We start from the raw sequence: 57,671 nt of genomic DNA on the forward strand, positions 1-57,671 counted from the left end.
ATCCGTTCAGCGCGTCCGGTGAAGGTAAGACGCGAAGTCAGCGGCCAGACGACCTGGGCCCGCACGACGCGTCCCACGTCATGACCGCGCACGGCCTGCGTGCCTGCATAGGCAGTCCCGTTCGAGCGATAGACCGCATCGGTATCGTCATTGCGCCAGACCTTTTCGTATTCGATGGTCGTGCGCACGGTCTTGAACGCGTGGAACGTGAAATTGGGCGCAATCGCGCGCATGTTGGTCGGGGTCAGGAACAGGCCGTAGCTGTAATAGATATTGTTCCCGAACGGCGAGAACGCATCGCGCAGCTTGCCCCCCTGAAACGCGCCGCCGCCCGAGGCATAGTCGGCATGAATACCAAGGCGGGGGGCCTTGGCGTCCTTACCCAGACGCCATGTCTGCGCCAGAAACGCCTGCCACGCGTCAATCGGGCGGGCATTCTGGTATCCGCCCTGATGATTGACCGTCCAGTCGATAGTGACGCGCCCGATTTCGCCCCACAGCCGCGCCCCGGTATAGATGCGCTGTTCGCGCGCAGCCGTAGTGCCCCAGGTCGCGGCCAGATTGCGATAACGCCACAGAAACGGGTCGAGATAGAGCTTCGACCCGCCAAGCAGGCCGCGCGGCACGACCCAGCCCGCCGTAACGCCGGAAAAGCGGCGCGACAGGTCGCTGATATCGTCGCCCGTGCCGCCGTTGCCATAGCCCGTCATGTGCAGGTCGAAGAGATCCGCGCGCAGCGTGGGACCGCGCACCCAAGCCCGCACGCCGTTTTCGACCTGCCGCACGTTGTTGTTGTCGCGCTGGGACACCAGGAGGTTCGGCCCGTCGGTGAATTCCTGCCGTCCATAGCGGACGCCGAAATGGACCGAGCCCACCTTTTCGCTCGCTTCGGCAAAGCTCTGCAACCAGACGAGATCATTGCGCTGGGTACCCGTCGGTGTGCCCAGATTGATGCCCGAGAGCCCGCCATGGGCGACTTCGCCGTAAAAGCGGATATGGCTGCCGATGTGGAGGTCCGCGCCCCCGACCAGACGCAGCATGTCCTGCCGCTGCGCCTCGACATCCTTGAGCCCCGGATTGGTGGTGAGGTTGGTGCGGAACCGCGCCTCGCCGCTGAGCGTCAGGTAGATGTCGTGGCTGCTGTCGAAGGAAATGCACTTGAGACGGTCGAGCACATCGTGGCGATTGCGCGCGTCGCACATGCGGCGCCAATCCTCGCCCCAGCGCGACAGGTTGTAGCCCGCCGTCGTCGCGCCGTCCCCGATCGCTTCGTTGGGATAGACCGAGACGGCCGGTTCAGCCGGATTGCGCGTGCTCTTGTAAGCGCCGAACGTGATGCCGTTGTTCGAGGAAGCAGCAGAATCCTGCGCCGACCGGAGATCCTGTTCGGCGGCGTGGGCGGAAACCGTGCAGGACAGCGCGCAGGCGCAAGTCAGCAGCGCCCGCCGCGTGAGACGGTACGTCATGGGGTTATCCTGTTATCTTGTGTGCGAACCGAAGAGCGCGGCCCTTTTGCGGGCCGTCACCCGTGCAGGAAATGTCAGGCCGCGTTCTGGCCGGCAGGACGGGCGGCAAGCGCGGCATTCAGGCGTTCGCGGTCCAGCTGCCCTTCCCACCGCGACACCACGATCGTCGCGACCGCATTGCCGATGAAGTTGGTCAGAGAACGGCACTCGCTCATGAAACGGTCGACCCCGAGGATCAACGCCATGCCGGCGACCGGAACCGAAGGCACGATCGACAGCGTCGCGGCCAGCGTGATGAACCCGGCCCCGGTGACGCCCGCCGCACCTTTCGAGGACAGCATGGCCACGCCCAGCAGCAGTGCCTGTTCGCCGAGCGAGAGGTGAACCCCGGTCGCCTGGGCAATGAACAGCGCGGCCAGCGTCATGTAGATATTGGTGCCGTCGAGATTGAACGAATAGCCGGTCGGAACCACCAGCCCGACGATGGCCTTGGGACAACCCGCCGCTTCAAGCTTGGAAATAAGCCCCGGCAACGCGCTTTCGGACGAGGACGTACCGAGCACCAGCAGCAGTTCGGTCTTGAGATAGGCGATCAGGCGCAGGATCGAGAACCCGCAGACTCGCGCCACCAGTCCCAGCACGACCAGCACGAACAGCGCCGAGGTGAAATAGAACGTCGCGACCAGCCCGAGCAGTGCCAGCAGCGCGCCGATGCCGTATTTGCCGATGGTGAACGCCATGGCGCCAAAGGCCCCGATCGGAGCGGCCTTCATGACCAGCCCGACCAGACGGAACACGACGTCGCACAGGCTTTCCAGCATGGTCGTGACCGGTTCGCCGACTTCCCCGGCGAGCGAGAGCGCAATGCCGAAGAGGATGGCGACGAAGACGACCTGCAGGATATTGCCCTGGACCAGCGCGGACCCGACGGTGTCGGGAATGATCCCGGTCAGGAACCCGACAACGCTGGTTTCATGCGCCTTGACCGCATATTCGCTGACTTTGGCCGCGCTGAGCGTCGCCGGATCGACGTGGAGCGCGGCACCGGGCTGAACCAGATTGCCGACGATCATGCCGACGATCAGCGCGAGTGTCGAAAACACGAAGAAATAGCCGAACGCCTTGCCCGCAACCCGACCGACCGCGGCCAGATCGCGCATCCCGGCGACCCCGGTGACGATGGTCAGGAAAATGACCGGGGCAATGACCATTTTCACCAGCTTGATGAAAGCATCGCCCAGCGGCTGCATCGCAGCGCCCGTGGCGGGAGCGAAGTGCCCCAGCACCACGCCCGCGGCAATGGCGACCACCACCTGGACATAGAGATGCCGGTGAAGCCCCCGCTTTGCCGACGCAGGCACGGTTTCGGATGGGAATTCGCGCATGGGCAACCTTTCGTCCTCTCTCGGAAACGGTCTTCCGCCGCTTCGGAGATCGATTTTGCCGGTCGGGCAGACAAATTCAACATCGCCGCGATAATCCCATACCTCATTGATATTAGATGATTATATCCACCGTCACGACAAGCATCCGTGTAGATTTCAACACTGGAAATTGACCCTTAGTGCAAGTTTTTGCACAACAAGGCATGGCCGCCCCGCTTCTCCCGACTCGGCTCGATCAACGCCTTGCCCTGCCGGTGCTCGTCGGCATGGCTCTCTTGGTCGTGCTGATCGCGTGGCAGGCCGGACACCTGACCCGGCGCGCCTATATTGCCGAAGCCTCGGGCCAGCTCGATGTCGATGCGGGCCTGCGGGCGGCGCTCATTCAGGCGGAAATCGACCGCTTTCACCTGCTCCCCATGGCCCTTGCCGAAGATCGCGATATCGCCGCTGCGCTTGCCGGAGCGCAGGACGCGACACCGCGCCTCGACCAGCGGCTCGAAACACTGGCGCAGGAAACCGGGGCCGCCGATCTCTATCTCTTGCGCGGCGACGGCACCGCCATTGCCGCCAGCAATTTCCGCAAGCCGACATCCTTCGTCGGCCACAGCTTTGCCTTCCGCGACTATTACCGCGACGCGCTCCGCAAGGGCAGCAGCATGCAGTTCGGGCTTGGGACCACCAGCCATCGCCCCGGCCTCTATTTCGCGCGGCGCACCGTCGGTAACGGGTTTATCGTCGTCAAACGCGAGTTCCTGGGAATCGAGGCGGAATGGGCAGGAGCCCCCGGCCTCACGCTGGTGACGGATGCGGACGGCGTCGTTGTCGTCGCCAGCGCGCCCGACTTGCGCTTTCGCACGATGCAGCGGCTCGATCCCGCACGCGAGGCGCGGGTACGGGCAGCCCTGCGCGCCGATCGCGGCCCCCTGCAACCGCTGGGCGTCACCCCCACGGGCGAAGGGCCGCTGGTGCGGATCGACACGCTCGGCGAAGGGCAATGGATCCATGCCATGGCCCCGGCGGGCGTGTCGGGATGGCATGTCCACCGCTTCGTGCCCGTGGGCGAACACATCGCCAATGCGCAGCGCATGGCATGGGCTCTGGGTGCCCTTGCGGGCGTGGTCGTCCTCGCCGCGCTCGCAGGCCTGTGGCTGCGGCGCCATCGGCAACAGCTGCGCACGGCCGAGCTCAAGGCCGAAGTCGATGTCCGCACCGCCGAACTGCGCCGCGAGATCGCCGAACGCACCGAAGTCGAACAGCGCGCCGATCTCCTGCGCGAGGAATTGCGGCAGGCCAATCGCCTCGCCACACTGGGGCAGGTAACTGCGGGCATCGCCCACGAAACCGCCCAACCGGTCGCCGCGATCCGGTCCTATGCCGACAACGGCATCGCCTTTCTCGAACGCGGGAACATCGCCACCGCGCGCGCCAATTTTACCGCGATCAGCGGATTGACCGAACGGGTCGGGGCGATCACTGCCCAATTGCGCAATTTCTCGCGGCGGCGCGAGGATCAGGTCCGCGCCATGCCGCTCAGCGAAGCGGTCGAGGGCGCGCTCCTGATCCTGCGTCCCCGTCTGGGCGGCATTGCCTGCGACATCGCGCTGGGCGAAGACCCGCTGGTCATGGCCAGTCGGCTGCGGCTGGAACAGGTTCTGGTCAACCTGCTCCACAATGCCATCGACGCTCTCTCCAGCCGGCCCGACGCGCGCATCGAGCTTGTCGCCACACAGGAAGGAGGCCGCGTCCGCCTGCGCATCCGCGACAACGGCCCCGGCATATCGCCTGAAATCGCCGGGCGCCTGTTCACACCCTTTGCCACCTCGCGCACCCATGGCCTTGGCCTCGGCCTTGTCATCGCACAGGACATCATGCGCGAGATGGACGGGGAAATCGTTGCCGTGGACAGCGCCGAGGGCGCAGTCTTCGACGTTCTGCTGAAAGCTGCCGAATGACCGATGTCCGCATTGCTCTCGTCGACGACGATCCCGACCTGCGCACCGCGCTCGTCCAGACGATGACGCTTGCCGGATTTGCCGTCGATGCCTTTTCCGGCGCGCAAGAGGCGCTCGGCGCGATCGACCGGACTTATCCCGGCGTCGTCGTCACCGACATCCGCATGCCGGTCATCGACGGGATCGCCCTGTTCCAGCGCCTGCGCGACCGCGACCCGGACTTGCCGGTGATTTTCATGACCGGCCACGGCGAAGTGACCATGGCGGTCGATGCCATGAAAGCGGGCGCCTGGGATTTCCTGACCAAGCCCTTCGCCCCCGAAACGCTGGTCGCGGCCGTCCGCCGCGCCGCCGAAACGCGACGGCTGGCATTGGAAAACCGCCGCCTGCGCCAATTGGCCGAAGACAGCGCCGATCAGGTCCTCGTCGGCGAAGCCCCCTCGATCCAGCGCGTGCGCCAGACCATCGCCATTCTGGGCCGCAGTGACATCGATATCCTGGTCGAAGGGGAAAGCGGGACGGGCAAGGAACTGGTCGCCCGCCTGATCCACCGCGCAGGAGACCGTGCGCGCAAGCCTTTCGTCACCATCGCCTGCCCGGCCGTTCCCGACGCGCTGATCGACACGCTGCTGACCGGCGACGCGGCCCGTCCGGGCAAGCTGATCGAGGCGCAGGGCGGCACGCTGCTGCTCGACGACATCGACCGCGCCAGTCCCGCGCTTCAGGCGCGGCTGGTACAGGTTCTGGAAGAACGCGCCGTCATGCCCGCCCATGCCCGCGCGCCGGTCCCGCTCGACGTGCGGATCATCGCGACCGCCGGGGCCTCGCTCGACGATGCCATGCGCGCGGGGCATTTTCCCCCGGCGCTGCTCTATCGCCTGTCGGGCGTACGCCTTTCGCTGCCGCCGGTGCGTGAGCGGCGCGAGGACGTCGAACGGCTCTTTGCCCACTTGCTCGACACGGCGGCAAGCCGCCTGCGCCGCCCGCCTCCGCCCATCACCGGGGCCATGCTCGCCCACCTTGCCGCGCACGACTGGCCCGGCAACGTGCGCGAAATCGCCCAATATGCCGAACGCGTGGTCCTGCAACTCGAAGACGACGGCCCCGCCGACACCGCCCCGCAATCGCTGGGCGAACGCATGGCCGAATTCGAGGCCCGCCTTTTGCGCGAAGCCTTTCTGGCCGAGGGCGGCGACGTCAACCGCACCGCCGCCCGCCTCGCGATCCCGCGCGAAACCTTCTATTACAAGGTCAAGCGCCACGGTCTCGACCTTGCCGCGCTGCGGCGGCGGATCTGAAAACACTTTCCGTTTGTGAAAAGGACGCGGACAAGATGACTGGCAGCGTGTTGCCTTCATCACGAAGGCGCGTTTATATGCCCGCCATCATGGCAAGTCGACGCGAAGACCCCGAAACAGCACGCTTTGGACACATTCTCCGCGATTTGCGTACTCGTCTCGGATTGACGCTCAACGACGTCGGACTGAAGACCGGCATCCCGCGTTCAACACTTTCAAAAATTGAAAACGACAAGATGTCGCTGAGCTACGACAAGATCGTGAAAATCAGCTCGGCACTCAATGTCGACATCAGCGAACTGTTCGGCGGAAAACATGTGCCCAGCCCGCAGGAAGTGCGAAAACCCGTATTCGGGCGCCGGGTCATCAGCCGGGCGGGCGAAGGGGTGATGATCGATACCGACGTCTATGCCTCGCTCTATGTCGCATCGGACCTGCTGCACAAGAAAGTGGTCCCGATCGTCGTCGACGTGAAAGTCAAACGGATCGAGGATTTTGGCGACTTCATCCGGCACGGTGGCGAGGAATTCGCCTATGTCCTTGAAGGTGCTATTGATTTCTACACCGAGTTCTACACGCCTTCCCGCCTCAATGTGGGCGATTCGATCTACTTCGACAGCAATATCGGACACGCCTATATCGCTGCCTGCGACGCCCCCTGCAGGATCCTGTCGATCTGCTCTGCCGACAGCGCGGAAATCATGAAGACAGGCGACAATCCCGCTTCACAGCACGATCACATCCGCGTCGACAAGACCTGACGCCGGGCCCCCTTCCCCCTCCCCCCTTCCCGCAATCTCTGCCCACCTCCTCCTGCCCCGCGCGGGACCGGCCGCATTTCCGTCCGGGTTGAAACTTGTTTCAACCGCAACAAACCCCCGTGTTTCAAGGGGCTGTAGGACATTTTTGTCACACACGGCACATTTTGCGCATGATTTTTTCAAAAATCGCGATTGGTGTTGCCGATTCAGAAACATTCCCATAATCGCACCGTCAAAGTTCAAAACGAACAACGTCAAAGACGTAAAACAAGGGTGTGAACATGACAAAGAGCAGGATTCTGCTGGCGCTGGGTACTGCCTGGCTCGCCATGCCGGGTGTGGTGCAGGCACAGACCGCCGATACGACCGGAACCACCGCCGCAGCACCGTCCGACACCGCAGGCAGCGCCGCTGCCGGGGAAATCACCGTCACCGCACGGCGCCGCGCGGAAACGGCACAGTCCGTCCCCGCCTCGCTCAATGTCATGACCGGCGCCCAGATGGCGCGTATCGGCCTGACCGACACGTTCCAGCTTCAGAACAACACTCCCGGCCTTGCGATCTCGGTCGCCGACCGCGAAGTCAACGTCGCCATCCGCGGCATCGGCAACAACGTGCGCAGCATCGGCGCCGACCCGTCGAACGCGGCCAGCATCAACGGCGTCTACCTGCCCCGCGCGGCCATGGTGCTGGGCCAGATGTTCGACGTCGAGCGCGTCGAAGTGCTCAAGGGCCCGCAGGGCACGCTCTATGGCCGCAACGCCACCGGCGGCGCGATCAACATGATCGGCAAGATGCCGACCAAGGATTTCGAAGCTGACGGCTATGTCGGCTATGGCTCGTACAACATGGTCCGTGCCGAAGGCGGCGTTTCGGGCGGCAACGACCTGATCCAGGTCCGTGTCGCGGCCAATTACGCGCGCAGCGACGGCTATACCTACAACCTCTACAACGGCACCCAGCTCGACAACACCAACTACACCGGTGTGCGCGGCACGATCACGCTGACGCCGACGTCCAACCTCAAGGCGACGGCGTTCTGGCAGCACAGCGTCGATGACAGCGGCCTGGGCTATGGCATCTCGCTCGACCCGAGCCTCGGGACCGAAGCTTCGGACAGCTATGCCTCGCTCGCCCCGGCCGACGCACAGCGGGTCGATCCGCGCCACATCCGCGTCAATTCGCCGATGTATTCGCGTCGTCGCGGCGATGTCGGCGGACTGACCGTCGACTGGAACCTCGGTGCGGTCGCGGTCCGCTCGATCTCGGGCTACACCTGGTACGGCGACGCCGACAGCCAGGACACCGACGGCACCGCCTATGACTTCGAATACCAGAAGACCAACCAGACCTATCGTTCGTGGTCGGAAGAACTGCAACTGTTCAGCACCGGCAAGCACAAGCTGGAATGGTTGCTGGGCATGTTCCTCTATGGCGACAGCGGCACCGAGAACATCGACTACGAATACAATCCCGGCGCACCGACCAGCACGAACTATTCGCCCGCCGCGCTCATCAACACCGCGGCCCAGTCGGCTTCGCAGGCCGTCTATGGCCAGTTGACCTACCACGTCACCAACAGCTTTGCCGCGATCGTGGGCGGTCGTTACACCCACGACCACAAGAGCGGTCAGCGGTTCCAGACCATCGACAAGTCGGCGCTGTCGGCAGAGCTGAGCAACGACCGCTTCACTCCCAGCTTCCAGCTGCAGTGGAAGCCGTCGAGCACCGTGATGTTCTATGCCAACGCGGTCGAAGGCTACAAGAGCGGCGGCATCAACGGTCAGGACACCACCGGCAACCCGGTTTTCGGGCCCGAAAAAGTGTGGTCCTATGAAGGCGGCATGAAGGGTCGCTTCTTCGACCGCCGCCTCACCATCAACGCGGCCGGGTTCTACATGGACTACAGCCACATCCAGTTCCGTTCGGGTCTGGTGACGGCAGGCGTGATGAAAGTCGCGGTGAACAACGCGGCCAGCGCCAAGATCGCGGGCGGCGAACTGTCGGCCGACTACAACTTCGGCAACGGCTTCTCGCTCAACAGCAATTTCACCTACCTGCACAGCGACGTGTCGAACTACTTCTCGGCCAGCACCGGCACGGTCATCAACGGTCGCTCGCTGCCGCTGGCTCCGACGTGGAGCGGCTCGGTCGGCGCGGACTATACCCGTTCGCTGGGCAAGATCGGCTCGGTCGACGCGCACGTCGAATATACCTATCGCAGCCGGATCATCTTCCCCTTCACCTATGACGCGACGCAGAACACCGACGGCCCGCTGGGTCTGGTCAATGCGACGATCCGCTGGACCCACCCCAACGGGCGTTTCTATGTCGAAGGGATCGGCCGCAACCTGACCGACAAGCTCTATCGCGTGAACCGCGAAGACTTCCTGCCTTCGGAAGAACTCGAAGCCTTCGGCGCTCCGCGCACCGTGGAACTGCGCATCGGCTTCAAGATCTGATCCGCAAGACCTGCACCAAACCGGCGCCCTCGTCTCCCCTTGCGGAGGCGGGGGCCGCTGTCTTTTCGGCCCGATCAGGATTTCCCGTCATGCACGCGCCCCTCCGTCCCGTTCGCCACCATGCCGTCGACATACGCCTCGCCTATGCCACGCCCGACAATTTCACCGGGCAGGTGATCTATGAAGATGTCCCGGCGATGTTGCACCACCACGCCGCCGATGCGCTCGACCGCGCGGCGGAGCGGGCCTGGGCACAAGGCTGGCGGATCGGCCTGCTCGACGCCTATCGCCCCGGTGCGGCGCAGGAACGACTCTGGTCCATCCGCCCCGACCCCATGTATGTCGCAGACCCGGCGATCGGGTCGGACCACACGCGCGGGATCGCGGTCGATGTGACTCTCATCGATGCAGGCGGCATGGTGCTCGACATGGGCAGCGATTTCGACGAAGCGAGCGAGCGGTCCCACCACGGCTACGCCGGGCTCGATCCGGTTGCCTTGCACAACCGGACCACGCTGCTGACGCTGATGGAGGAAGCCGGGTTCTGTCGCCATCCCTATGAATGGTGGCATTACGCCCTGCCCGCGGCGCAGAGCTATCCCCTGCTCCACACGATCGGAGCCTATTGATGCCCACTTCCCCGACGTCCCGGACCCAAACCCGCGACATTCTCGGCCATCCGCGCGGGTTGCCGGTCCTCGCTGGAACCGAATTGTGGGAACGCATCTCGTTCCACGGGATGCTCGCCCTGCTCACGCTTTACATGGCCGAGCAGCTCTTCCTGCCCGGCCACGCCGGAGCGGTCGTCGGCCTTGCCCCCCTTCGCGCCGCGATCGAAAGCCTGACCGGTCCCTTGAGCGTCGAGGCGCTCGCCGCGCAAGTCTTCGGCCTTTATGCGGGCCTCATCTATTTCACCCCGGTCTTTGGCGGGATCATCGGCGACCGCTGGCTGGGGCGGCGACGTTCGGTCCTGCTCGGCGCCTTGCTGATGGCGCTCGGCCACGGCTGCATGGTGTTCGACCAGACGTTCCTGCTGGCGCTGGTCCTGCTGATCCTGGGCGCCGGGTTCATGCGCGGGAACCTCATCGCGCAAGTGGGCAGCCTTTATCCCGCCGGCGATCCGCGCAGCGCCAACGGCATCCAGATCTATTACGCGATGGTCAACATCGGCGGCTTTGCCGCGCCGCTGGTGACCGGCCTGCTCGCGCGGGTCTATGGCTGGCATGTCGGCTTCGGCTTTGCCGGGCTCGGCATGGTCGCGGGTCTGCTCATCTATGCCTTGGGCATGCACATGATCCCCGCCGACGCCCCGGTCGACCGGACGGTCGAACGCGCGCGCCTGACTGCACGGGAACGCCGCACCGTCGCGACACTGATCGCGCTCTTGCCGCTGTTCGTCCTGTTCTTCGTCGGCCTGACCCAGCAATGGAACGTCTACAACCTCTGGGCACGCGACCATGTGTCGATGGCCATCGGCAGCTGGTCGATGCCGGTTCCCTGGGTCCAGTCAATGATGGCGGTCGAAAGCGTCATTCTCGTGCCCGTCGTCCTGCGTTTCTGGCACTGGCTCGAACGCCTGCGCGGACCGCTCGACGACTTGTCGAAACTCGCCATGGGTTGCATCGTCTTTGCCGCCTTCACGGCGATGGACGGCATGGGGACGCTGGTGTTCGGCACCGGGGGCCACGTTCCGCTCTGGTGGATCGTCCTTTCCAGCACCGGCACGCAGTTCGGCTATCTCAATGTCCAGCCGGTCGCCATTGCGCTCTATACCCGCGTCGCGCCCAAGGCGATCAACGCGATGATGGTCGGCATCTATTTCATGGGCATCTTCTTCGGCAGCCTCATCAGCGGCAGCCTCGGCGGCCTTTACGCGCAATGGACGCCGACTGCGTTCTGGCTGCTCCACGCCGGGCTCGTCGGCGCGGCCGGGCTCGTTTTCGCAGTGCTGCGCGCGCCCGTCGGACGCCTGCTGTTCAGCGATCGGAGCGTGTGAAGCTCGTGACGAGGGCAACCGCTCCGGCAACGAGAACCGAATCCACCGCCGCGATCCCGCTGATCGAGATCACTTCGTAACTGGTCAGCACCCCCGCCAGCGTTCCCGCCGCCCAGGCAAGGAGCGCGGCGGGGCGCAAGGCGACCGCCTCGATGGTGTGAGCGTCAGCCGGAGGAGGACGGCGCAAGGCGCTCACCACCTGAACCGCCGCGATCGGGGGAAGCGCAACCCCCAATGCCACAAGGAACGGCACGAACAGCGTGTCCACCCGCGCCAGCGCCAGAACCACGCCGACCAGCGCGCTGCCCGCGATGATCGTGCGGAAATCGAACCGGGGAAACTGGTTCGCAAGCGACAGTCCGCCCGAATAGAGGCAGGCCGACGCATCGATCCATGCCCCCATGAGCAGGACGACCAGTGCCGGAAGCCCGAAGCCGAGCGCGATCATCGCCGCGATCAGGTTGTCCTTCCCCACCATCAGCCCCGGCACCGCCGAAGCGACAAGGACCAGCGGCAGGACCACTGCCAGCGCACCCGCCGCTCCCGCAGCGGCGCCCGCAGGCCGACGAACGAACCGGCCATAGTCGGGCTGGATCACTGCCCCGACGATATAGTCCCCGACGACCGAGGACACCGCTGCCCCGAATCCGAGATGCCCGGTGCCCGGCAAGCTCAGGATCTGCCCCATGTGCGGCACGCTGAGCCACACGCCGAGCCCGAGGATCGCAAAAGCGAGCGGGATCAGCACCATGCCCAGGCGTTCGAGCCCCTGCGCCCCGCGCATCGCGACCCATGCGATGGCAAGGCTGAGCGGGACGGACAGGAACGGCGGCGCGACCAGATGCCCGGTCATGTCCGCAATCGCCCCGCTCGCGGTCGCGCCCAGCACGCTGATCGCCACGCCAAACCACCCGACCAGCGACAAGGCGATGAGCAGGCGCACGAGTTGCGCGCCCTTGCTGCCGAACGTCAGCGTGGAAAGGATCGCAAGGCTCATGCGCGTGCGCGACCCGGTATAGGCGCTGACGCTGGCCAGCGTGGCCAGGACCAGCGCCCCGGTGATCGCCGCCCGCGCCCCGCCGATCAGGCCGAGGCTGCCCGCCAGTTGCGCGCCGAGCAGGAACGCGGGCAAGCCGCACTGGCTGCCCGCGACAATGAAGAAAATGCGCCAGCCCGAACCCTGATCCTCGAGCGGAACGAGTTCGTGGGCAAAGCTCTGCGCGGCCTCTGCCCGCAGATGGTTCGCATCGGATGGGGCAGAGGCCATGGTCAGTTCAGCGTCCCGGGATCGATGCCGTAATCACGGCGCGCCTGTTCGGCGGTCACATAACCATCGCGCAAGTCGGCTTTCAACCGTTCGGGCGAGCGGCGAGCGGGGTCGCCGTATCCGCCCCCCGTCGCGCTTACCAGGCGAAAGGTTTCGCCCCGCTGCGCGCGGATGGCGGTCACCATCGAATAGACTTCGACCGAACCGTCGGTGCGCAGCACTTCGGCGCGGTTGCACGATCCCGGCTGTCCCCCGGCAAGGCCCCACGGACGCGACCGGGTCCGGGTTGCCGAATAGGTCAGGAACGCCTCGTCCGAGGTGATCCGGTAATCGAGTACGACGCCCTTTCCTCCCCGGAATTCCCCGGCGCCGCCGTCTTCGTCGTGAAGCGCGTACTGGTCGATTTCGAAGCCATAGCGGCTTTCGGCGAGTTCGACGGGAATGTTGAAGGTTTCCCCGTTGGCGCAACAGAACTGGCCCGCATCGCCGTCGCGGTCATGGCCCGCGCCCCAGCCGCCGACCAGCGGCTCGCCCATGACGAAGAGGCGCCCGGTATCGGGATGGATGCCCGAAATGAACGTGCCGCCGACCGTGCGCTGATGCCCGGCGGGCAGCTTGTCGGGCATGATCGGGGCAAGCGCCATCCACATCGTTTCCATCGCCGCCAGCTTGGTCTCGTAATAGATCGACACCGGCGCCGGGCTTTGCGCGGTCAGGATCGTACCCTTGGGACAAATGATGTCGAGCGCACGGAAACAGCCGCCGTTGGCCGGGATTTCGGTATTGGTGACCGCCTTGAATACGCAGCGCGCCGCCGTGACGAGGCCCGCCTCACCCAGATTGATCGGGCCGGGCGCCTGTGGGCTGGTCCCGGTGAAATCGGCAATCATCTTTTCATCGGTAATGGTCAGACGGACCTTGATGACGAAAGGCCCGTTGCCCAAGCCATCTTCCTCGACCACGTCCTGCGCCGTGAAGACCCCCTTGGGCAGGCGCTTGAGCTCTTCACGCGTCATCCGCTCGCCATAGTCGAGCAGCGACCCCATCGCATCGATCAGCGCGTCGAGACCATATTTGTCGGCAAGTTCGGCAATCCGCCGCGCGCCCACGCGACAGGCCGCGACCCCGGCATGCATGTCGCCGATCGTGCTGTCGGGCAGGCGCACATTGGCGCGGATCATCTCCACCAGCGCCTCGTTGATCTCGCCCCGGTTGTAGAGCTTGAGGAAGCGGAAATGCAGCCCTTCCTGATAGATGTCGGTCGAACAGGTCGTCGAACTGCCGGGATAGGTGCCGCCGACTTCGGTCCAGTGCGCCTTGTTGACCGTCCACGCGATCAGGCGCCCTTCGGCAAAGACCGGGCAGACGATGACGACGTCGGACAAGTGCGTTCCGCCCCCTTCATAGGGGCAATTGGTGATGAAGACGTCGCCGGGATGGATCCGGTCGAGCGGCCAGTGGCGCAAGGTGCTCTGCACCGCCGTGTCGAGCATGGCGAGAAAGCCGGTGACGCCGTTGCCCTGCGCAAGGAGATTGCCGACCGCATCGGTCGCACCCACGGCAAAGTCGGTCGATTCATAGATGATCGGGCTCATCGACGTGCGGATCATCGCCTGAAACATCTCTTCGCCCAGGGCCACCAGCGCGTCCTTGACGATTTCCCGGGTGAACGGGTCCTGCTGCATCGAAGGTTCCTTAAACCGAAAGCACGTGGACGTGGTAATTGCCGAAATCGTCTATCCGCACGGTGCGACCCGGAGGGACAGGCAGAGTGACCGATGGTTCCTGAATGACGGCGGGGCCGACGAATTCCATGCCCGGTTCGAGCCTCAGACCGTCGTAGATCGTGCTTTCATGCGTCCCGTGCTGGTCGAAATCGACCGTGCGGGTACCGCGCACGGCATCGGCAAGGACCGCCCCGGTCACGACGCGCGGGGCGATTTCCGGCTTGTCGACCGGGACGGTCGCGACAAGGTGGAAATTGACCAGCTGAACCGGGGTGTCGAGCCGATAAGTGTACCGCTTTTCATGGGCGTCGTGGAATGCGGCACTGGCGGCCGCGACCGGGTCTTCGGCCTCGAGCGGGAAGGCCACGTTGACCGTGTGTTCCTGCCCCTGATACCGCATGTCGGCGCGATATTCGAACAAGGGCGCGCGCGGCACGGTGCCATCATCGTCCTGCGCGAAATCGCCGATCGCCAGCGTCTCGATCTCGGCGAACATGGCGCGGATCGTGCCCAGCCGGTCGGGCGCCACGTCAATGAGATGCGTGCGGATATAGTCGCGGCGCAGATCGGTCAGCAACATGCCCCAGGCCGAAAAGACCGAGCTGTTCACCGGGATGATGACCTTGGGTACTTTGAGTTCCTCGGCCAGCGCGACTGCGTGCATCGCGCCGCCCCCGCCAAAGGCCATCAGCGCGAATTCGCGCGGATCGTGCCCCTTGTTGGTCGAAACCAGACGCAATGCCGTCGTCATGTTGGCATTGGCGATGCGGATGACCCCGCGCGCCAGTTCCTCGCGCCCGATGCCGAGCCGCTCGCACAAGGGGGCAAACGCCGCGTCCACCGCCGCCCAGTCGGGTTCGACTTCGCCGCCGACGAAACTCGCCGGATCGATCCGCCCGAGCACGAGATTGGCATCCGTCGTCGTCGGCCGCGTGCCGCCCCGGCCATAGGCCGCAGGCCCCGGCCGCGCGCCCGCCGACTGCGGCCCCACGTGCAGCTTTCCACCCGCGTCGATCCACGCGATCGAGCCGCCGCCATTGCCGATCTCGACGATTTCGGAGACCGGCGTCTGCACCGGATAGCCCGGATTGCGCGCATCGCGTTCAATGTAATAGTCGGTCGAAACCTTGATGTGGCCGTTCTCGATCAGCGTGCATTTGGCGGTCGTCCCGCCGATGTCGAGCACGATCAGATTGGGCTCGCCGATCTTGCGGCCGAGATAGGCGGCGGCAAAGATCCCGCTGGCCGGGCCGGATTCGACCATGGTAATCGGATTGGCCTTGGCCGCCGCTGCCGTCGCGATGCCGCCGTTCGACTGCATCATATAGGGCGCACCGGCAAACCCCGCCTCGCCCAGCCGCCGTTCGAGCCGGTTGATATAGCCGTTGGCGACCGGGAAGACATAGGCGGAAAGGACGGCGGTATTGGTCCTTTCGTATTCGCGCCATTCCCGGCTGATTTCATGGCTCGCCAGCACGGCGACTTCGGGCCATGCGGCGCGGATCGCCTCTGCCACCGCCCGTTCGTTGGCCGGATTGGCATAAGCGTGAAGGAACGCGATCGCGATCGCCTCCACACCTTCGCGGCGGAACATGTCGAGCAAGGCGGGCAAGCCCGCGAGATCGACAGGGCGCACCGTTTCCCCCTTGTAATTGGTGCGTTCGTCAAGCTCGGCCCGCAAGGCGCGACCCACGAAAGGGCTCGGTTTGACGAAGTTGAAATTGAAGAGATCCGGACGATTGCCGCGCGCGATTTCCAAGACATCGCGAAACCCGCGCGTGGTGATGAGCGCGGTCTTGGCACCCTTGCGCTCAGTGAGGGCATTGATCACGACCGTCGAGCCATGGGCAAAGAAGGCAAGATCGACCGGAGCAAGTCCCGCCTTTGCCATCGCGTTCATGACGCCGGATTCGAAATCGGGAGGAGTCGTGTCGGCCTTGGCCACCTGCACGGGGCCGGGCACGCCGGTTTCGGGATCGATCGCGTAATAGACAAGGTCGGTAAAAGTGCCGCCTACGTCGCTTGCAGCTCGCACGGTACATTTCTCCTGAGCCCGCGCCCGGGGGATGCGCGGAAGAACCGGCGGAGGCCCCATGGCGAGGCCCCCGCAAAGTCTCTGGGCGAAAGGGTCAGAAGCGACCCTTCAGCTCGATGCCGTAGCTGCGCGGCTGCGCGGGCATGGCAAAGCCGCCGGTGACGTATTCGGCGTTGTATTTGTGGTCGAAAGCGTTGCGGACATAGCCGGTGACGCTCCACCGCTTGTCCGGGGCTTCGAGCCCGAGCTGGGCATTGACGATTTCGAAGGCATTGCGCGGGGTGGAATTTTCCGGGTCCCAGTACTGTTTCCCGTGGTGTTCCATTTCCAACCGGCTGAAGAGCCCGAGACCGTTGGCGAGCTCGCGCCGGTACTGTGCGCCGACAAGCCCGGTCATGTCCGGGATATAGGGCGCCTTGTTCCCGACCAGAGCCGAATTGTACGAAAAGGCCTTGATGCTGCTGAGCGTGAAACCGACGTTGCCGTAGAAATCGAGCCCCTTGACCGGCGAATATTGCGCTTCGAATTCGGCGCCGTTCAATTCGGCCTTGTCGATGTTGACGAGGATCTGTGCGCCCACCGCCCCGACGAAAAGGAAGTAGAAGCTGTTCTCGTCGATCGTGTGGAAGCCCGTCGCGGTCAGGCGCAGCTTGCCGTCGAAAAGACGCGCCTTGATCCCGCCTTCGGTCGTATAGGCGCTTTCGGGCTTGGCCAGATCGTAGACGCCCGGAAGGTTCGCGGACGCGGCCGCCCCGGCCTGGTTGTACTGCCCCGAACGGAACCCGATGCCGTAATCGGCAAAGATGGTAAGGTTGGACGTCGGGCGGTAATTGATCGTGACCTTGGGCTGGCTGCGGTGGAAACTGGTTTCCCGCACACAGGCATCGGGATTGCCGACGGTACAGCCGCTCGGAACCCCCGCCGTGCTGTCGGCGCGGATGGTCTGGCGGTGGTTGTCGTGGTCGTAGCGGAAGCCGAAGCTCGCCTCGAGCTTGCTGGTCAGGTCATAGGCGAGGTTGCCGAAGAAGGCATAGGCCTGGTTGTGGTTGTGATCGGCAAGGAAACTGTTGGTCGGGTTCAGCGGATCGTTGAAATGCGGCTGATAGGTGACCTGAAGAATGCCGTTCCCTTCGTCCACCCCGGTGGAGGAGGAAATGAACCGGCGCGTGTCGAGGAAATAGCTGCCCACCATCCAGCGCAAGCTCTGCGCATTGGGCGACGTGATGCGGAATTCGTCCGACCATGCCTTGACCCGTTCGAACTGGGTCTGGGTGCCGTCGGTGCCATAGACATTGCGGCTTGCCGAATAGGGGAACTGGTCGGCGCGGGAATCCTCGGCGAGGTCGATATAGGCCAGGACGTTCGAAATGGTCGCGAACGGCATCTGGTAGGCAACCTTGAGCGAGGTCTCATAGACTTCGCGGCGGTCGTGGCCCAGATTGTTGGCGCACAAGTCGCGCGTCACCCGGTTGGCATCGCCCGCAGGCCCGCCGAACGGATTGCTGGTGTCGAGATAGCACGAATTGGCCGCGAACTTGGCAGGCTGATAGACCCAGTTGAGCGCGCCGCCGCTGGTCAGCGCATAGCTGCCGCGCAAGTCGGCGGTCAGCCCCGGCGCAAGGTCGAAATGGAACGCCCCGCGCAAGGACAATTCGCGTGAAAAATCGGGATGGCGGTTGAGGTAGACGTTGTTGAGCAGGCCACCGAAATCGCGATAGCTCGCGGTCAGGCGGAACTGCACCTTGTCTTTCAGGATCGGGCCCGAAACGCTGCCCGCGATGCGATAATCATCGCCATTGCCATAGGACGCACGCGCATCGGCGGTAAAATCGTTGGTCGGCGCACGGGTATTGATGATGATCGCCCCGCCGATGGCATTGCGGCCATAAAGCGCGCCCTGCGGCCCGCGCATGACTTCCATCTGGTCGATGTCATAGAGGTCCTGCGTAAACTGGCGCGCGGTTACCTGCTGCACCCCGTCGACGACGACCGCGACCGGGCTTTCGCCGTTGCGGACCTGTGAAATGCCGCGAATGGTGATGAAGGCCGTGCCCGAATTGTCCGACTTCGTGAACGAGACATTGGGCACGAGGCTGAGCGCGTCGCCGGTCTGCTTCAAATTGGCGTCGGCAATCGCCTGATGCGAAAACGCGGTATCGGCGATCGGCGCCTTGAGCAGGCTTTCGCTGCGTCCGCGTCCGGTCACCAGGATTTCGCCGGACTGCGGCGCCTGCGCCCCGGTATCCTGCGGTGCCTCCTGCGCCAGCGCGGGCAGCGCGCCCGTCATCGCCGAAACGCACACCGCCACGAAAAACGGCCACTTCCTCATGTGTACAACCCCCCTTGTCAGGTTGAGCGGGTCTTTGCCCTTGATGCTCCCATCTGCGCGGTGGAAACCGCCTCACGCAACTGCCCTGACGGCTAGTTCGCCCGCCCTTCGTGGACCTGACCTAGCCACGACCTAGCCACATGGGCAGGGTGGAGTCCCCTCGAACAGGCCAATTATCACAATGTGATAGAGCCGCCGCCCATCGCGCGACCCGCCGAATTGCCAAGAAAACGCAGCGACTTTATCGCCGGAACAACCGCAACGCATTCCCACGAGACAAGGTTCAGCAATCAGGTGTCCGGCAAGTCCAGCAAAGATCCCCGCGCAACTCAGTCCGTGACGGGACGCGTGGTCAAGATTCACGCCCGGCCACAGGCGGTACGGACCGAAGCGGGCTTTGGCGAAGCGGACGATATGATGCTAGCCTCTTCTCCGGCCGAGACAGCCAAGCCGGGGAAAGCCATGGAATCAAAGTATTACAGCAACTGGCACCTTGCCAAAAGCAACAGCGAATTCGTCGTCACCGAATTCGAATATGCCATGGTCCGCATGTACGAGGCTTTTGCCCGCTGGGTCACGACGGCGAGTTCCGTGCTGATCGACGAGGACATCAAGTTTTCCGAGCACATGATCCTGCATGTCATCCGCATGCACAACCGGCCCAAGAACAGCCAGACCATCGCCCGGATGATGAACCGCGATGACGTCGCCAATATCCAGTACAGCCTGCGCAAACTGGAAGCAGCCGACCTTATCAGCAAGGCACGGGAAAAATCGGGCAAGACATTTGCCTATACCGTCACCGAAAAAGGCCGGCAGATCACCGAAGGCTATGCCGACATCCGCAGCGATCTTTTGATCCGCGCGATCGGCACGATCAACAATATCGACGAACGCATTGCCGAAATGACCCAGCTGATCGGGGTCCTCACCGGGATTTACGAGGAAATGGGGCGCAGTGCCGCGACGTTCAGCGCCCAGTATTGAATGATGCCTCGGCTCCGCACGCGGTGACCGAACGCATCGTGTTCGCCACGTATGGAGCAAAGCATGACGGAAAATCCGGAAATCGGGATCGGCCTCACCACGTGCGGCTATCGGACCAATTGCCATGACGTGGGCGCGGGGGACGCGGTCATGTTGCTGCACGGATCGGGCGCGGGCGTGTCGGGCTGGGCCAACTGGCGCGGGCTGATGCCCGAACTCGCAAAGAACTTGCGCGTGATCGTCCCCGATCTCATCGGGTTCGGCTATACCGAAACGCCTGACGATTTCGCGTTCCGCTTCATGGACAGCTGGGTGGATCAGATGCTGGGCGTGCTCGACGCGCTGGGGATCGAACGCACGCATATCGTCGGGAACAGCTTTGGCGGAGCAGTCGCGCTGTGGATGGCCCACCGCGCTCCCGAACGCACAGGGCGCCTCGTGCTGATGGGCCCGGGCGGTTGGCCTGCAAAAGTCGGCCCCGAACTCGCCGCGCTCTGGGCCTACAAACCCTCGGTCGACGCCATGCGCGAAGCCATGAGCGTCATGGCCCACAACCAGGCATTGGTGACCGAGGAACTCGTCGAAATGCGTTATCGCGCCACCTTGCGCGAAGGCGCACAGGAAATGTTCGAGCGCGTCTTCCCCCGCCCCCATCAACGCTGGCTCGATGCCCAGGCCCTGCCGATCGCCGCGCTTCAGGGGATTACCAACGAAGTCCTGCTGATCCACGGCCGCGACGATCGCGTGGTGCCTCCCGACGTGTCGTGGAACCTCCATCAGCACCTCCCCAATTCGCAGCTCCACGTCATTTCCCGCTGCGGCCACTGGACCATGATGGAACACCCCAAACGCTTCCGCCAACTGGTCGAAAACTTCCTCGGCGAAGAACGCGACTGATCCGCGAAAGGGCGCGCGCGGGCACTCTAACCCCTTGCCCGCGCGTCCGGCCCGCCCCTATCAGGGCGCCATGACACATTGGTCCGCCCGGCGCGAAAACTGGAATCCGCAAGCAGAGGACGCCCGCGATGTCGGGGACGTCGATTATGCGCGCGTTATTCATTCCGCCTCGTTCCGCCGGTTGCAGGGCAAGACGCAGATCCTCAATCTCGGGGACAGCGATTTCTATCGCACGCGGCTCACCCATTCGCTCGAAGTCGCGCAGATCGCGGGCGGGATCGCGCGGCAATTGGCCAAATCGTTTCCCGACCATCCCGCGACCGCGCTGCTCCCTGATCGCGGCACGATCCACGCGATCGGCTGTACCCACGATTTCGGGCATCCCCCGTTCGGCCACGGCGGGGAAATCGCGCTCAACTATTGCATGCGCGACCATGGCGGGTTCGAAGGCAATGGGCAGACGCTGCGCACGCTTGCCCGACTGGAACAGTTTTCGGCCAATGCGGGCGCCAATCTGACGCGACGGACCATGCTCGGCGTGCTCAAGTATCCGGCCGCCTTTTCGCAGGTGTACAATCCCGCCATCGTCCCCGCGCTCATGACCGGGCCATCCACGATCCGGGTGATCGACGCGCGCGCGTGCAAGCCGCCCAAGTGCTATCTCGACACCGAAAGCGATGTGGTCGACTGGATCTGCGCGCCGCTGTCCCCCGCCGATCGCGATGCCTTCACCACCGTTGCCCATGCCCCCGGGCGCCACGGCAAGACGCTGCACAAATCGTTCGACTGTTCGATCATGGATGCCGCCGACGACATTGCCTATGGCGTCCACGATCTCGAAGACACGATCGCGCTCGGCCTTGTCACGCGCGAGGCTTTTGCCGCCGCCGTCGAGGGCAAGTGCCCTTCGTTCCTCGACACGCTCAAGGAAAAATACCCCGGCGAAAGCGCCAACGACGTGTTCTCGCGCATGATCGACGGACTGTTCGGCGACGAAGGCACCCGCAAGCGGTTCATCGGCCGCCTTGTCCATCACTTCATCACCGCCATCGACTATGTCGAATGCGACGCCTTTGACGAACCCCTCTTGCGCCACCGCGTTGCCGTACGCGAACCGCGCCGCGCTTTCCTCGACGTGTTGCAGGCCTTTGTCGTGCGCGAGGTCATCACCCGGCCCGAAGTCCAGCATCTGGAATTCAAGGGGCAGGCCATGGTCGTCTCGGTCTTCGAAGCGATGCAGGCCGATCCGCGCCGCCTGCTCCCCCGCGATGTCGCCGCCCGCCACGATGCGTCCGGCGGCGACCCGCGCGTGATCTGCGACATGGTCGCGGCGATGACCGACGGCCATCTGCTCAAGACTTACGAACGCCTGTTCAGCCCGCGCATGGGTTCGGTCTTCGACCGGCTCTGAAAAAGCGGAGGCAAGGTGTTTACAGCCCCATGGAATTTCGGAGATTGACCCGTTCCGTGACCACCATTCCCGACGAAGGCCGCTCGGCCATGCGCAAGGCGCAATGGCGGATCGTACCGCTGGTCGCGCTGGGGTACCTGTGCGCCTATATGGACCGGGTCAACGTCGGCTTTGCCGCGGTGCGGATGAATGCCGACCTGGGGTTCAGCGCGACCGTCTACGGTCTGGGCGCGGGGCTGTTCTTCCTTGGCTATGCCCTGTTCGAAATCCCTTCGAACCTTGTCGCGGTACGACAGGGGCCGCGCCGGTGGCTGGCGCGGATCATGATTTCGTGGGGGATCGTTTCGGCCGCGATGATGCTCGTGCGCACGCCCATGCAATTCTACGCCATGCGGTTCCTGCTCGGCGCGGCAGAGGCGGGGTTCTGGCCGGGGCTGATCTATTATTTCGCGATGTGGTTCCCGGTCAGCCATCGCGGACGCGCGGTCAGCCGGTTCTATGTCGCCAGCCCGCTCGCCTCGCTGGTCATGGGGGCCATGGCCGGCGCCCTGCTCGCCCTCGACGGCATGGCGGGGTTGCGCGGATGGCAATGGCTGCTTCTGGTACAGGGATTGCCGAGCGTTGCGGTGGGCTTCGCATTCCTGCGCCTGTTGCCCGACAAACCGCAAACGGTGGACTGGCTGACGCAGGGGGAAAAGGCGTGGATCGCCGGGGAACTCGCGCGCGAGGCAGAGACGCTGGACGCGCCGCCGGGGCATGACGTCCTTGCCGCCTTGCGCAATCCCCGCGTTCTGGGCCTTGCCGCGACGGGGTTCTTTTCCAGCGGCGTCATGACCACGCTGTCGCTGTCCGCGCCGCTGGTGCTGCTCGGCGCAACCGGGCTCGACGCGACGCGGGTGGGCTATCTGGTCAGTGTCGGAGGCGTGATCGGGGCCGTTACGATGATCGCGGCGGGCGACTGGTCGGATTGGCGCGGCGACCGTTTCCTCAATGCCTTCTGGATGATCCTTGCCATGGCAGGCGCGCTGCTCATGCTGGCGCTCGCGCGGTCGCACGCGGTCGCGATCGTCGGCTATCTCGGCTTTGCAGCGACCTGCTTTACCGTCAACATGCTGCTCTCGTCGGGCTGGGCCGATGTCATGCATCCGCGCGAACGGGCGGTGGGCGCAGCAGCCATCAACATGATCGCCAATCTGGGCGGGTTCGCCATGCCCTATGCCTGGGGCGCCATGCGCGATGCGACCGGCGCATTTACCACGGGCCTCGTCGGCCTGACGTTCGCCTCGCTGGTCGCGGCCACCCTCGCCCTTGTCGTGCGGCGCAGCCACGCCGCGCAACAAGCCCCGCGCTGATCCCGAACGCGGCCACGCCCCGCCCCCGAGGCGCCACAGCCCATCGCAAACCCATGCCCTGCATTCGTTTTCATGTTGTCGGGCACCCGTGCCTGCCTACCCTCGCCCGCATGACGACAGAAAACACCACCACCCCCGTCGCCATCCCGACGCCCGAGCGTCGCGGACCCAGCCCCATCGACCTCCTCGGCTGGTTCGCCTCGGTCATGGCCGTATGCATGTACGTCTCGTACATCGCCCAGATCCAGCTCAACCTCGCCGGCCAGAAAGGCTCGCTGATCCAGCCGCTGACCACAGTCCTCAACTGCGCACTATGGAGTGCCTACGGCATCTTCAAACCCGGCCGCGACTGGCCCGTCGTCCTCGCCAACCTCCCCGGCGTAGCCCTTGGCGCGGTTACCTTCACCACCGCACTGCCGTGACGGGGAATGGAGCCCATGCGCAGAAGCCGACGCCCGAGTTTGAGGACAGTCCGGAAGGGCAGGTTACGAATTGCTATGGCCGGAAAGCTGCCGCTCTGACGCCGCAGCGCCGGGGGGGGCAACATCCGACCAACTATCGCCGTTCATCGGCGGCGCCGGGAAGGTCCGGTTACGCGAATACCGGTCACCTGTCGCGCCTCGCCCCTGATCGCTGGCGCCCAGGTTGAAAGGCCCGCCAGTGATATGTGGATGACGGGCCGTGGCGATTGCCACGGCCGTCTTTTTTGCGCCAAGACATTAAATCTTCCACTGAATTCACGGGGGAATCATAGTGCACACACAATCATTCCAACTCCTGCTCAATGACGACAACACGGACCACCGAACGGAGATTGGAGCGCTGTTCAAGAATGCGCGGCGTTTCGAATGCATGGTGGCATTCGCAAAAATGTCGGGCTGGAAGGAAATGAAAGCGTCGCTGGAAGAGGCGTTGACCAATGGCACGGCCGCGCGGCTCGCGGTCGGCTTGGATTTTTATCACACTGATCCGGAATTGCTTCGCTCCCTCTTCAGGTTGAGCAAAAAGCACGATGTGGAATTATATCTCAGCGACTCTTACAGCACGTTTCATCCGAAAATTTATGCATTCAAGTCCGGCGGTGGATGCAAGGTCGTTGTCGGATCGGCGAACTTCACGGAAGGCGGACTGCTTCAAAATTATGAAGCATCGGTTCTGATCGATGATAAGAGCGGCGCGATGATGGAAAAGATCACTGCCCACTTCGATGCCTTGATCGACAATAAAGAAATTGTGCTGGCTACGAAGGCGCGGATTGATGGTTACGCAAAGGATCATGCGATCAACGCTGCATGGGCGCGTTTTGCAAGGCGTCGCGCCACGCGCGCTGTCGATTCCGGCGAAGCCTCACTCGATGTCCTGGCCGGTTTCCTGAAAATGATGCAGGAAGGTGGCGCATCGTCGCAGTTCAATGTGCAGATGAAAGTGAGGCGGGCCAATCTTGCGGCTGCACCGACGCAGCTTCGTTCCATCGCGGCATGGAAGGGGAAAACGGCGCGTGGCTTCCTGACCGAATATGAGCATCTGATCGGGTCATTCCATTCGGGCGGCCTCGACCGCGCAAAGACGCGCATTGCAGACAAGCGTGAGGATTTTGTCGACGCAGTGGCATCGATCATCGATCACGCTGATTTGTCGCCGCGCGATGCGTTCGCCATTCTGCACGCTGCATTTGCAGGCATCAAAGGTGCTGGGATCAATATCCTCACCGAGATTTTGCATACGCTGGACAATAGACGTTTTGCGGTGATGAATCAGAATGCGGTCGCGGGCTTGCGTCTCGCGGGCTACGATGAATTTCCGCTGCATCCGTCGAAGGGAAGCGTGAGCCCCGACAAGTACCAGATCTATTGCGATCACGCGGCCACCGTGAGCAAGGCGCTCGGTCTTGGCGATTTCACCGAACTCGATGCGCTTTTCAACTATGTTTACTGGCACGAAGAGCGAGCAGATGACGATAGTGACGAGGACGAGGACGAGGACTGATCGACTGACGTTATCTCCTGATTGTTACCAGTCAGAGGTAGAGTCTCGTTTGCTCAAGATGTTTGTTGTATGGGATGGCAACATGTCGGGGGCAGGTCAGTACGCTCATTCCGACAGATTCAATAAAATCGCGGCCATCAAGCAAAATAAGGGCGTGACTGTAGCGCCCGACATCAAATAGCCTGATTGCTCTAATTACTGCTCTGTGCCCCCGCTCGAGAACAACGTCACCCGGTTTGAGGCACATGAGATCAAATTCACAAATCGAATTCGACTTGAGACCGGTCTTGCTCGAACCCTGCATGATGAACGCTAATTTCATTTGCCATGTAAAAGCTGAATACGTGGCATCTCTATGCTGCGTGCTCATTAGGATCGGCGCAGAAGACGATCGATAAGTTCATGGTGATAACGGCTATCGGCATAAACGTAATCCTGCGCGCTCGAAATCGACAGGCGGTTCACGGCATCGATCAAAGTGGGTGGTTGCAGCACCGTTAACCGGTCGAGCAGATCTGAATTGTAGGCAGCAAGGAAGACCGCCGTTGGAGAGAGCGGCAGCGAAATGAGGCAATCGGGATGGGCCAGGCCGGGCAGCATACAGATTGGGAAGTCGCACGTTAGGAAGCCATAAGGCCCGTCCTTGAAGTGGCACACGCGCCAATCCATGCCCATGATGTCGTGGTTCATGTTGGGGATAGCTATCATGTCCGGAATGAGCGAAGTTCCAAAGTCCTCAAACAGATGGCCGGGGTCTTTGGTTTCGATCCACTCAAGAAAGCTCTCGGGGTCGCCAGGGCGTCGGATCGCTTCATATTCTTCGAGCTTCGCAGCGAATTCTTCACGCAGCGTCCGGGCAGCATCAGCGCGGATGTCGGCTAGCTGGACCGGCAGCCGGACAAAGAGGGACATAAGAAAGCGAACCCAAGACTGCCTCATATCCATGGGCAAATCGACTGGCGTTTCGCTCAGCAGCAACCGAAGCGCCTGCGACGCCGGATCATCGACTTCTGGCCCCATGAAATCGCGTTCAAGTGCGTTACGCTGGCCTGCCGGCGCTCCCTTCAGCGCATACAGACCGCGTTGAGCCCCAATCTCCTTGGGCGCATAGTCGCGGACATAGAGGCGTCCTCGCTGGCGAGAGTACGTGACAACCTTGCCTTCAGCATGCCTCCATCGTGCGAGATAGAAGCGGGGAAGAAAGTGGTGGCGATCTGGATCACTCACCGCACGACTGCGCTCGACACGGAACCTCGACCGATGGCCTCGACGCACAGGGCAGTGATGGCGTCATTTTGGCAAGTACCATCCAAGATCCGTATCATCACCACTCGTAGCACCCCGAACATCAAAACGCGACGACCACCGTGTTAGCAAAATAAGATCGCACTGAAATCTAAGATCGCACTGAAATCTAAGATCGCACTGAAATCTAAGATCGCACTGAAATCGAGCGCGATCATGCCGCCATTAGTATCTTCTGTCAGGAAAAGCGACTCGCGCCTCAAACCTTGTAGCCATATCGCCCCTTAGCAGATGGATTGGCATAGCTGAGCGCCAGCAAGGTAGGCTTGGGAACGACCGGTTTCGGCAAATGCCACTGTTCAGCAAGGGTGTCGTGAATGCCCGCAATGTCCCAGGCCCCGTCTTTTCGTAGTGCCGATGGTCGCGTGAATGTACGACCGGTTCCGATGCCCCAGCCATGCTACTCGAACGTCAGGAATAGCGGCGGTTAGCGCGTCAAAGCTGTGCCCAATGTCGCGAACCAGATCACGTGTTTGGCGCCTTTGCCGTTGCCCTGCTTATCGTAGCGGGCATAGACCGTGACTTCGTCCACCGTGAAGCCGGCGGCTTTCAGGCGCCGCGTGAAGGCGTCGTCACGCGCGGCGGACCAGATTGCCAGTACCCCACCGGGCCGCAACGCCCGGCCTGCCGTGCGCAAACCGGCGCTGGCATACAGCCGGTCATTGCTGGCGCGGACCAATCCGTCGGGTCCGTTATCGACATCAAGCAGGATAGCATCAAACCCGCCAGGCGAGCTGGCGATCACGTCGGCGACATCGCCCTGCACGAGTTTGACGCGTTGATCGTCCAGGCAACCTGCCGCCACCGCAGCCATCGGTCCGCGCGCCCAGGCAATGATCTCAGGCACGATTTCCGCAACGGTGACATGTGCGTCATCAGGCAGGTGCGCCAGTGCAGCACGCAATGTGAAGCCCATCCCGTAGCCACCGATCAGCATGCGCGGCTGCCGTGAGCCGGCGATGCGCTTGCAAGCCATGACCGCCAGTGCCTCTTCGGAGCCGCGCATACGCGTGCTCATCAATTCGTTGCGATCAAGCACGATCATGAAATCGCCGCCATGGCGGAACAGGCGCAATTCCTCGCCGTCGGGCACCTGTGCCGTACCAATCAGTTCGCGCGCGATCATGCCGTTTCTCCTGCCGGTTGCCCGGTCGCTACATCGCTGACCAAGGGCGATTGAAATGACAACTGCCCAGCCAACCGATGGAATATGCCGCTTCCCATTATCCTAAAGCCAGGGAAGTGCCATCCTGAACTTTCCTGGCTTTAACGCATTCATGACGCTGGCTGATCCCGACTTTGTGCTGGATGAAGGGAGGGGGGATCTTGCCGAACCCGAATGCGGCCCTGAACATCGGCTTTGAAAGCGAATTTCCCCGCCATCACCCCCCGGTCCAGAGGGAGAGTTCGACATCTTCGGCGAAGGGGAGGGAGAGGTAGCCTTGGGATGGGGTGCGGACATGGGTGAGGTAGTCGGGGGCGTAATCGGCGTTGTCGGCGACGATCAGGGCTCCGGGGCGCAAGTGGGGTTCGATCAGGGTGAGGACGTCGGTGTAAAGCGACTTGGCGCCGTCGAGGAGAACAAGGTCAATGGCGGCAGGAAGGTCGGCGGACAGGGACACCAGCGCGTCGCCTTCGCGGATTTCGACCAGGTCAGACAGGCCAGCCTGTTCCAGATGGGCAGTGGCAAGCGCGATCTTGGACGGTTCGAATTCGCAGGTGACGATCTTGCCATGCGGGCCGTCATGGGGCCCATCCTCGATTGCCTGCACGCCGTTATCACGCAGGGCGGCGGCCAGATAAAGCGTCGACAGGCCGAACGAGGTGCCGAATTCGACGATGGTCCGCGCCTTCGTCGCCCGGGCCAGCATATAGAGCAGCAGCCCGGTCTCGCGCGAGACCGGCAGGGGAATGTCCTTGAGATGGGTATAGAGCGCGCGCCACTCGGTCTTGCTCGACATCAGGCGCGCCTGTTCCTCGGGCGACGTGCGGTTGAAAATGGGCAGGGTTTCGGGGCGGGCCGTCTCGGCCTGTGCAAACAGGCGATCGAGCAGGGGCGCGACAGGGGGCGTGGTGAGCGTGGTCATGGCGTATCTCCGAGAGGCGCCGGATTTGCCTCTTCGCCAAAAATATGAGCAAGTCTTCACGTTTTCTAATCGCATTGGCGGACGAGCGATGATCACGACCGGAAACCCCAGCCTTTCCGCGCGCAAACAGCCCCGGCAAAGGCGCTCGGCAGAGGCGGTGACTGCGATTCTCCAGGCAGCGGCTCACGTTCTGGCGGTGCATGGCGCGGCGCGGTTCACCACGGCGCGCGTGGCCGAACGGGCCGGGATCAGCATCGGTTCGCTCTATCAGTATTTCCCCAACAAGGCGGCGATCCTGTTTCGCCTGCAAAGCGACGAATGGCGCGACACGCGCAGCCTGTTGCTCGCCTTGCTGACCGACACCACACGGCCCCCGCACGATCGCATCCGCGCGGCGGTGCGCGCCTTCGTCGCCTCCGAAATCGAAGAGGCCGCCATGCGACAGGCGCTGGAGGATGCCGCCCCGCTCTATCGCGACGCGGCCGAGGCAAAGGCGGCAAAAGGCGAAGGCATCGCCGCCTTTCGCGACCTGTTGCGCGAGGCCGCGCCCGCCCTGTCCGACCCCGCGCGACAGGTGGCGGCCGAGACCATTGTCGGCGCGCTCAAGATGTTGGGCAAGGCGCTCTCGCTCGCGCCGTACGAGGCGGCAGAGCGTGACGCGCGGACCGAGGCGCTCGCCGACATGCTCTGCGCCTATATGGCTTCACTCGACGAGGCAGGCACGAACGCCTGACGCGGGGCGGGATTGCGCCTCTTGATGCAAACTCAACTATATTGATTGAGATCAAATAGGACATCGTGCGCCCAGCCCCCTACCCCTGAAGGCTGTCGCACGCGGCGGCGTGGCCGGGATTGGGCCCGATGCCCGCTGCGTGGGGCCCAGACCAATACGATGTTCCAGGGGAAGACATGAACCGTTCCGCCCGTGCGTTGATCCTGCTTGCCGGTACCGCCCTCGTCGCTCCGTTCCATGCCCGTGCCGCCGATGAAGGCGCCGCCGCTCCGGCAGCGATCGAACACGACCCGGCGCCGGGGGCCGACATCGTCGTTACCGCAACGCGCAAGGAAACGCGGTTGCAGCAGACTCCTGTCGCGGTCAGCGTGATCGGCAAGGAATTCCGCAGCCTGCAGAACGTCATTACCGCGCGCGATCTGGCGGGGCAGATTCCGGGGCTCTATACCGCCCCGACCGGCATCACCCCGCTCACCAACACGTTCTTCATTCGCGGCATCGGCAACAGCGATCCGATTTTCGATCCGACCGTCGGGGTCTATATCGACGACGTCTATTTGCCCCGCGCGATCAACGGCATGTCCGACCTGACCGATGTTGAACGGGTCGAAGTCCTGCGCGGGCCGCAAGGGACGCTGTTCGGCGCCAATTCGGCGGGCGGCGCGATCCGCTATGTCACGAAGACCCCCGGCGACCATCTGGAGGCGCGCGGGGACGTCGGCTTTGGCAGCTATAACACGGTCAATACCCACGGGTATGTCTCGGGCGCGCTGATCCCCGGCCTTCTGGCGGCCAGCCTTGCCGTCGCCCATGACCAGCACGACGGCTATACCTGGAACCCGTCGCTGAAAACCGACGTCAACAACCAGAACACCACCGGGGGGCGGATCAAGCTGCTGTTCACGCCGACCAGCCGGTTGAAGATCACCCTGACTGCCGACGGCACCGTCGATCATTCGCAAGCCGCGCAATATGTCGCGACGACTTACAATGCGTCGAACCCGGCGCTGTCCAATCTGGGCGCGATCACCGGCGGCACGCTCTATGCCCCGACGCAGTTCAGCGCCTATCAGCCCAATGTCAGCTATGCCGGACGCTATCCGGTCAACTATTCGCATTCGGGCGGAATTACCGCACGGGTCGATTACACGCTCGACAGCCATCTTGCGCTGCATTCGATCACGGCGCTGCGGGCGTTCGATCAGGACCCGGTCAATTACAACAACGACGGGCAGGCACGCCTGCCCTACAATTCCGCACAGACGCGCGCGGTCGATATTTCCGACAACTACATCGCCTATCACGAACACGAATTTACGCAGGAATTGCAGGTTCAGGGCAACTGGAAAGTCTTCGATTTCACCGCCGGTCTCTATTACCTGTTCGAAAATTTCTCGAGCAACCGTATCGGTTATGTGACCGGGCTGCCCCAGACCGACACCGCCCTTCCCGCGGCTCCCTTCGACCAGATCGGCGACACCCGCAGCTTCAACTATTCCGCCTATGCGCAGGGCAACGTCCACCTGACCGACAAGCTGACGCTGACGGCGGGAGGGCGCTATATCATTCAGCATCGCGCCTTTACGTTCAGCGGGGTGAACGACGATCTCGACGGCAATCCGATCGATCCCGCACTCTATCCCCAGGTCCTGACGGGCGGGTCGATCCCCGCGCTCGGCGTTTCCGTTTCGGGGGCCCAAGTCAATTTCACCAATGCCGCCGTGCTCAATACCAAGACCTGGCGCTCGTTCACGCCCAAGGCGGGGCTGTCGTGGCAGGCGACGCCCACGGCGTTCTTCTTCGTCGATTATGCCAAGGGGTTCGACGCGGGCGGGTTCAACAACCGCGCCCTGTCGGTGGCAACCGCGCTTCCCTATAACCCGGAAACGGTCAACACGTTCGAAGGCGGGATCAAGACCGACTGGTTCAACCACCGCCTGCGCATCAACGCGACGGGGTTCTATAACGATTACAAGAACCTCCAGACCTCGGTCTCGGCCTATAGCCCGGTTTCGGGGACTTACGTCAGCACGCGCGGCAATGCGCCCTCGGCCCATACCGACGGTTTCGAACTGGAAACCTCGGGCCAGCCGACCCGCAATCTGGCGCTGGTGTTCAACCTCACCTATCTGCAAACCCGCTTCGACGATTATGCCGCGCCGTCCTACGGCACGGTTCCGGCCTACAACTATACCGGCAAGCAGTTTTCGGGGCAGCCGCAACTCCAGTATTTCGGCTCGGTCACCTGGACGATCCCGCTCCACCAACAGGGCACGATCAAGCTGGGCGGCAGCGGCAATTTCGAAACGTCCTATTTCTCCGACACGCTCAACAGCGAACAATACCGCATCCCGGCGCATGGCTATGCCAATGCCTTCCTCAATTACGAAACGCCCGACGGCCACTGGAACTTTACCCTGACCGCGCGCAACCTCACCAATTCGTTCTATTTCTCGACGCTCAATCCGGTCGGCTCGGCGATCAAGTCCGGGGCTTATGCCGGAACCCTCCTCCTGCAAGGCGCCCAGAACGCACCCCGCACGATCTTCGTCAAGGCGGCCTATTCGTATTGAGCAGGCCGCTCACGCCGAACGCAGGCCCCATGCTCATGACCCAATAGGCCTTGCGGAATGCAAAACGCTGCGAATGGATCGGACTGCCGTCGCCGCGCGCTTCGATCTGTCCACACCCCTTAAGGACATGATGACAGCCTGTGTCCGTCAGGCCAGACTGCCGGGATCTTCTTGCCCGACCATAACGAAAAGACGTTCGATGATCCGCCTCTGGCTTAGATATGCGTTGCTTGCCGGCATGGTTCCGGCCCTTGGCGCCTGCGCATCGCTATCGTCCATGCCGGTCGGGAACCATAGCGTGCCGCAGCCCGCCAAAGCGGTCGACATCGACCGGTATCTCGGGCGGTGGTACGAAATCTACCGTTATGACGCGTCTTTCCAGAAGAACTGCGAGGCGGTTTCGGCAGACTATTCGCGCAATGCGGATGGTTCGATCCGGGTGGTGAACACGTGCCGCAAGGGGGCAACGGACGGCCCGGTCAAGACCGCGATCGGCAGGGCGAAAATCGTTGACCCCGTGTCCGGGGCAAAGCTCAAGGTCTCGTTCTTCGGGCCGTTCTATGGCAATTACTGGGTGCTCGATCGTGACGACGCCTACCGGTGGGCAATCGTGGGCGAACCTTCGGGGCGTTACCTCTGGGTGCTCTCGCGCGAAGCCAATCCTTCCGACAGTCTCAAGACCACGCTGCGACGTCGGGTGGAAGAACTGGGCTATGACTGGGCATTGGTACGGGTAACGAAGCAGCAGCCGGAACAGACGCCCAAATCGTGAAGCCTGTACCATCGCCAGAAACCGGCGATGAGAGACGCTTGCCGCAGGTTGCGCCTTACCCGGGAACCAGATCGGCACGCTGTTCGATGACGACCCGGTTGCGGCCTTCGCGCTTGGCCCGGTAAAGGCCCGCGTCGGCGGTCTTGATCAGGGTCGATCCGTCGCGTTCCATCGAATTGTCCCAGGCCGTGACGCCAAAGGACATGGTGATCGCGCCCAAGGTACGGCCGCCCTGATGGACGGTCAGTTCGCTGATCGCCTGTCGCACGACATCGACGCGGGCGGCCATGTCGGCGGCGGTCGACCCGGGGGCGATGATCGTGAATTCCTCTCCGCCGAAACGGCAGATGACATCGCCGTCGCGGAACCGGCTGCGCATTTCGACGGCGACGGCCTGCAACACGGCGTCGCCCGCATCGTGGCCGAATTCGTCGTTGAACCGCTTGAAATGATCGACGTCGCACATGACGAGGCTGAGCGGATCGCCCGAACGCAGGACACGGACGATTTCCAGAGCCAGCGTCTCTTCCATGTAGCGCCGGTTGAACAGGCCCGTCAGCGGGTCGCGGATCGTCTGTTCACGCAATCCGCGTTGCAGGCGATGGTTGACCAGCGCCGAGGCGATGTTTTCGGTCAGCACGGTCAGGCGGAAACGGTTCTCCGCCTCGACCACGCCCTTCAGATAGAGCACGCCGATGACTTCCCCGCCCGCCAGCAAGGGCTCGCAGTGATAATGGTCGGTCGCGTCGGCCACATGGGCACAGACGATGTCCGACCCCGGCTCGATCACGAAATGGCTCTGCCCGCGCCGCAAGGCCCAGCACTGGTCCGGCGCGAACCCCGCCGGATCGACTTCCAGCCCACCCCATGCTGCGATCGGAACCAGCAGATTGCGCGAATTGTTGTGGGCATAGAGCGCGCCGGGAATGTCGGGCAGGACGCGCGGCACGAACACGCGGATGATTGCGGCCAATTCCTCATCGGTGCGGGCGGCCTGCATCCGGTGGGCCATTCCGCCCAGCAATTCGATGACTTCGCCCCGTTCGCGCAGGACTTCGGCCGTGTGGCTGAGTTCCAGATTGGTGAGACGCAGCCGTTCCTCGCTGTGAACCTGATCCGACACGGCCTGTGCCAGTTCGTCGGCCATGGCATTGTACCCCAATGCCAGCCGTTCGAATTCCCGCGAACGCATGTCGGTCGCGATCCGCGCGCTGCGGTCGCCCGATCCCAATTGCCCCATGACCGCCATCATCGCCTCGACCGGCTCGCGAATGCGGCGGATCAACCCCATGCACGCGATCAGGACCAGCAGCATCGTCGCAGGCGTGCCCACCACGACGAGCCAGAAAATGGCGTCCAGCCGCGAGGATGCCGTCCCCATGCGCGACGCGGACAAGGCGCGTTCCTCGCCGAGCAGGTCGCCGACCCGCGCATCGACCAGCGTCATCAGATAGCGCCCGCGCCCGGTCGCGATATTGTCCTCCGCAGCCTTGAACTGCCCCGACCGGGCCAGCGAGGCCGACTGTTCGAGGCTGATCGCGCGCGCCTCGACCAGCGTGCGGATTTCCCGCGAGCGGTCGTTTTGCGAGGCATTGTCCATGGTCAACTGGACCAGCGCGGCGGCGCCCTTGCGCGAGGCAGCGATTTCGCCGTTCGCCGTTTCGGCAAAGGCGGGGTCGTGCGTGATGATATAGCCGCGCAACCCGGATTCGGCGGCGCGCAAGTGATTGATCGACTGGTTCGCGGTTTTGAGCACTTCGGACGAATGCGCCACCCATACCAGACTGTTGCGCATCTGCGTCGACTGATCGAGCAGAAGCGCGGCGAGCAAGGCCAGCACTCCGCCCAATGCGACGCAGAGCACAATGATCCGACGGGAGAGCGAACCGGACAAGGGGATTCCTTATTTTCGTTACGGAACGGCTATGCGCATTGGTCGGTGTGCGCAATGGGGAGCGACGAAAACCCCTGCACGCCCTCGTGTCCGCCTTTCCTAAAAGAAGGTGGACGATCCGTGACTTGGCGGGCAGGGTCAAATCGCTAGTGGGACCGCAGGACCGGTTCCCGATTGCCGATCCCAGACTGGAAGTCGCGAACCATGGCCCATGACGATCTGCCCTCCAACGAAACCGCACACGAGAACCTCGACGGCGTGAAGGCCTATGACGGTCCGGCGGGCGGTTGGGGCGCCTTGCGCGCGGTGGCTCTGGCCGTGCGGAAACAGATGGGGCCGAGCGCCAACGCCCGCGCGCTGTTGCAGATGAACCAGCCCGACGGGTTCGACTGCCCCGGATGTGCATGGCCCGATCCGGCGCATACCTCCTCGTTCGAATTCTGTGAAAACGGGGCCAAGGCGGTGACCTGGGAAGCGACCGCCAAGCGCGTCGATCCCGATTTCTTTGCCCGCCACAGCGTCGAAGAGCTGTGGGGCTGGTCCGACCATGATCTGGAAGACGCCGGGCGTCTCACCCATCCCTTGCGCCACGATCCGGCGACCGGTCATTTCGTGCCGATCGAATGGGACGAAGCCTTTGCCCGGATCGGGGCGGCGATGCAGGCGATGGACCATCCCGACCAGATGGAATTCTATGCCTCGGGCCGCGCGTCGAACGAATCGGCGTTTCTCTATCAGTTGATGGCGCGCAGCTGGGGCACCAACAATTTCCCCGACTGTTCGAACATGTGCCACGAAGCGACCAGTGTCGGCCTCGCCCAGTCGATCGGCGTGGGCAAGGGCACGGTCACGCTCGAAGATTTCGAACACGCCGACGCGATCTTCTGCATCGGTCACAATCCGGGCACCAATCACCCGCGCATGCTCGGCACTTTGCGCGAAGTGTCGCGTCGGGGCGCCCCGATCATCGTCATCAACCCCTTGCGTGAACGCGGGCTCGAACGGTTTCAGGACCCGCAGCAGCCGGTCGAAATGGCGACGCTGGGCGCGACATCGCTCGCCAGCGCCTATCACCAGGTGCGCGTGGGCGGCGACATGGCCTTGCTCAAGGGCATGATGAAGGCGCTGCTCGCGGCCGACGCTGCCGATATTGCTGCGGGCGGACCGGGGCTGCTCGACCGCGCTTTCATCGCCGAACACACCACCGGTTTCGAAGCCTTGAAAGCCGATATCGAGGCAACGACATGGGACGGCATCGAGCGCCGCTCGGGCCTGTCGCGCGCCGTGATCGAAAGCATGACGCAAGTCTACGCAGCGGCCGAACGCGTGATCGTGTGCTATGGCATGGGCCTGACCCAGCATCGCAACGGCACCGAAAACGTGCAGCAGCTGACCAACCTGCTCTTGCTGCGCGGCAATTTCGGAAAGCCGGGCGCGGGCATCTGCCCCTTGCGCGGGCATAGCAATGTGCAGGGCGATCGCACCGTCGGCATTACCGAAATCCCGACCGAGCGGTTCCTGTCGCGCCTCGACGCCGCATTCGGGATCACCAGCCCGCGCAAGCACGGGCACAATGCAGTCGAAGCGGTCGCGGCCATGCGCGACGGCACTGCGCGGGGCTTCATCGGGCTGGGCGGGAATCTCGCCTCGGCCATGCCCGACCCGGAAGCGACCTTTGCCGCGTTCCGCAAGCTCGATCTCAATGTGCAGATCTGCACCAAGCTCAACCGCACGTGCCTGTTGATCGCGGGCGAAAGCATCATCCTCCCTTGCCTCGGGCGGACCGAGGCCGACATGCAGGCAAGCGGGCTTCAGGCCGTGACGGTCGAGGATTCGATGTCGATGGTCCACGCCTCGCGCGGGCGCCTCAAACCGGCGGCGGAAAGCTTGCGCTCGGAACCGGCCATCGTCGCGGGGATCGCCAAGGCCGCCATGCCCCATGTTGCCATCGACTGGCAGGGCATGGTCGACGACTATGACCGCATCCGCGACAAGATCGAGGAAGTCTTCCCCGACTTTTACGATTTCAACCAGCGCGTGCGGGTCAAGGGCGGGTTCCGCCTGCGCGTCTGCGCCTCGAACCGCGAATGGGACACGCCCGAAGGCAAGGCACGCTTCTTCGTCCACCCCGGCACCGACGAGGACGAAGGCAAATCCGACGGCCCGCTCACTCTCGCCACGATCCGCAGCCACGATCAGTACAACACCACGATCTATGGCCTCAATGATCGCTATCGCGGCATCACCGGCCGCCGCGACGTCGTCTTTGCCAATGCCGACGACCTCGCCGCGCTCGGCCTTGCCCACGGCGACCGCATTGATGTCGTCGCGGGTCCCGACCGCGTCCTGCGCGCCCAGACCGCCGTCGCCTATCCCATCTCGCGCGGATCGGTCGCGGCCTATTACCCCGAAGCCAACTGCCTGATCGCGCTCAACGACCACGACCACCGCAGCGGCACCCCGGCCTACAAATCCGTCCCCGTCACCTTGCGCGCGGCGCAATAGGCGAAAGTAACAGGCATCCCCCCCAAAGGAGCCTGCAAAGGAGCCTGCAAAGGAGCAGGAAACCGTCGTCACGCGCCATGCAATCCGGTTTCACGGGCAAGTGCTGTCCTCGCCCGACACCGCGCTCGACCTCGCGTCGGCCATGCGCGCCAATCCCAACATGCAGGTCATGGTGATGAACGGCCTGTTCGACATGGCAACGCCGTTCTTCAAGACCGAATACGACATCGACCACATGGAACTGCCCGGCACACTGCACGACCTCGACAGTCTCTACACCCGCGCGACCGAGCAACGTTAGGCGGCGTGGACACCTTCAAACGGCGGCTGCCATCTTCGGGTCATCAATTTCGTCGCCCCGGACTTGATCCGGGGCCCCGCTGGGTTCTTGCCGCCACGCCTCTTTCCACACGTGAGCGGGATCCCGGGTCAGGCGCGGATCAGCGCAACCGATCGACCAGAAAATCGACGAAGACGCGGACGCGGGCGGGCATGTTGGGGCCACCGGCAAAGACCGCGTGGAGCGGTTCCACGTCGTTGGGGTTGTAGGCTTCGAGAATGGGGACGAGGCGTCCGGCGGCGATGTCGTGGGCAACGCTGAACGCGCCGACGCGGGCGATGCCGACGCCGTCGGCGGCCAGTTGCCCCAGCGTCTCGCCGTTGTTCGCCTCGATCGAGCCGCGCACGTTCAGGGCATAGTCGCGCCCGTCCTTGCGGAAAGGCCAGACCGGTTCGGCACGGCGGAAATTGAAGCCGAGGCAATTGTGGTCGTGCAGATCCTCGGGCACCTGCGGCGTGCCGTGGCGTTCCAGATAGGCGGGCGAGGCGACCACGACCCGCCGGTTCTCGCCCAGCTTGCGCGCGGTCAGGGTGCTGTCGGCCAAGGGGCCGAAGCGGATGGCAACGTCCGCCTGTCCCGCGCCGATGTCGACCAGCCGGTCACCGAGGCTGATGTCGACAAGGATGTGGGGATAGAGCCGCGCGAATTCGCCCAGCAAGGGGACGATGCACAAGCGCCCGTGGGCGAGCGCCGCGCTGACCCGCAATCGCCCGCGCGGGGCGGCACTGTCCGCGATCGCCTGTTCCGCGTCGTCGAGATCGCCCAGAATGCGCCGCGCCGCGCGCAGATAGGCCGCGCCTTCGGTCGTCAGCGTCAGCGCACGAGTGGAGCGCAACAGCAAGCGCACGCCCAGCCGCACCTCGATCCGGTCGATCGCACGACTGACGGCCGAAGGCGTCAGGCCGAGCACGCGTCCGGCTGCCGAAAAGCTGCCCTCGGCCGCGACCGTGGCGAAAAGTTCGAGCGATCGGGCGCGGTCGGCGTGGAAGCGCACCTTTGCGTCGGGTTCATAAATCCTTGGCATGGAAAGGGCCTACCGCAACGGTGCTTCGCAAGCCATCTTTGCATCAATTTCCAATGTCGCCCTCAGCGCGCCCAAGCACCGACCGGACAATCGCGATGAAGTTCAATTTCCCCCTGCTGGCTCTGGCCGCCGGAGCCTTTGGCATCGGCGTTACCGAATTTGCGCCGATGGGCCTCCTGCCGGTGATCGCCGGCGATCTCCATGTCTCGATCCCGACGGCCGGCCTGCTCATAAGCGCCTATGCCTTTGGCGTGGTGATCGGCGCGCCTTTGATGACGCTGACCACCGGCAGCGTGCGGCGACGCACTTTGCTGATCGGACTGGCGGGGATTTTCACGCTCGGCAATGTCATGGCCGCCATGGCCGACAGCTATGGCATGTTGATGGCCGCGCGGATCGTGACCTCGTTCAATCACGGCGCCTTTTTCGGTGTCGGCTCGATCGTCGCGGCCAGCCTGGTGGCGCCCGACCGGCAAGCGAGCGCGGTTGCAGCGATGTTCACCGGCCTTACCATCGCCAATGTCGTGGGCGTACCGCTTGCCACATGGGCGGGCGAAGTCATGGGCTGGCGCGCGCCGTTCTGGGGCGTCGCCGCACTCGGCCTCGTCACCATGGCCTCGCTGCGCCTCACGCTGCCCGATCAGCCCGCACCCCGGGGCGGCAATGCGCTTGCCGAGCTGCGCGTGCTGTCGCGTGGGGCGGTTCTCGCTGCGCTCGGCCTGACGGTCGTGGGCGCCAGCGCCATGTTCACTGTCTTTACCTATATCACCCCGATCCTGACGCAGGAAACCCATGCTTCGCTCGGCTTCGTGACGGCAATGCTGGTCGTCTATGGTCTGGGGCTGACCGTCGGGAACTGGGTGGGCGGACGCGCTGCCGACAAGTCGGTCGACCGCACGCTGATCCTGACGCTTGGTGCGCTCGCGGCCATTCTCGTGCTCTTTGCCGCGCTGCTGCCTTATGCGGCGCCGACCGCGATCCTCATCTTCCTCTGGGGCATCGCGAGCTTTGCACTGGTCCCGCCCTTGCAGGTGCAGGTCATGACCGCCGCTGCCGATGCGCCCAACCTGGCCTCGGCCATGAACATCGGCGCATTCAATCTCGGCAATGCGCTGGGCGCGGCGCTCGGCGGCGGCGTCATTGCCGCTGGCTGGGGCCTGCCCTCGGTCCCGGTTGTCGGGGCAGTGACATCGGTTCTGGGCCTTGCCGCCGTGCTTCTTGCCCGACGCACGCAAGCCCCAGCCCCCCTATCGGCGTGATCGCCGCGATGACGCCGGAGAACGGGTAGCCTGCGGCATCAGCCGCCGGTTTTCACAAGATAGCGAGCGACATGCCAACCCTCGGCAAGGCCATTCTTGTCAAAGGCGGAAAATGGCGGGTCGAACGTCTGCGCGTAAGATTCCAAGCAATAATCATACGCAAAATGTTCGTTCCCACGCTGCTCTTCATAGTCGCACTTTTCGACTTTCCCGCTTCTGTTCACGGTATAATGGTACACGTTGAGGACGCTTTGCGTATATCCCGGAACCGGTGACACCATGCGCGTACGCAGAGCGGGCGTAAAGGCATCTCCCGCCTGAAACTCCACATCGATGGTGTCGCGTGGATCGCTTCCGCGAAGCACCGCCATCGCCGCCGATGGGGGCGGCTGCGCTCCATATCCACACGGCCGCTCACTCTCGGGCGCCTCGGTAGGATGCACATGAACCCGGGCCCGGCATGAGGTGATCTTGTTGCTCTTGTCGATCACGAGCAGCATCGATTCAAAATGCTCGCTCACCACAACCGGGCCCATCTGCGGAATCTGCCAGCGAATGCGGTTACTGTAATCGCCCGCAACTGCTTGCCCGTGGGGGTCCCGCGCAGGAGAAAAGCGCGCCCTTTCCATGATCGCATGACACGTGGCCGCATCGAGCACGTCGAAACCGCTGCTGTCGACGATTTCGCAATGCGTCGGTTTGCCCGTGGCATCGACCATCGCCAGAAAACGCGTGGTGCCGATCATATGATTGCGCACTGCGACGGCGGGATAATCGTCATCGGTGATCCATTCGCCCGCTCGCCCGACCGGCTTGGGGGCGGACGGAAACGCGGGCGCCGGAGCCTTGGCCAAGGCCGCAGGGGCAAGGCCCAGCGCCGCACAGGCCAACCAGATCGATCGCACACCCATCATCCGTTCTTCTCCAGCGCCGCCACCGACAGGCAGGGCACGTTGTCGGCGGTCCAGTCGATGTCATAAGTCGCCGGGACGTTCGGGGCGGCAGGGATCGGCGTCGCCTGCCCCTGGGAATTGAAAAAGATATAGCCCAGGCTGTTGTCGAACCCGGCGATACGGTCGTTATCCTTGCGCGCGGTCGCGGCGTCGATTTCGGTCTGTTCAACCCGGAAACCACGGATCATGCGGATGGCCCCGTCGCGCAGGGCGAAAGCGCGATAGTAATTCTGCCCGAACATATGGACATCATACCCCGGCTTTGAGGACCATTGCCGCGATCGGGTATCGAGCGGCAACCGCACCGTCGTCGCATAGCAATTGTAGGAGGGCGGATTGTAATAGGGCAGGTCCTGGTTCTGGTCCGACGCGCGTCCGCGCCGGTCGGGCGGGCTGAAACCGCCGCCGGGCAGCGCAAGCGAACGCGCGCCCTTGCCATCGTCCTCCCAATCGATTTTCCACGTGCCCGTTACCGTCAACACGCTGGCCTGTGCGGCCTCGTCATAATGCCACTGCACGTCCTCGACCGTCTGCCACTGGCCGCCGACCAGATTCTGGCGAAACGCGTTGAGCAACTGGTCGGGGGGCACCGGGGCAAACTGCATCTGCTGTTGCAGCCCCTTGATCCCGCGCAGAACCATCGTGCTGACGACATGGGCGGGCTGAACGAAGCCCTGCCGGGCATCGATCTCGGTCGTCGAGACAAGGTCGGGGCGCTTTGCCTGATGCCAGGGGATATGTTCGAGCGCGCTGCCTTTGGCGGAAAGCGGCAGAACCCAGCGATAGGGAACCGCCGGTTCGGTCCCCGGTCCCGCGACCGCAGGCAGCGTCCCGTCGAGCCAATAGGCCACACCCCCGATCCGGGCCCGGACCAGAACGTGATCGAACATCCGGGGGCCGGGAAGGCGTTGGTCGAGACCGTCGTCAAACCCGTTGTTGTTGACCAGAACCGGCTCTGCCTCGATCCCCATCTCGCCGAGCAGGGCCAGCAGCAGGACCGTCTTGGCCTTGCAATCGCCATAGCGGCGCTGCCACGTCTCGTCCGCTCCGGCAGGGGTCAGGTTCCCGCGATCGAGCCCGACATAGACGTAGCGCACATTCTGCTGCACCAGTTTGAGCGCCGCGCTCGCCCGGCCCATCGGGGTCGGATTGGCCGCCATGATGCGGCGTGCTTCCTGTTTCAGCGGCGAATTGGCCGACAGCCGCGCCGTCTCGGCGAAAAGCGGCGCCATGCGCTGTGAAACCGTCGTCCAATCGGCAAAGTCGCTGAATTCCACGATCCGCTGCCACTGGAACCGCAGCGGCGCATCCTTGGGCGGGTTCGCGGGGCGGGGATTGTCCAACCGGAAATCGACAGCCCGCTCGCTCGTCTGCGCAAGCAGGGTCATGTCCGGCGTCATTTTCAGATTGGGCTTCGCGCCCTCGTCCCAACTCAACCCGATATGATAGCGGCCGGGCGAAGGACTGGCCCCCACGAACAGGGACCCAGAATCCAGATTGCCCAGAGTGGGGTCCTTGATCCGCGTCGTATAGCTGACTTCCAGTTCGTCGCCGACGCGCAAGTCACCGACCCGCAAGACCGCCGTCAGCATCCCGTCGAGACGCGCCGCTTCCAACTGGTCCTCGCGGCGCAGCACTTCGAAATTGGCGGTCTTGAGGACATCGATGACCTCGCCCTCGCGATAGATCCGGATGGCATGAACGACCGGAGCCCCGGCCGCGGGGTTCCAGGTGATCGCGATATTGCCCAGTTCGAGCGCATTGGGTTGCAGGATCCGAACCCGATACCCCATGTAATCCTGCGGCCCCTGCTCATCGAGATGGACGAGCACATCCTGCCGCCGCAGGAACGCAGCTCCGCCCGCACCGGCCGGAACCGGCATCGGGTCCGAAGCCGTCACCCATTGCGGGACCGGACCGATCGCAACTTGCCCCGCATCGGCGAAAGCGCTTCCGGACATGAGCAGGGAAACAAGACCCGAAAAATAAAGAAACCGCAATTCGTTCCCCCCTGATGCGGTCACGGCACCGCCATAACTGCATCAGGATAAGAGGTTATATATTTCCGTCAATTATGGGATTTTATAGAGACATGCGGTAAAATCCCATGAAGCGACCTGCAATGAGATGAACTCGTTTCAGGTCGCTTCATAGGATGTGTCCTTTGTCGGATCAGGCCGTCTTCAGCCGTGTGATGCTTCGGCGTCAGTGTTGAGTGCGATCAGGCGCGTGGCGCTGCCGATCCCGGCCAGATGTTGCGGCGTACCCGACAGGCCGACCGCGAAATAGAGAGTCGGAGTGACGAACTTGCCCGACTGGCCGACTTGCCACGACACCGGCGCCAGCCCCAGTGTACGTCGTCGAAACATTTGGCGCAGATCTGGCGTGGCGATAACGGAGAGCAGGCCTCGTCAGGTTTTGGATTTTAGGCTGCGAGCTTGCGGTGTTGCGAGCGCCTATGTTCGATGGTCTGCTTCTTGATGGCAGCGCGCTGGGCGAGGATCTGCTTGCGGACATCATCGGGCAGCCGGTTCCACACCCGGCTCGGCGCCGAGGGTTTATCTTCGAGCGCCTCGGGCCCGCCATCGATGTAGCGGGCATACCAGCGGGCGAAAGTACGGCGTGCGACGCCCTGCTTGTCCAGCGTTTGGCGGGTAGGCAGATGGGGTTGCTCGACGAGGCGGATGATTTCCAGCTTCTCAGCGGCAGGATACCTCATTCGTGGTCGCCCCCATCCGCGATCATGCTTTTTTAAGTAGGCGGTTCTCGAGCATCAGATCGGCGACGCATTCCTTGAGGGCCAGCGTTTCGCGGCGCAGATCCTTGACCTCGTCACAGGTGGCTGCGCGGGCCGTATCCCCCGCCAGACGGCGCTTGCCGGCCTCAAGGAATTCCTTCGACCAGGAATAATACACGCTCTGGGCAATGCCTTCGCGGCGGCACAACTCGGCGATGCTCTCCTCGCCGCGCAGGCCTTCAAGCACGATCCTGATCCACGGCAGCGGACCGGGCGCGACCGGATGGAGCAACTTTTCCGGCAATATCGAGGCCCTCGCCCGACATTTCCACGTCTATGCCGTCGACATGCCCGGTTGGGGGGAATCCGATCCCTGTACCAAGGAAACGCTCGATCACATCGGCGCCACGATCCAGTTCATGGATGCACTGGGCATTGCGAAGGCGGCCGTGGTCGGCAATTCGATGGGCGGGATCATCGCCCTGGCGCTGGCCGCCGAACACCCCGATCGTATCAGCCACGTCATCACCATGGGGCCGGCCGCCCACCCCGGCCCCAAGCTGTTCGGCGCGGGCGACGGGCCGACCGAAGGGCTCAAGGTGCTCCAGCAGGCCTATCGCACGCCCACACCCGAAGCCATGCACGCGCTGGTCAGCATCATGGTCTATGACAAGACCTTTGCCACGCCGGACTTGTGCAAGGCGCGCTCGGACGCGGCGCTGGCCCGCCCCGAACATCTCGCCAATTTCCTCGACATGCTGGCCAAGGGCGGCCCGGTCACCCGCTTTGCCCCGCTCGACGTCCTCGCCCGGTCGCAGATCCCCATGCTGCTGATCCACGGCCGCGACGACCGCGTGGTGCATTACGAGAACTCGCTGATCCTCAATGCCTATATCCCCAATTCCCGCATGGTCCTGATGAACCGCTGCGGCCATTGGGCGATGATCGAACACGCCGAGGAATTCAACCGACTGGTCACCGACTTCGTTCTTCACGCCTGATCGGGCGAGCATATATCGGATCGAAACGCGCGTCGCGAAGGCTGGGAGCCTTTGCGGCGCGTTCGGGTTCCCTTCACGCGGACGGCGGCGGCAAAGGCGCGCGCCAACCCCGGTCGATCGCCATCCAGCGCAGGAACACGCACAGGGCCGCGCCCGCCAGCATGGTCCAGAGCGTCGGCATCCCGAACCGGTTCCCGCCCGCGACCACGCCCCCGGCCGCCAATGCGGCCAGCGCATAGAGATCCGCGCGCAGGACAAAGGGGATTTCCCCGCTCAGGACATCACGCACCATCCCGCCGCCGATCCCGGTCAACATCCCGAGCAGGGCGGCCATGACCGGATGAATGCCGTAGTCGATCGCCTTTTGCGTCCCTACCACCGAAAACAGCGCCAGCCCGAGCGTATCCACCAACAGGATCGAACGCTGGTAATGCGCGACACGGCCATAGCGGAAAAAAGTGATCAACCCGGAGATCATCGCGATCACGAAATAATGAATGTGGCTGAGCGCGGCAGGGGGAACCGCACCGATCAGGACGTCGCGCATGACGCCGCCGGCAACCGCCACCACGAACGACAGGAACAGCACCCCGAACAGATCGAACCGCTTGCGCACCCCGACGATAGCCCCGGAAATGGCAAAAGCCGCCGTGCCCAACCAGTCGAGCGCCGTCGTCGTCGCATTCAGGAAATCGAGTGAAGCCATCGCGATCATCAAGCCCCGCACGCACGCGCCGGACGCACCACCACGATCACCCCGCCGCTACGCTGAACCCGGCGTCCGCGATCGCAGTCTCGATAGCGGCGCGGTCGATCACGGCGCTGTCGAAATCGACCGAAACCTGCTTGGTTTCGAGCACGACATCGGCCGATTGGACGCCGTCTTCGCCTTCGAGCACGCGCTTCAACCGGTTCGAGCAACCGGTGCAGGTCATGCCTTCGACGGTCAGTTGGATATGGCTCATGTCAGGTCCTTTTCGATTACGTGCCGCACATAGGAAGTGTCATACCAACCTGCGATGAGTTTCTCTCATCGCAGGTTGGTATAAGGCCGCGCGCCGTCTGAGCGAAACGACCTGCAATGAGTTCATCTCATTGCAGGTCCGCATCAGCGCGGTTTCCACCGGTTGAGCAACAGGGAATTGCTGACCACCGAAATCGAACTCATCGCCATGGCGGCCCCGGCGATCACCGGATTGAGCATGCCAAACGCGGCGAGTGGAATGCCCAGCACGTTGTAGACAAAGGCAAAGAACAGGTTCTGGCGGATCTTGGCCAGCGTCGCGCGCGACAGGCCGATCGCCGTCGGAACCCCGCGCAAATCGTTGCGGACCAGAACGACATCGGCCGCCTCGATCGCAACGTCCGATCCGCCGCCGATGGCAAAGGAGACGTCCGCCTGCGCCAGTGCGGGGGCGTCGTTGATACCGTCCCCGGCCATGCCGACAACGTGTCCTTCGCCCTGAAGACGGCGGACTTCCTCGGCCTTGTTCTGCGGCAGGACTTCGGCGGCAAAGCGGGTGATCCCGGCCTGCCCCGCAATCGCGGCGGCGGTGTGGCGATTGTCGCCGGTCAGCATGACGACTTCGACCCCTGCCTCCTGCAAGACGCGCACGGCCTCGATCGAGGTTTCGCGGATCCGGTCGGCAATCGCCACATAGCCTGCAACGCGCCCTTCGACGGCAAGGCCGACCACGGTCTTGCCCTGCGCCTGCGCCGCCTCGGCCCGCGCGGCAAGCGGGGCAGAAGCCGGTACAGCGATTTCCGCCAGCCATGCTGGAGATCCCAGCGAAACCACGCGCCCGTCGATGCGGCCGGTCACACCCTTGCCCGGGATCGTCTCGAAGTCCTCCACTTGCGAAACCGGGGCCGCGCTGTCCTCTGCCTTTTTCAGAATGGCGCGGGCCAGCGGATGCTCGGACCCACGCTCCAGAGCGGCGGCAAGAGTCAACAGGACCGTCTCGTCCTTGTTCTCTTCGACCAGAACATCGGTCACGACAGGCTTGCCTTCGGTCAGCGTTCCGGTCTTGTCCACGACCAGCGTCGCGACCGACCGTGCGCGTTCGAGCACCTCGGCATTGCGGATAAGGACCCCATGCCGTGCGCCGACGCCGGTCCCGACCATGATCGCGGTCGGCGTTGCCAGTCCCAGCGAACAGGGGCAGGCAATGACCAGCACAGCGACGGCATTGACCATCGCAGTCTGGAAATCCCCCAGCACCGCCCAGGTGGCCATCAAGGTGACAAGCGCAATCCCCGCCACCACCGGCACGAAAATGCCCGCGACCTTGTCGACGAAATGCTGGATCGGCGGCTTGGTCCCTTGCGCCTCGTCCACCATGCGGATGATCTGGGCCAGCATGGTATCGGCGCCCACACCGGTGGCGCGGACCCGCAACATGCCGTTCTGATTGACAGTCGCGGCGAAGACCTTCGATCCGGCCTCTTTCGCGACAGGCAGGCTTTCGCCCGACAACATCGCCTCGTCGACCGCCGAGCGTCCGGACATGACCTCGCCATCGACCGGCACCGCTTCTCCGGCGGCAACCACGAAAACATCCCCGACCAGCAGGGTTCCCGCGTCAACCTCGACAACGGCCCCGTTGCGTTCGACTTTGGCGGTTCTGGGCCGCAGCTTCAACAGGGCGCGAATGGCCGAGGACGTCTTGCGCCTGGCATTGGCCTCGAGCAGGCGGCCCAAGAGGACCAGCGTGATGATCGCCGCCGAAGCCTCGTAATAGACGTGCAGGTCGTGCCGCCCCGACACCGTGACCACCGCGCTATAGAGATAGGCGATCGTCGTGCCGAGGACGACAAGGACATCCATGTTGGCCATCCCCGCGCGCAAGGATTTGAACGCCGCCGTATAAAACCGCGCGCCGATCCAGAACTGCACCGGGGTTGCCAGCGCGAATTGCCACCAGCGCGGCAGCATCTCGCCGTGAGCCCCGTGCTCCATGCCGAACATCGCCACCATCTGCGCCATCAACGGCAGCGTCAGCACCAGCGCGACCACGAACAGGGCGAGTTCGCGCCGCCATTCCCTTTGCACCGCCTGTTCGCGCGCCTTCATCTCCTCGGCGGAAAGGTCGCGGGCCTCGGTCGCACCAAACCCGGCCTTGGCAATGCGCCGCGCGATTCCATCGGGGTCGATGACGCCGGGAATATAGTCCACCCGCGCCTTGGCCGAGGCAAAGTTGACCCCGCCCCCGACCACGCCCGGCGTCTTGCCCAGAACCGTCTCGATCCCGCTGGCGCACGCTGCGCAATCCATGCCGGTAATGTCGAAGATCGCCGTTTCGGGCGGAACCTCGAACCCCGCACGCGTGATCGCCGCGATCAGGTCCTGAGGCTGCACTTGCGCAGGGTCATATTCAACATGCGCGCGCTCGGCGGCGAAATTGACACTGGCGTTCACATGGGGAAGTCGTCCGAGAACTTTCTCGATCGTCGCCGCACAAGCCGCGCAAGTCATCCCCCGCACCGGAAGATCGATCGCCGCAACACCGGGTTGAGCAGATGGAGACATCGTTCGAACGCTTTCGTCAGGCCGCATGCGCATCCCGCCCGCCGTGCAGTGCGGACAGGATGGGGCAGCATTCGGGCTCGCCGCTGCCCGGACAGGCATCGGCCAGACGTTTCAGGGCATCGCGCATCCGCGTCATTTCCTCGATGCGACGATCGAGATCGCCGATACGCTCGTGCGCCCGTTGGCGGACGCCTTCGACCCCGCGTTCCCGGTCGGTCTCGAGCGCCAGCAGGCTTTTGATTTCGCCCAAGGTGAAACCGAGCCCCTTGGCCCGCAGAACAAACTGCAACCGTTCGACGGCCTCGGCATCGTACTGGCGATAGCCAGACGCCTTGCGCTCCGGGCTCGGCAAGAGACCTTCCCGTTCATAGAAACGGATCGTGTCGACACTGACATCGACGTGCCGGGCGAGCGCACCGATCGACAACCAGCGCCCCGTGTTCCGGCCTGATGTGTGCTCCATCGTCATGCCCGCATGATAGCCCTTGGAGCGCACTCCAGAGTCAACAGATTTCTGCATTTTTCCCAACGGACGGCACCCGTTCACACCCCGCGCAAGGCTTCCATGACGACGCGGACGGGGGCGGCGTTTTTCATGTCGGTGTGAATGGCGAGCCAGACTTCGCGGGTGATCGGTGGCCCCTGATCGGGAACGCGGACGAGGTCGGGGCGGGAAGCGGTAAGGAAATCGGGCAGGATCGCGACACCGCCGCCCGCAGCGGCAAGGGCCGCCTGAATATCGACGCTGTCGCTTTGCAGGGAAAAGCCGCTCTCGCCCGATCCATGGCTGTCGACGAATTTGGCGAGCCCGGCTTGTTGGGCGGACCCCGCCATGACCCCCGCCGAGCCGATGAAGGTCCATTCCTCACGCGGGGTCGCGGCGAGATAGGCCGGAGCGGCATGGAGGTGGAACGCGATCGTGCCGATCCGCGCCGCCGTCAGTTCGCCCGCCTCGGGCCGACTGAGCCGCACCGCGATGTCGGCTTCGCGCCGGTCGAGCGACGCGGCGTGCAATTCCCCGAGCAGCCGCAAGGTGAGCCCCGGATGCCTTGCGCGCAAAGGGACAAGGCGCGGGGCAAGGACATGCGCGGCATAGGCGGGCGGCGCGCTGATCGTCACTTCCCCGGCAAGATCGGATCGCGCGCCGTCAGCCAGACGTTCGACTGCGCGCATGGTTTCGGCCATCCGTGCGGCAAGGGCCGCGACTTTCTCCCCTTCGCCGGTCAGGACCAGCCGCCGCCCCCGACGATCGATCAGGCGCAGTTTCAGCCGCGCTTCGAGCGCCGCGATCCGCCGCGCCACGGTCGCGTGCTCGATGCCCAGCGTCCGCGCCGCGCCCGACAGGCTGCCCGCCGCGACGAAAGCGGAAAAATGGCGCAAGTCGTCCCATTCCATCCTGTCGATTTATTCCCATTCCATGGGAATTTCACGGGAATTTATCGCCGTCCGACAATCGGCCACTCCTCGCCGGAAAGGAGCACAGAACATGGGATTTGCCATCACGATCAAGCGCCCCGGCGGGGCCGAGCAACTCACAGCCGTGGACCGCCCGCCGCAGAACCCCGGTCCCGGCGAAATACGCCTTCGCCACGAAGCGATCGGCGTCAATTTCATCGACATCTATCATCGCAGCGGCCTCTATCCCCTGCCCGATCCGGCCATTCCCGGCGTCGAAGGCGTGGGCCGAATCGAGGCGGTGGGCGAAGGCGTGGATGGGCTCGATGTCGGACAGCGCGTAGCCTATGCCGGAGTTCCGGGCGCCTATGCCGCGACCCGTCTTCTGCCCGCATGGCGCGCGGTTCCCCTTGCCGACGATGCTGACGGACGGATCGTCGCGGCATCGCTGTTGCGCGGGCTGACCGCACACATGCTGCTGACCTGCACGTTTCGGGTACAGGCGGGCACGACACTGCTGGTCCACGCGGCCGCCGGAGGGCTGGGAACCATCCTTACCCGCTGGGCCCGCGATCTCGAAGCCAGAGTGATCGGAACGGTCGGCTCGCCGGACAAGGCCGCGATCGCCATGGAATGCGGCGCCGATCATGTCATCGTCGGGCGCGACACGGACTATGCGCAGGAAATCCACGCGCTGACACAGGGGCGCGGTGTCGATTTCGCCATCGACGGGATCGGCGGCACAACTTTGCCCCAGACGCTCGGCTGCGTCCGCCGTTTCGGCACGGTCGCCAGCATCGGCGAGGCTGGTGGGCCGATTGCGCCGATCACGGCGACGGATCTCGGCCCGGTCCGTTCGCTGACCTTCGCGCGCCACAGCGTCATGGCCTATGCGTCGATGCGCGAAATCTATCCGGAGGCGGCAAAGGCGGTTCTGGCGATGATCGAACGGGGGATCGCGGTTCCCGTGTCGGCCGACTACCCCTTGCGCGAAGCGGCACGAGCGCACCGCGATCTCGAAACGGGCAGAACGACCGGCGCCGTTCTGCTCATCCCGTAATTCCGGCGCCTTTCAGCCGCGCGCGGAGCTGTTCCTCGGTCAGGATCACGATGGAGCGTCCGGCCGAGCGCAGTTCGCTCGCCTTGCGATAGGGTTGGCTGACATCGACCCAGCGGCCATAAGGCTGGCGCGTGGCGATCACCAGCATGGTCGTCGTCGATCCGACCGAGGCGACGACTTTGCCCCCTGCCCCGGCGACATAGCGAGCGAGCGCACCGTCGCGCGGTTCGCCCAGAATGGCGACGCGTTCACCGACCAGCGGCCCGGTCGCGGCCGGAACCGGCGATTTCACTTTCTCGCGCGGGGGCTTGGTCATCCATCCGCGCAAGTCGATGCCGGTGTGTTCGATCGCGCGGACAAGCACCATGCCCGCCGCGCGCGCATCGCTGAGCGCATCGTGATGGCGGTGTTCGATCCCCAGAAAGCGGGCAAGGACATTGAGCCGATGGCTTTGCAACTGGGGCCAGGCCAGTTTGGCCACGCGCACGCTGTCGAGCCATTCGGTCTCGATCACCGGCTGCCCACTCACGCCGCAGGCCGCCGCCAGCGCGCTTTTGTCGAACAGCGAATGGGCGACCGTCACGCGCCCGCGCAAATGCGCATCGACGATGCCGTGAATGTCATCGAACGTCGGCTCGCCATCGACCCGGTCGGCCGTGATCCCGTGAATGGCGACATTGAACGGGGCAAATTCGTCGCGCGGATCGACCAGCGTTTCATAGGCGAACATTTCCCGCCCGTCGCGAAACCCGACGATCCCGATCTGGCAAATGCTGCTGACCCGCGCGCAGGCGGTTTCGACATCGACAACGACGAAATCCGGCACCTCGGCCGCACGATCAGGCGAAACAGGCATCCCCGAACCATAAGACGTAAACGCGCAATTGCCACCACCGAGGCACACATCGCGCACCCCACACCCGACAGCTTGTGAAAGGCAACGAACACGTCAATGACGACGAAGCAACGCGACTTCCGGTCGGTCCCGATGCCCTGCTGCTGACCGAGCGCGACCGTCATCTCGACGTCATGACCTGCATTTCGGTCAAGGCACGCGCCTGTCGATCACCTCGTCGGTCATCGTCCACAACGCCTTCGGCTGCGCCTATATGCTGCCGGTAGGCCCGGCGCATAAATTGATCGTACACACCATGCTCGCCCGCCTGCGCCGGACTCTCGCGTCAAGTCCGGGGGCCTGATCCAGCGGCCGTTGCGCCGAGTATAGACAAATCCTTGCGAAAAATATCTGCCAGAGCGTCAAGTGTTTCCAATGACCAAATTGGATATTTCAAGATCCTTTCAAAGCGATCTTGATCATGATCCCCACCAAATTTATCATCAAGAAACTCAAACTCTTTATCAGCCCTGGCTTTATTTCCTTTTTCCCAAAATTCCTTCATATTTTTATAGACATTTTTATCGCTGAAAAGGAATTGGCTTTCCCGCATCTTCTGAGCAAAACGCTGAATGCGTTCTTCTGCTTTGGGATCAGTTTCTGGTATTGAGGATATGTGGAACACAAAATCGGCGGCCACCTCGTATGTTTCCATGCGTCGCTCAAAAAGGTCCGCCCTCAGCTTCGCCTCCTCAAGTTCAACCTGCCGATCCAGAATATCTGTTTGCTTACGCGATATTCCGGCCTGCTTCATGCCGACACATACTGCACCAACAACAGCTGCAAACCCGGTGGCAAGTGTTGAAAAAGACTGCCAATCAAAACTGCACCAATGAACAATGCCCAGACCGCATTCAGCCATAATTTTTCCTAAAAAGTGGCCAATGTTGGAAGAATTTTTGCCTCATCACTATAGGTAGAGGACGCGTCATTGCAACGTTCACCCTACCAAGACAGTTGCACGGATACCTTCGCATCAAAGCGCGAGGTGGGCCGAGACCGGGCGGTGGTCCGAGACGATCGCGGTTCCGGCGGCGTAGCGGGTGAGCGAAAGGTCGGCGCTGCAGATGATGTGGTCGAAATCGCGGCGGGGGCGCCAGGACGGGTACGTCGGGGGCGAGGTCGGCGGGAGTTTGCCGTGGGCGCGGTCGCGGAAGGCCTGCATGGGGGCGCTGGCGGCGGCGCAGTTGAAATCGCCCATGGCGACCCATGCGGGATTTTTGCGCAGCATGTCCGCGACCGCGTGCAATTGCTGCATCTGGGCCGATGCGCCGAGGCTCAAGTGAAGGCAGGCGACGCGCAAGGAGATGGGGCCTTCCACATCGACGATCAGGCAACCGCGTCCCGGAATCCGGCCCGGCAATTTCATGTCGCGGACAAGATGCAGGGGCCAGCGGCTGAGCACCGCATTGCCGTGGCGGGAAATGCCGGGGACGACGCGGTTTTCCTGTACCATGACGTGGGCATGACCCGACAGCGCGGCGATCGTTTCGACTTGCGAGCGATAGCCCGCGCGCCTGCCGCCCAGATCGATTTCCTGTAGACAGACCACGTCATATGGAGTGATCTCGCGCGCGATATGACCGAGCGTGACGACCTTGGCAGAGGTATGGACGACTTGCCGGTGGGCGTGGAAAAGATAATCGCGATAACGTCTTGTGCCGATTGCGGCCTGGATGTTCCATGTCAGCAGGTCCACAGGCAGTCCGTTTCCATCAGCGTTCGATCGTTCCGGTAAAGGATGCGAGGTGCTTCCCGCGATTTCAACCCCTCTGCTGCTTCACATCGCGCTTGCCGTGGTGCTGTCGCTGCGCGTTCTCTATCGCCGGTTGCAGGTGAACAGCGCGCTGGCGTGGATCGTCATCCTCATCGCCATGCCGATTGCCGGGCCGGTGCTCTACGTCCTGTTCGGCGATCCGACGCTGGGCGGGCGGCGGCTTCATCTGGGGCAACGCATCCGCCGCTATTACGAAAACGCCTATGCGATCGCGGGCGCCGACGGGCCCGGGCTGTCGACGATCCCGCCGCCCTTCGACGCGCTGGCCCGGTCGATCGCGCGGGACAGCGGCTTTCCGGTCCTGTCGCACAATCGCCATACCATCCTCACCGATGCGGGGACCATCCTGAACAGCATGATCCGCGACATCGACGCGGCGCAAAGCGATTGCTGTCTCGAATTCTATATCATCGACCCCAGCGGCCGGGTCGAAGCCGTGCTCGAAGCGGTGCTGCGCGCGGCGGCACGCGGGGTTTCGTGCAAGATCCTGGCCGACGATTACGGCAGCAAGGCGTTCTTCCGCTCGCCATGGCCCGCGCGGCTGAAAACCGCAGGCGTGGGCGTGCTGCGCTCGTTGCCGGTGGCGCTGGTCAAATCGTTCTCGAAACGGTCGGATTTGCGCAACCATCGCAAGCAGCTGATCTGCGACCGCACCGTCGCCTATACCGGCAGCTTCAACCTCGTCGATCCGCGCCTGTTCAAGACCGACAGCCACGTGGGCGAATGGATCGACATCATGATGCGGATCGAAGGGCAGATGGTCGACGCGCTCGCCTGTCTGTTCAACACCGACTACCTGCTCGACGAACCGGGGCGCGAAATCGGGCCGGACACCCTGCCCCCCTTGCCCTTTGCCCCGCAGGCCGAATGGCCGGGCGGCAGGCTGATGATGCAATTGTTGCCGTCGGGGCCGGAAATGGCCAATTCGACGATCTATGAATTCATCGTCGCGGCCATTTTCAGCGCGCGGCGGCGGGTGCGCATCGTCACCCCCTATTTCATTCCGGATCAGGCGGTTCTGCTCGCGCTCAAATCGGCGGCCAAGCGCGGGGTCGCGGTCGAAGTGATCGTGCCGGAAAAAGTCGATACCCGCATCGGCCAATATGCAAGCCAGGCTTCGTTTGCCGAACTGCTCGACGCGGGGATCGTCGTCCGCTGCTTTGCCGGGGGGCTGCTCCATGCCAAGGCCATGCTGATCGATGAAAGCGTCAGCCTGTTCGGCACGGTCAACATGGACATGCGCAGTTTCTATCTCAATCTGGAGCTCAGCCTCCTGATCTATGAACGGCAGGTCAATGCCGACCTCGACGCGGTGATCGACCGCTATGCCCACGATTGCACCACGCTGACCCGCGAAACATGGGCCGCGCGTTCATGGCGGCGGCGGTTCCTGGAAAACCTGTTCCGACTGGCCGGGCCGCTGCTTTAGGCTGTAGACTTGCCGTTCCGGATACGGTGCTGTTGCGGACGTTCAGAAACGCGTTCATCATTCCGGCATGACGATATACGGCGAGGCAGACACAATCATCAAAACGTGGGCCAAAGCCAACGTCAAAACGTTGTTTGTCGAATGGGCTGGGCAGCCCGCACGGTTTGCGTATTTGCCGGGCCATCGACCACTTGAATGCTTTCAAATATCTATCGAACCGCCCGTTTCTGGCCATATTGCGGTGAACGCCTGCTCTATTGATACAGATGACGGAAGTGAGTTTGAGAAGCGCTGGGAGGGACCGCTAGACAGCCTTGCCGCGATGCTTGATGACGCCACAGCCTTGGTCAGGGGCTGGGCAAATCGGCCAGTGTGAATGGCCGTCCCCTGCCATTCCAGACAATACGGCCACCATTTCCACGCCCCGAAACCAGACAACCATTCTGCGTGGAATTTGCTCCTGCGGGTCAGCCCATTCCCGCCCGGCGCCAGCGGAGATAGCCGATCGCGGCCAGCCCGGTCATCGCCGCATAAAGCCCGGCGGTCAGCCACAGCGCCTTGAACACGAACATGCCGACATAGATCGTGTCGAGGGCAATCCACAAAAGCCAGCTCGCCGGGTGGCGCCGCGCGGTCCAGTATTGGGCGACAAGGCTGAAACTGCTGAGCGCAGAATCCATCCACGGCAGCGCGGCGTCGGTATAATGGCTGGTGAACCACCCGATCGCCCCTGCCCCCATCGCGCCCAGTGACAGCGCGACAAGCGCGGGTCCGCGTGCCAGGGGGACCATCGGCACTTCGCCCCATTCGTCCAGCCCGCGCGCCCACGCGATCCAGCCATAGATCACCGACAGGCCGAACAGCACCTGCAACGCCATGTCGGCATAGAGCCGCACGTCGAGAAACAGCTTGAAATAGAGCGCGCAGGACAAGAGCCCCACCGGCCAGCACGCCATGTGCCGCCGCGCCGTCAGCCAGATGGCAAGGAAGCTGACCGCGACCGCCACAATTTCAAGCCACGACATATCCCGATCACCCCCGCGCCACGACATCGAGCAGATCGCGACCCGGTGCCGTCAGGAACCAGTGCGCATGGCCGAAAAGATAGCTGTCCCAGGCGAGATCGGCGTCCCCCTTGCGCGCAAGCACGCCGTGGAAATAGTCCGCCTCGGACATCGCGAATTCGACATGGACCAGCGGCAGCAATCGGGCGAGCAAGGCACGGTCCTCCACGCTCAACGGCCGCACCGCATGATACCCGGCCAGCAGCGCCCGCGCGGCGTCCGGTTCGGCCACATCTTGCCGGTCGGGCGTCAGGTCGAGCCAGCGGACCGCACAGCGTTCAAGCGCAGTCGCCAGATCATGGAGCGCGCAAGTCCGGTCCGACAGCCCGAAATCGAGCACGCTCGCCACGTCCCCCGCCTCCGTCCACAAAAGGTTCGACGGGTGCCAGTCGTTGTGCGTCCACAGCCCCGGTTCGCGTGCCAGATCCTCCGCCAGCCGATCGACCGCGAACCCATCGAACAGGGCCGCCAGTTCATGGCGCCAGTCGCGTCCGGACAGATAGTCCGCCAGCCCGGCACGCGCCGCGACATAGTCCTCCGCTGCGGCCAGAGGATCCGCCGCGGTCAGGATCGACAGGCTCGTCACCAGCGGCAAGGCCGGGCGCGCGGGCGCGACGAAGCCTTGCGCGGCCAGATGCAGCCGTGCCAGCGCCGCCCCTGCCGCATGGGCATGGTCGAGCGACAGGAACGGCGTCCACGACTGGCGATCGCGATAGAGATCGAGCCCTTGCGCCTTGCGATGCACTTCCCAGACCCAGTCGCCCCCGGCAAAGGCGCTCGCCCCGTCGCGAGTGGCAAGGACATCGACGACCGGCACCCCGCGCGCGCGCAGATGCGCGATAAAGGCATGTTCGCCCGCCAACCCCGCGACACTGCGCAAACGGCGATGGTGGCGTTTGAGGAACAGCGCCCCCCGGTCGGTCTGTGCCAGGGCTGCCGAGGAAAACGGGCGCGGGGAATGCCAGTCGAGCGTTTCCAGCCGCCCTGCCTCGGGAAACATCGCCAGCACCGCCTGTGCCTCGTCATGGGCGATCGCGGGCCAGCTCGGCGCTTCGAGCCCGGTGCCCATGCCGTGGACGAGGTGGACCGGATCACCCATGCGCGAAATCCCCGAGCCGCGCCGTCAGAACTGGCGCGCCAGCGTGACGACGAACGCCCGCCCGCTGCCGATGTAATACGTCGGCGAAGTGCCCGCGATCACGGTCCCGCCCCGGCCCACGGTGTCGAGCGCATTGGTCACGATCTGCTGCACGCCCGACAGGACGTGGGGATTGGTGACATTGACGACATTGAGCCGCAGATCGGTGCGGTTCTTGTCGATCAGACCCGCCAGATGCACCCCCACAGACAGGTCGAGCGTGGCATAGCCGGGAATGCTCTCGTCATTCATGAACGAGGAATACTGGCGATCGACCCATTTGAGCGCGAAACTGCCGAAAACCCGCTTGTCGTCGTACGTTCCGCCCAGACCGAATTGCCAGTCGGGGGCCGAAACCGCGTGCTTGCCCGCCGTGGGCAAAAGATCGCCGCCGACCGGCAGGTCGTCGCCCAGCCGCGCGTGGAGATATTCGCCCGAGGCATAAAAGCTCACCCCTTCGAACGGGCGCCAGTCGATTTCCGCGTCGACGCCATAGGACGTCTGGTGCCCGGCATTGAGCGTGGTGTTGATGAGCGCCCCATCGACATCGACGATGGTCGCCAGTTGGCGATTGCGGAAATTGTAATGGAACGCCGTGACCGCGCCCGACAGGCTGGGCCCGGCATAGCGATAGCCGATTTCCTCGGCGATCGAATATTCGTTCTTGAGCGCGGTGGTGCCCTGTTGCGACAGTTCGCCGCCGTAATAGGTGTTGTAGAGCGTGTATTCGTCCGGCGCGCGGAAATGGGTGGTCACATTGGCAAAAATCTGATGCCGCTCGTTGAAGCGGTATTGCAGCGACAGGCGCGGCAGGGCGGCAAAGCTGGCGAAATGAACCCCGCTTTGCGGTCCGGGCAGATAGTTGATGCCGTTGTGCAGCACGCTTACGC

At 63.6% G+C, this 57,671-nt stretch carries 49 protein-coding genes and 1 pseudogene (2 of these 50 running past the window's edge); 23 read left to right on the forward strand and 27 right to left on the reverse strand.

What is annotated here, in order from left to right; genetic code table 11:
- Both Y88_RS09815 and dctA read right to left on the reverse strand, forming a co-directional pair.
- Positions 1 to 1,466 carry the 5' portion of an alginate export family protein gene (locus Y88_RS09815; protein WP_008068663.1) on the reverse strand. The gene continues 79 nt to the left of window position 1, outside the view, so the window shows 1,466 of its 1,545 coding nt (coding positions 1-1,466); its start codon is at positions 1,464 to 1,466; its stop codon lies off the left edge, out of view.
- A 74-nt stretch (positions 1,467 to 1,540) separates the two neighbouring features.
- The gene (dctA, locus tag Y88_RS09820) at positions 1,541 to 2,851 is read right to left on the reverse strand and encodes a C4-dicarboxylate transporter DctA (RefSeq protein ID WP_018075926.1); all 1,311 of its coding nucleotides are present in this window, start codon (positions 2,849 to 2,851) and stop codon (positions 1,541 to 1,543) included.
- Between the two features lie 203 nt (positions 2,852 to 3,054).
- Between dctA and Y88_RS09825 the strand changes: the two genes are divergently transcribed.
- The 6 genes from Y88_RS09825 to Y88_RS09850 all read left to right on the forward strand — a co-directional run bounded on the left by Y88_RS09825 (position 3,055) and on the right by Y88_RS09850 (position 11,320).
- Entirely contained in the window at positions 3,055 to 4,803 is a 1,749-nt protein-coding gene (locus Y88_RS09825; RefSeq protein ID WP_018075927.1) for an ATP-binding protein, read from the forward strand.
- Positions 4,800 to 6,101, forward strand: coding sequence for a sigma-54-dependent transcriptional regulator (locus Y88_RS09830; protein WP_008068646.1), 1,302 nt, complete (start codon positions 4,800 to 4,802; stop codon positions 6,099 to 6,101). The genes Y88_RS09825 and Y88_RS09830 overlap by 4 nt, the downstream gene beginning before the upstream one ends.
- Positions 6,102 to 6,136: 35 nt before the next feature.
- Complete coding sequence (locus tag Y88_RS09835) at positions 6,137 to 6,862, forward strand: helix-turn-helix domain-containing protein (protein ID WP_232281005.1); 726 nt, start codon at positions 6,137 to 6,139, stop codon at positions 6,860 to 6,862.
- A gap of 281 nt (positions 6,863 to 7,143) precedes the next feature.
- Positions 7,144 to 9,324 carry a TonB-dependent receptor gene (locus Y88_RS09840; RefSeq protein ID WP_157132629.1) on the forward strand — a complete coding sequence of 727 codons (2,181 nt, stop codon included), beginning with the start codon at positions 7,144 to 7,146 and terminating at the stop codon, positions 9,322 to 9,324.
- 89 nt (positions 9,325 to 9,413) lie between these two features.
- On the forward strand, positions 9,414 to 9,953 hold the full coding sequence (gene ddpX, locus Y88_RS09845; protein ID WP_008068634.1) for a D-alanyl-D-alanine dipeptidase: 540 nt from the start codon (positions 9,414 to 9,416) through the stop codon (positions 9,951 to 9,953).
- Positions 9,953 to 11,320, forward strand: coding sequence for a peptide MFS transporter (locus Y88_RS09850; protein ID WP_008068631.1), 1,368 nt, complete (start codon positions 9,953 to 9,955; stop codon positions 11,318 to 11,320). The genes ddpX and Y88_RS09850 overlap by 1 nt, the downstream gene beginning before the upstream one ends.
- On the opposite strand, the gene Y88_RS09855 is transcribed toward Y88_RS09850, so the two are convergent.
- The 4 genes from Y88_RS09855 to Y88_RS09870 form a co-directional block, all read right to left on the reverse strand.
- On the reverse strand, positions 11,301 to 12,587 hold the full coding sequence (locus tag Y88_RS09855) for a cytosine permease (protein ID WP_008068630.1): 1,287 nt from the start codon (positions 12,585 to 12,587) through the stop codon (positions 11,301 to 11,303). The genes Y88_RS09850 and Y88_RS09855 overlap by 20 nt on opposite strands.
- Before the next feature lie 2 nt (positions 12,588 to 12,589).
- A complete protein-coding gene (locus tag Y88_RS09860) occupies positions 12,590 to 14,272 on the reverse strand; it encodes a hydantoinase B/oxoprolinase family protein (RefSeq protein WP_008068629.1) in 1,683 nt (560 codons plus the stop codon).
- 10 nt (positions 14,273 to 14,282) lie between these two features.
- Positions 14,283 to 16,349, reverse strand: a complete 2,067-nt coding sequence (locus tag Y88_RS09865) for a hydantoinase/oxoprolinase family protein (protein WP_008068628.1) — start codon at positions 16,347 to 16,349, stop codon at positions 14,283 to 14,285.
- A gap of 94 nt (positions 16,350 to 16,443) precedes the next feature.
- On the reverse strand, positions 16,444 to 18,678 hold the full coding sequence (locus Y88_RS09870; RefSeq protein ID WP_008068627.1) for a TonB-dependent receptor: 2,235 nt from the start codon (positions 18,676 to 18,678) through the stop codon (positions 16,444 to 16,446).
- A gap of 348 nt (positions 18,679 to 19,026) precedes the next feature.
- Between Y88_RS09870 and Y88_RS09875 the strand changes: the two genes are divergently transcribed.
- The 6 genes from Y88_RS09875 (at position 19,027) to Y88_RS09900 (ending at position 25,311) form a co-directional block, all read left to right on the forward strand.
- Positions 19,027 to 19,665, forward strand: a complete 639-nt coding sequence (locus Y88_RS09875; protein ID WP_198133349.1) for a winged helix DNA-binding protein — start codon at positions 19,027 to 19,029, stop codon at positions 19,663 to 19,665.
- Between the two features lie 63 nt (positions 19,666 to 19,728).
- Positions 19,729 to 20,562: an alpha/beta fold hydrolase gene (locus Y88_RS09880; protein ID WP_232281006.1), complete on the forward strand. Its 834-nt coding sequence runs from the start codon at positions 19,729 to 19,731 to the stop codon at positions 20,560 to 20,562.
- A gap of 70 nt (positions 20,563 to 20,632) precedes the next feature.
- A complete protein-coding gene (locus Y88_RS09885; RefSeq protein ID WP_018075931.1) occupies positions 20,633 to 21,973 on the forward strand; it encodes an anti-phage deoxyguanosine triphosphatase in 1,341 nt (446 codons plus the stop codon).
- A 44-nt stretch (positions 21,974 to 22,017) separates the two neighbouring features.
- Positions 22,018 to 23,325: an MFS transporter gene (locus tag Y88_RS09890; RefSeq protein ID WP_232281007.1), complete on the forward strand. Its 1,308-nt coding sequence runs from the start codon at positions 22,018 to 22,020 to the stop codon at positions 23,323 to 23,325.
- A 110-nt stretch (positions 23,326 to 23,435) separates the two neighbouring features.
- A complete protein-coding gene (locus Y88_RS09895) occupies positions 23,436 to 23,747 on the forward strand; it encodes a SemiSWEET family transporter (protein ID WP_008068621.1) in 312 nt (103 codons plus the stop codon).
- 430 nt (positions 23,748 to 24,177) lie between these two features.
- Complete coding sequence (locus tag Y88_RS09900; RefSeq protein ID WP_232281008.1) at positions 24,178 to 25,311, forward strand: phospholipase D family protein; 1,134 nt, start codon at positions 24,178 to 24,180, stop codon at positions 25,309 to 25,311.
- 31 nt (positions 25,312 to 25,342) lie between these two features.
- Here the strand turns inward: Y88_RS09900 and Y88_RS19595 are convergent, their stop codons facing one another.
- The 4 genes from Y88_RS19595 to Y88_RS09920 form a co-directional block, all read right to left on the reverse strand.
- On the reverse strand, positions 25,343 to 25,633 hold the full coding sequence (locus Y88_RS19595; protein WP_018075932.1) for a hypothetical protein: 291 nt from the start codon (positions 25,631 to 25,633) through the stop codon (positions 25,343 to 25,345).
- A gap of 47 nt (positions 25,634 to 25,680) precedes the next feature.
- The gene (locus Y88_RS09910; RefSeq protein WP_008068619.1) at positions 25,681 to 26,538 is read right to left on the reverse strand and encodes a DUF4238 domain-containing protein; all 858 of its coding nucleotides are present in this window, start codon (positions 26,536 to 26,538) and stop codon (positions 25,681 to 25,683) included.
- 505 nt (positions 26,539 to 27,043) lie between these two features.
- Complete coding sequence (locus Y88_RS09915; RefSeq protein ID WP_008068618.1) at positions 27,044 to 27,742, reverse strand: spermidine synthase; 699 nt, start codon at positions 27,740 to 27,742, stop codon at positions 27,044 to 27,046.
- Positions 27,743 to 27,998: 256 nt separating this feature from the next.
- On the reverse strand, positions 27,999 to 28,703 hold the full coding sequence (locus Y88_RS09920; RefSeq protein WP_008068617.1) for an O-methyltransferase: 705 nt from the start codon (positions 28,701 to 28,703) through the stop codon (positions 27,999 to 28,001).
- Between the two features lie 157 nt (positions 28,704 to 28,860).
- On the opposite strand from Y88_RS09920, the gene Y88_RS09925 reads away from it, so the two are divergent.
- The 3 genes from Y88_RS09925 (at position 28,861) to Y88_RS09935 (ending at position 32,781) form a co-directional block, all read left to right on the forward strand.
- The gene (locus tag Y88_RS09925; protein ID WP_232281009.1) at positions 28,861 to 29,436 is read left to right on the forward strand and encodes a TetR family transcriptional regulator; all 576 of its coding nucleotides are present in this window, start codon (positions 28,861 to 28,863) and stop codon (positions 29,434 to 29,436) included.
- Between the two features lie 176 nt (positions 29,437 to 29,612).
- Positions 29,613 to 32,009 (forward strand): TonB-dependent receptor, encoded by a 2,397-nt coding sequence (locus Y88_RS09930; protein ID WP_008068614.1) that lies wholly within the window; start codon positions 29,613 to 29,615, stop codon positions 32,007 to 32,009.
- Positions 32,010 to 32,307: 298 nt separating this feature from the next.
- Entirely contained in the window at positions 32,308 to 32,781 is a 474-nt protein-coding gene (locus tag Y88_RS09935; protein ID WP_232281010.1) for a lipocalin family protein, read from the forward strand.
- Positions 32,782 to 32,836: 55 nt separating this feature from the next.
- Here the strand turns inward: Y88_RS09935 and Y88_RS09940 are convergent, their stop codons facing one another.
- Complete coding sequence (locus Y88_RS09940; RefSeq protein ID WP_232281011.1) at positions 32,837 to 34,675, reverse strand: sensor domain-containing diguanylate cyclase; 1,839 nt, start codon at positions 34,673 to 34,675, stop codon at positions 32,837 to 32,839.
- Positions 34,676 to 34,879: 204 nt separating this feature from the next.
- On the opposite strand from Y88_RS09940, the gene Y88_RS09945 reads away from it, so the two are divergent.
- Positions 34,880 to 37,180 (forward strand): FdhF/YdeP family oxidoreductase, encoded by a 2,301-nt coding sequence (locus tag Y88_RS09945; RefSeq protein WP_008068611.1) that lies wholly within the window; start codon positions 34,880 to 34,882, stop codon positions 37,178 to 37,180.
- A 100-nt stretch (positions 37,181 to 37,280) separates the two neighbouring features.
- A complete protein-coding gene (locus Y88_RS09950; protein ID WP_008068610.1) occupies positions 37,281 to 37,481 on the forward strand; it encodes a hypothetical protein in 201 nt (66 codons plus the stop codon).
- Positions 37,482 to 37,620: 139 nt separating this feature from the next.
- On the opposite strand, the gene Y88_RS09955 is transcribed toward Y88_RS09950, so the two are convergent.
- Positions 37,621 to 38,544 (reverse strand): LysR family transcriptional regulator, encoded by a 924-nt coding sequence (locus Y88_RS09955; RefSeq protein ID WP_008068609.1) that lies wholly within the window; start codon positions 38,542 to 38,544, stop codon positions 37,621 to 37,623.
- Between the two features lie 95 nt (positions 38,545 to 38,639).
- On the opposite strand from Y88_RS09955, the gene Y88_RS09960 reads away from it, so the two are divergent.
- Entirely contained in the window at positions 38,640 to 39,803 is a 1,164-nt protein-coding gene (locus Y88_RS09960; protein ID WP_008068608.1) for an MFS transporter, read from the forward strand.
- A 38-nt stretch (positions 39,804 to 39,841) separates the two neighbouring features.
- Here the strand turns inward: Y88_RS09960 and Y88_RS09965 are convergent, their stop codons facing one another.
- From Y88_RS09965 to Y88_RS18950, 4 genes and pseudogenes are all read right to left on the reverse strand, one after another.
- Positions 39,842 to 40,657: an energy transducer TonB gene (locus Y88_RS09965; RefSeq protein WP_232281012.1), complete on the reverse strand. Its 816-nt coding sequence runs from the start codon at positions 40,655 to 40,657 to the stop codon at positions 39,842 to 39,844.
- 56 nt (positions 40,658 to 40,713) lie between these two features.
- Positions 40,714 to 42,717 (reverse strand): DUF3857 domain-containing transglutaminase family protein, encoded by a 2,004-nt coding sequence (locus tag Y88_RS09970; protein ID WP_018075938.1) that lies wholly within the window; start codon positions 42,715 to 42,717, stop codon positions 40,714 to 40,716.
- Between the two features lie 222 nt (positions 42,718 to 42,939).
- Positions 42,940 to 43,125: an FAD-binding protein gene (locus tag Y88_RS09975; protein WP_008068605.1), complete on the reverse strand. Its 186-nt coding sequence runs from the start codon at positions 43,123 to 43,125 to the stop codon at positions 42,940 to 42,942.
- A gap of 128 nt (positions 43,126 to 43,253) precedes the next feature.
- A pseudogene (locus tag Y88_RS18950) lies at positions 43,254 to 43,749 on the reverse strand (helix-turn-helix domain-containing protein); the annotation flags it as partial.
- Between Y88_RS18950 and Y88_RS09990 the strand changes: the two are divergent.
- A complete protein-coding gene (locus Y88_RS09990; RefSeq protein ID WP_081458655.1) occupies positions 43,709 to 44,494 on the forward strand; it encodes an alpha/beta fold hydrolase in 786 nt (261 codons plus the stop codon). The pseudogene Y88_RS18950 and the gene Y88_RS09990 overlap by 41 nt on opposite strands.
- Before the next feature lie 73 nt (positions 44,495 to 44,567).
- On the opposite strand, the gene Y88_RS09995 is transcribed toward Y88_RS09990, so the two are convergent.
- The 5 genes from Y88_RS09995 to Y88_RS10015 form a co-directional block, all read right to left on the reverse strand.
- Entirely contained in the window at positions 44,568 to 45,200 is a 633-nt protein-coding gene (locus Y88_RS09995) for a trimeric intracellular cation channel family protein (protein ID WP_232281013.1), read from the reverse strand.
- A 46-nt stretch (positions 45,201 to 45,246) separates the two neighbouring features.
- Positions 45,247 to 45,459 carry a heavy-metal-associated domain-containing protein gene (locus tag Y88_RS10000; RefSeq protein ID WP_008068600.1) on the reverse strand — a complete coding sequence of 71 codons (213 nt, stop codon included), beginning with the start codon at positions 45,457 to 45,459 and terminating at the stop codon, positions 45,247 to 45,249.
- 143 nt (positions 45,460 to 45,602) lie between these two features.
- Positions 45,603 to 48,023 carry a heavy metal translocating P-type ATPase gene (locus tag Y88_RS10005; RefSeq protein ID WP_026167011.1) on the reverse strand — a complete coding sequence of 807 codons (2,421 nt, stop codon included), beginning with the start codon at positions 48,021 to 48,023 and terminating at the stop codon, positions 45,603 to 45,605.
- 16 nt (positions 48,024 to 48,039) lie between these two features.
- The gene (locus Y88_RS10010) at positions 48,040 to 48,492 is read right to left on the reverse strand and encodes a heavy metal-responsive transcriptional regulator (protein WP_232281014.1); all 453 of its coding nucleotides are present in this window, start codon (positions 48,490 to 48,492) and stop codon (positions 48,040 to 48,042) included.
- Between the two features lie 74 nt (positions 48,493 to 48,566).
- Positions 48,567 to 49,418, reverse strand: a complete 852-nt coding sequence (locus tag Y88_RS10015; protein WP_008068596.1) for a LysR family transcriptional regulator — start codon at positions 49,416 to 49,418, stop codon at positions 48,567 to 48,569.
- Between the two features lie 91 nt (positions 49,419 to 49,509).
- Here Y88_RS10015 and Y88_RS10020 point away from each other — a divergent pair, with 91 nt between their 5' ends.
- On the forward strand, positions 49,510 to 50,478 hold the full coding sequence (locus tag Y88_RS10020; protein WP_008068595.1) for a quinone oxidoreductase family protein: 969 nt from the start codon (positions 49,510 to 49,512) through the stop codon (positions 50,476 to 50,478).
- Here the strand turns inward: Y88_RS10020 and Y88_RS10025 are convergent.
- Entirely contained in the window at positions 50,468 to 51,334 is an 867-nt protein-coding gene (locus tag Y88_RS10025; protein ID WP_018075942.1) for an exonuclease domain-containing protein, read from the reverse strand. The genes Y88_RS10020 and Y88_RS10025 overlap by 11 nt on opposite strands.
- A gap of 223 nt (positions 51,335 to 51,557) precedes the next feature.
- Here Y88_RS10025 and Y88_RS19600 point away from each other — a divergent pair, with 223 nt between their 5' ends.
- Entirely contained in the window at positions 51,558 to 51,677 is a 120-nt protein-coding gene (locus Y88_RS19600) for a DUF2867 domain-containing protein (protein ID WP_232281016.1), read from the forward strand.
- On the opposite strand, the gene Y88_RS19190 is transcribed toward Y88_RS19600, so the two are convergent.
- The gene (locus Y88_RS19190; RefSeq protein WP_157132630.1) at positions 51,660 to 52,235 is read right to left on the reverse strand and encodes a hypothetical protein; all 576 of its coding nucleotides are present in this window, start codon (positions 52,233 to 52,235) and stop codon (positions 51,660 to 51,662) included. The two genes, Y88_RS19600 and Y88_RS19190, sit on opposite strands and share 18 nt — an antisense overlap.
- Positions 52,236 to 52,349: 114 nt before the next feature.
- Positions 52,350 to 53,072, reverse strand: coding sequence for an endonuclease/exonuclease/phosphatase family protein (locus Y88_RS10040; protein ID WP_008068575.1), 723 nt, complete (start codon positions 53,070 to 53,072; stop codon positions 52,350 to 52,352).
- 49 nt (positions 53,073 to 53,121) lie between these two features.
- Between Y88_RS10040 and cls the strand changes: the two genes are divergently transcribed.
- Both cls and Y88_RS19605 read left to right on the forward strand, forming a co-directional pair.
- On the forward strand, positions 53,122 to 54,579 hold the full coding sequence (cls, locus tag Y88_RS10045) for a cardiolipin synthase (protein WP_008068573.1): 1,458 nt from the start codon (positions 53,122 to 53,124) through the stop codon (positions 54,577 to 54,579).
- A 67-nt stretch (positions 54,580 to 54,646) separates the two neighbouring features.
- The gene (locus Y88_RS19605) at positions 54,647 to 54,955 is read left to right on the forward strand and encodes a hypothetical protein (RefSeq protein WP_018075945.1); all 309 of its coding nucleotides are present in this window, start codon (positions 54,647 to 54,649) and stop codon (positions 54,953 to 54,955) included.
- Positions 54,956 to 55,046: 91 nt separating this feature from the next.
- Here Y88_RS19605 and pnuC read toward each other — a convergent pair whose 3' ends face one another.
- The 3 genes in view from pnuC to Y88_RS10065 are tightly spaced (at most 24 nt apart) and all read right to left on the reverse strand, a layout consistent with a single transcriptional unit that may run on beyond the window.
- The gene (gene pnuC / locus Y88_RS10055) at positions 55,047 to 55,604 is read right to left on the reverse strand and encodes a nicotinamide riboside transporter PnuC (protein ID WP_018075946.1); all 558 of its coding nucleotides are present in this window, start codon (positions 55,602 to 55,604) and stop codon (positions 55,047 to 55,049) included.
- Positions 55,605 to 55,611: 7 nt separating this feature from the next.
- A complete protein-coding gene (locus Y88_RS10060; protein WP_008068568.1) occupies positions 55,612 to 56,742 on the reverse strand; it encodes a phosphotransferase enzyme family protein in 1,131 nt (376 codons plus the stop codon).
- Between the two features lie 24 nt (positions 56,743 to 56,766).
- A protein-coding gene (locus Y88_RS10065) for a TonB-dependent receptor (RefSeq protein WP_008068567.1) crosses the window boundary here: on the reverse strand, positions 56,767 to 57,671 show its 3' portion. It continues 1,420 nt past the right edge of the window; only the last 905 of its 2,325 coding nucleotides appear in the window; its start codon lies off the right edge, out of view — the gene reads right to left on this strand; its stop codon occupies positions 56,767 to 56,769.

It is taken from the genome of Novosphingobium nitrogenifigens DSM 19370 (assembly GCF_000192575.1).
Lineage (GTDB): Bacteria > Pseudomonadota > Alphaproteobacteria > Sphingomonadales > Sphingomonadaceae > Novosphingobium > Novosphingobium nitrogenifigens.

Coding starts and splice junctions, on each gene's coding strand:
- Y88_RS10020 (WP_008068595.1), top strand. CDS start 49,510: ATGGGATTTGCCATCACGATCAAGCGCCCCGGCGGGGCCGAGCAACTC.
- Y88_RS10005 (WP_026167011.1), bottom strand. CDS start 48,023: ATGTCTCCATCTGCTCAACCCGGTGTTGCGGCGATCGATCTTCCGGTG.
- Y88_RS09970 (WP_018075938.1), bottom strand. CDS start 42,717: ATGTCCGGAAGCGCTTTCGCCGATGCGGGGCAAGTTGCGATCGGTCCG.
- Y88_RS09835 (WP_232281005.1), top strand. CDS start 6,137: ATGACTGGCAGCGTGTTGCCTTCATCACGAAGGCGCGTTTATATGCCC.
- pnuC (WP_018075946.1), bottom strand. CDS start 55,604: ATGTCGTGGCTTGAAATTGTGGCGGTCGCGGTCAGCTTCCTTGCCATC.
- Y88_RS19190 (WP_157132630.1), bottom strand. CDS start 52,235: ATGGCTGAATGCGGTCTGGGCATTGTTCATTGGTGCAGTTTTGATTGG.
- Y88_RS09850 (WP_008068631.1), top strand. CDS start 9,953: ATGCCCACTTCCCCGACGTCCCGGACCCAAACCCGCGACATTCTCGGC.
- Y88_RS09975 (WP_008068605.1), bottom strand. CDS start 43,125: ATGTTTCGACGACGTACACTGGGGCTGGCGCCGGTGTCGTGGCAAGTC.
- Y88_RS09860 (WP_008068629.1), bottom strand. CDS start 14,272: ATGCAGCAGGACCCGTTCACCCGGGAAATCGTCAAGGACGCGCTGGTG.
- Y88_RS09855 (WP_008068630.1), bottom strand. CDS start 12,587: ATGGCCTCTGCCCCATCCGATGCGAACCATCTGCGGGCAGAGGCCGCG.
- Y88_RS09945 (WP_008068611.1), top strand. CDS start 34,880: ATGGCCCATGACGATCTGCCCTCCAACGAAACCGCACACGAGAACCTC.
- Y88_RS09880 (WP_232281006.1), top strand. CDS start 19,729: ATGACGGAAAATCCGGAAATCGGGATCGGCCTCACCACGTGCGGCTAT.
- Y88_RS09920 (WP_008068617.1), bottom strand. CDS start 28,703: ATGACCACGCTCACCACGCCCCCTGTCGCGCCCCTGCTCGATCGCCTG.
- ddpX (WP_008068634.1), top strand. CDS start 9,414: ATGCACGCGCCCCTCCGTCCCGTTCGCCACCATGCCGTCGACATACGC.
- Y88_RS09825 (WP_018075927.1), top strand. CDS start 3,055: ATGGCCGCCCCGCTTCTCCCGACTCGGCTCGATCAACGCCTTGCCCTG.
- dctA (WP_018075926.1), bottom strand. CDS start 2,851: ATGCGCGAATTCCCATCCGAAACCGTGCCTGCGTCGGCAAAGCGGGGG.
- Y88_RS10060 (WP_008068568.1), bottom strand. CDS start 56,742: ATGGGTGATCCGGTCCACCTCGTCCACGGCATGGGCACCGGGCTCGAA.
- Y88_RS09995 (WP_232281013.1), bottom strand. CDS start 45,200: ATGGCTTCACTCGATTTCCTGAATGCGACGACGACGGCGCTCGACTGG.
- Y88_RS09870 (WP_008068627.1), bottom strand. CDS start 18,678: ATGAGGAAGTGGCCGTTTTTCGTGGCGGTGTGCGTTTCGGCGATGACG.
- Y88_RS10025 (WP_018075942.1), bottom strand. CDS start 51,334: ATGCCTGTTTCGCCTGATCGTGCGGCCGAGGTGCCGGATTTCGTCGTT.
- Y88_RS09840 (WP_157132629.1), top strand. CDS start 7,144: ATGACAAAGAGCAGGATTCTGCTGGCGCTGGGTACTGCCTGGCTCGCC.
- Y88_RS09955 (WP_008068609.1), bottom strand. CDS start 38,544: ATGCCAAGGATTTATGAACCCGACGCAAAGGTGCGCTTCCACGCCGAC.
- Y88_RS09960 (WP_008068608.1), top strand. CDS start 38,640: ATGAAGTTCAATTTCCCCCTGCTGGCTCTGGCCGCCGGAGCCTTTGGC.
- Y88_RS10010 (WP_232281014.1), bottom strand. CDS start 48,492: ATGACGATGGAGCACACATCAGGCCGGAACACGGGGCGCTGGTTGTCG.
- Y88_RS10015 (WP_008068596.1), bottom strand. CDS start 49,418: ATGGAATGGGACGACTTGCGCCATTTTTCCGCTTTCGTCGCGGCGGGC.
- Y88_RS09895 (WP_008068621.1), top strand. CDS start 23,436: ATGACGACAGAAAACACCACCACCCCCGTCGCCATCCCGACGCCCGAG.
- Y88_RS09900 (WP_232281008.1), top strand. CDS start 24,178: ATGGTGGCATTCGCAAAAATGTCGGGCTGGAAGGAAATGAAAGCGTCG.
- Y88_RS10000 (WP_008068600.1), bottom strand. CDS start 45,459: ATGAGCCATATCCAACTGACCGTCGAAGGCATGACCTGCACCGGTTGC.
- Y88_RS09930 (WP_008068614.1), top strand. CDS start 29,613: ATGAACCGTTCCGCCCGTGCGTTGATCCTGCTTGCCGGTACCGCCCTC.
- Y88_RS09990 (WP_081458655.1), top strand. CDS start 43,709: ATGCTCTCCTCGCCGCGCAGGCCTTCAAGCACGATCCTGATCCACGGC.
- Y88_RS09885 (WP_018075931.1), top strand. CDS start 20,633: ATGACACATTGGTCCGCCCGGCGCGAAAACTGGAATCCGCAAGCAGAG.
- Y88_RS09915 (WP_008068618.1), bottom strand. CDS start 27,742: ATGATCGCGCGCGAACTGATTGGTACGGCACAGGTGCCCGACGGCGAG.
- Y88_RS09830 (WP_008068646.1), top strand. CDS start 4,800: ATGACCGATGTCCGCATTGCTCTCGTCGACGACGATCCCGACCTGCGC.
- Y88_RS19605 (WP_018075945.1), top strand. CDS start 54,647: ATGACGATATACGGCGAGGCAGACACAATCATCAAAACGTGGGCCAAA.
- Y88_RS19595 (WP_018075932.1), bottom strand. CDS start 25,633: ATGAAATTAGCGTTCATCATGCAGGGTTCGAGCAAGACCGGTCTCAAG.